Consider the following 57409-nt stretch of genomic DNA (forward strand, 5'->3'; position numbering starts at 1 on the left):
GCAGGGGTGGTGCTGGCCTGTCTGAGCGGGGTGGAGCTGGCGGCGGCTGCCCCGGCGCAGGCGGCCTTCACCACCGAGTTGAGCGGCCTGCCGGGACGGTTCACCGCCGGTGAGCAGGTGCGGACGATATCCGCCGTGGTCTCCCAGACGGATCGGCGCGGCGGCTGCGCGAAGGTGCGCTGGTCGATGGTGCTCAGCGTGCAGGGCATCCGACTCGACCAGGTGAAGATGGACCGGGTGGAGGAGACCGGCGACTTTCCGCTGGAGATCCGCACCGAGGGTGACGTGGCCCGGTTGACCGACCGGCAACTCGACCCGGGCACGCTCTGCCCGGGCCGCACGGTCACGGCCCGCTACCGGGTGGCCTTCGCCGAGGACGTCACCCAGGGGCGGGTCACCCTCGCCGCCGAGGCGTACGACGCCAACCTGCGCCTGCTGGCCCGGCAGACCGCCACCCGCTCGGTGGTGGGGCTGGGCGGCGCACCGACCGGCGCGCCGAAGCCGACGGCGACGCCGCCGGAGCCCACCCAATCGGCGAGCGCGCCGGCCGAGGGCGGGAGCACGGCGGCGCAGGAGCCGGTCGCGGACTATCCGGCCGACGCCGCGCCCCCGGCGGCCGGCCGCCCGGTAGCGCAGTCCGGCGGATTCGGCGTGGTGCAGGCCGCGTTCCTGCTCGGCGGGCTGCTGCTCTTCCTCGGGATGGGGTTGCTGCTGCGGTTGCGGCAGCTGACCCGGGCCGCGGCGGGAAACGCCGACGAGGCCGACGAACCACCGGTGGACCGGCGCTGGGAGCGTCCGGCTGTCGCCGACCCGTGGCGTCGGGCGCACCGCTGATCGGGGGGCCCGTGCGGGGAACATCCGGCGGTAGCTGACCCCTCGCGTCGGGCGCACCGCTGGTCGGGGCCGTGGGGCCGGCGGAGAGCCGCCGGCCCCACGGTGTCACTTCGAGAACGCCTGGAACTCGGCGATCCGGACCTGGCTGCGGGCCGGGCTGGCGGTCGCGCAGTCCGTCGTGGTGGCCGGGTCGTCGTCCTGCTCGCCCGCGTACTGCGGGCCGCCGGTGCACTGGCTCGCCAGCACCTCAAGTCGCAGGTGGGTGGCGAGGGTGGTGGGTACGGCGAACGTCCGGAGGTTGATGTCCCGGCTGTACGCCCGGTACGCCCCACCGGGGAACGCGTCCGCCGCGCTGGTGTAGATGCGCTGCCAGCGTGCCGGGTCGGCGCAGTCGGTGGTCTTCGCGTTGCAGGCGGACACCGCGAACGAGCGCAGCGCGCTGAGCGCGTTCTGCGAGCCGGTGTCGGCATCGCCGGTGATCGCCGGGCGCAGCATCGCGCTGACGTTCACCCGCTTGACCGTCTGCGGCGCGCCGCCCGGCAGGGCCACGGTGAGCTGCCGGCCGGCGACGCCGTCCAGGGAGGCCCAGTTCGTCGCCTCGGTGTCGTCGACGACCCGCTCCAGGTTGACCCCGTCGCCGGTGACGGTCGCGCCGGACGCGGTGGAGGCGAGGTTGCGGCTCATCCGCAGGTCCACGTACCCCTCCTGACCGGCCTTCGCGACCACGCTGAGCCGCTGGTGCCCGAAGCCGGGGGCCACGGCGAGCAGGTCGTACGTGCCGGCCACCAGCTCCACGGTGTCCGGGATCGGCGTCGCCGGGTCGGTGTCGGCCACCGGCACCGCCCGTGCCTCGTACGCCCCCACGTACACCCGGATCGGCGCCTCGGCGCTGTCCCCGCGCGGGCGCAGGGTGAACGTCGCGTTGCCGCCGCGTGGTGAGGCGAAACTCGGCGTCGGGTCGGTGTCGGCGGCGCCGTTGGTGACGGCGTCCCGGCCCATTCCGGAGCGGGCGAACTCGGCCCAGATCAGGTCCTGGTTGGCGCCGCCGAAGCGCAGCAGGTCGGCGGTGAGCATGTTGTCCCGCATGTCGAGCATGCTGACCTGGCTGGCGGCCTGGAGCAGGAACGAGTCGAAGACCAGCTGCGACCAGCGTCGGTTGCCCGGGCACTGGTCGGCCGCGACCTTGCCCTGCGCGCAGTCGAGCTGCCGCTGCGGGGTGCCGAGGCCGTACCGCTTCACCAGGGCCGAGCGGACCCGGAAGTTGGTGGCGCCCCAGATCTCGCCGTCGGCGTGCACGGCGGGACCGGCGGTGTTGTAGCCGATGTCGGAGTAGTTGAGCGGGCTGCGGCTCAGGTCGTAGTTGCGGATGCCGCTGACCAGGTTGCCGGTGACGTAGCCGCCGGTGACGAAGGGTGACTCCCCGGGTGCCCGCAGCCCGTTCTGGAAGAGGTACTCGGCGGCGAGTAGGTCGCCCCACGACTCGCCCATCGACCCGCCCTGGTGGCCGCTGATCCCGCTGTCCGGGCCGGCGATCATCCGGTTGGTGATCGCGTGGGTGTACTCGTGGCCGATCACCGTCATGTCGTAGTCGCCGTCGACGCACGGCGGGTACGGCCCGCCCGCCTGCGGCTGCCAGAGGTACATGTTGGTGGTCGGCGGCAGACCGTCGCGCGGGGTGCCCTGGTTGGCGTTGTTCCGGTTGCCGCTCAGCGCGCCCTGCTGGGCGCGGCCCTGCTCGGCGTCACCGCCCAGCCCGGACGGGGTGAGGTTGACCGCCTGGAGGTTCCACGCGGACTCGGTGAAGCCCAACTGGTACGACCAGTCGTGCATCCGGTTGTGCATGGCGAACAGATTGGCGATCGACGCGTCGGCGTCGTTGCGCTGGGCGGAGGTGAACACCGCCGGGTTGCACCGGGCCTGCTGCCACTGGTCGGTGAAGGGGTACTCGTAGCGGCGTTCCGGGCTGGTGGGGGCCGGGACGACGGGGGTGTTCGCACCCCAGGACAGCACCGTGTTCGCCGAGTTGCCGCGGGAGGTGAAGGTTGGCGTGCCGGTGGCCGCGTCGACGTCCCACGGTTGGCCGGTGGCCGGGTCGTGGAAGGCGGCCTGGCAGCCCGGCGCCGGGGCGCCGCACCAGCGCACCCGCGGGTCCTGCCCGGGGGCGAGGTCGCGGGGCGGGGTGGCCGGGAAGACCGCCCAGCTCGGGTTGTCGGAGTCGAAGTCGACGAGGTCCTCGCGGACCAGCACCTGCCCGGTGTTGCCGTCCACGTAGCTGGTGAACGCGGCCGGGTGCTCGGTGTCCGCGCCGATCATGGTCACCTCGTAGGCGGCCCGGGGCCCGTCCAGCGGGGTGGGCACGGCCACCGGCCGGATGGTGTGGCTGGCCACCGCGCCGGCGGTCAGCTTGGCGTCGGCGAGCGCGGCAGCGTACGCCTGCTCGGCGGTGCGGGTGGCCGGCGCTGGCGCGCCGGTGTCGCGGGCCAGCGAGGAGCTGACCGAGAGCACCGCGCCGTCGGCGACCGCCAGGGTCACCAGGCCGTCCGGCCCGGCGGGCAGGTCGCCGAAGCGTTGCCGAAGGGTGACCACGGTGCCGCTGCCGATCGGCCGGACCAGCACCCGTTCCATGGCGGCCACCGCGGCGGCGTCCATACCGAACAGGTCGCGGTTGGCGGCCAGGTAGGCCCGCGCGGCGGCCTCCGGGTCGGCGGGCAGCCCGCTGGCGAGCGGGGTGCGACCGGGGCCGAGTGCCTGCGGGGTGCCGAGGCGGTTCCACCGGACGTCGGGGTCGACGGCGCGAGCCATCCCGCGTTGCCGGGCGTCGGGTGCCGCCGTACCGGTGCGGTTGTCGAGGTCGGCGGGCTCGTGCCCCTCGGCGAACGGCCCGGATCGGCGCTCGGCGGACGCCGCGCCGCCGGCCGGAGCCGCGGTGCTCACGCCGGTGGGGAGCAGCGCGGCGACCGTCGCCGTTGTCGCCAGGATGGCGATGAGCCGGCGTCGACGCCGGCTCATCGGGGGTGACCACTCTGGTTGTGGCACGGAACCTCCTCGTGGGAGCGGGATGGCCGGCGATCGCCGGCCGTCGCTGCGCGGTGACGCATGCGCATCTGTGGATATCAGTCTGTCGAGGTCGCGGCAAGGCCCCGGGCCGCCGCCACACCGGAAGATCGAGATTATTCGACTTTACAAAAACAGCGCGCTTGTAAAGAGTGGGCCGGCTGTCAGAGCCGACGCAGGACGCGAGAGCCGAGGTTGCCCATAGCCGTCGATGCCGATCCGACCATCGAGGGCGCCACCTGGCGGGACCCGCGCCGACCGCTCTGGCCGCTGGCGCTGCTGGTGCCGACGCTGCCCTCGTCGGTTTCGCGCTCTGGCCTCCCCGCCCAGTTCGCGGCCCGGCGCTCTGCTGCGCGGTGTGGACCCGCGACGCGCTGGCGGTGGCCGGCGCGGCCGGTCTGCACGGCCGGTCTGGTCGCCACGGTCGGTGTGGTCGACGGCATGGCCATCAACACCGCACACGAGCTGGGCCACAAGCGGGAACGGGTGGAGCGCTGGCTGTCCAGGGTGGCCCTGGCGCCCACCGGGTACGGGCACCTCTACGTCGAGCACAACCGGGGCCACCACGAGCGGGTCGCCGCCCGGGACGACCCGGCCAGTTCCCGGTCGGGGGAGAGTTTCTGGGCGTTCTGGCCGCGTACCGTCTTCGGCAGCCTGCGCTCGGCGTGGCGGTTGGAGACCAGCCGGTTCCGCATCCGCGGCCGGTCACCCTGGGCCCACCGCAACGACGTGCTCAACGCCTGGGCGGTGACCCTGGTGCTGTACGCGGCGCTGACCGTCGCCCCCGGCCCCGGCGTGCTGCCGCGCGGGTCGATCGGTCCGTAAGCGGCGGGTCGATAGGTCCGTACGGCGCGGCTCGGTCAGTCGTCTGGCGCCCAGTCGGGGTCGCGGCCGAACGACGCCAGCAGGTGATCCTGTTCGTCGGCGTCGTCGGGCACCCGCACCCCGGTCCGGACCAGCTGGTTGCGCCGGTAGGCGTCGATCTGGCCGGCGAACCACTGGGTGGCGGCATGCACGGCGTCCGGGTCGAGTCGTGGTTGCGCGCCGATCGCCACGGCCACGTCCCAGCCGTGGATGAGGTGCTCGGCGAGGAGTTGCTGGAGGTACTCGGTGGCCGGGGTCTCGCCGCTGGAGAGGTGCACGGTGCGGTCGATCGTGCCGGGGTGGGTGGCGGCGATCTCGGCCTGCGCCGCGGCCTCCCGCGCCGTCGCGATCGGGTCGGCCCCGAGCTGGTCACCGTCGAGCCGGTCACCGACCTCGTCGATGGTCCGGCCGGCGAGCAGCGGAACACTCCACCGGTCCTCGGTCACCACGTGGTTGACCAGCGTCCGGACGTCCCAGTCCGAGCAGGGGGTCGGGTCGGACCACTGGCCGGGCTCGATCTGGTCCACCCGATCGACGAACTCGGCCAGGCTCCGGCGGTACGCCTCCAGGAGATCCATGCTGCCGATTGTTCCGGTCGGAGGGGCGGGACGAGCCCGTTTTGCCCGGCCTCGTGTGGAGGATCGGCCAGCGGTGTCCCGTTCAGTCCAGGTCGACCGGGTCCAGCCCGAGCTCTCGCGCGGTGACCAGCCGGACCCACTCGCCGAACTGGCGGCGGGAGATCACCCGGTCGTGCACGGCGAGCTGGACGGCGAGGCCGTCCATCACGGCGCTGATCCGCCAGGCGGCCCCGTCCGGGTCGGCGCACTGGAAGGTGCCGTCGGCCACCCCGGCGGAGATCACCGCGGCCAGGTCCTGCCGCCAGCGCAGGTCGAGCCGGCGGGAGACCTTCTCCAACTCGGGGGTACGCAGCGACTCGGACCAGCCGTCGATCCACATCGACCAGGAGGTCGCACGGCCGGCCGGGGTGTAGAGCTTGAGGATCCGGCGGAGCTTGGTCAGCGGCGGGGCCGAGGAGCGGGTCACCGCGTCCAGTCGGGCCAAATCCTGCTCGACCGCGTACGCGAAAGCCTGCGCGAGCAGCCGTTCCTTTGTGGCGAAGTGGTAGAAGACCAACGCCTGACTCACGCCCGCGGCATTCGCCACGTCGGCCGTCCGGGTGTTGGCCAGACCACGCTCCACGATCACGTCGCAGGCGGTGCGCAGCAGGGCATCCAGGCGGATCTCGGCCGCACGTCTCGTCACGACCGTTACCGTAGCCCATCCGACTGAACACGAACAGTTACCACCACGCGGCGATCCAGGCTGTGACAGTCGGAAGCCGGACACTTCCTCGGGGTGCCGTCGGTCGTTCCACAGGGAGTGTTCGTCGAGGTCCGCTGCCACCTCTGCGGGTGCGGAGAGGTGGGCGGGTGGGCATGCGACGCGATGATGACGATCGTTGCCTGGTGATGTCGGAGTGTGACGGTCAGTGGCGGATAGGGACATCAGGCCAGCCCCCTAGGAAGCCTGCCGGAAGTGCTCCGACCCGCCCCTGACGAGGCGGGACGCGCCGAGGCGACCCCGAGTTGGCAGTCAAACACCTACTCGGCTAAAGTTCTCATCCGTCACCCGGGAACGTCCGGGGGCGTGCGGACGTAGCGCAGCTGGTAGCGCATCACCTTGCCAAGGTGAGGGTCGCGGGTTCGAATCCCGTCGTCCGCTCGGAGCTGCCGCCACGCATGACGGGGGCAACCTCGGTGGGGTGGCCGAGAGGCGAGGCAACGGCCTGCAAAGCCGTGTACGCGGGTTCAAATCCCGTCCCCACCTCGGCAACAAGCACGGGCGATTGGCGCAGTGGGAGCGCGCTTCCTTGACACGGAAGAGGTCACTGGTTCAAACCCAGTATCGCCCACCAGAGGAAACGGCTCGTCACCGGAAGACCCGGTGACGAGCCGTTCTGCTGTGTCGCGGCGTCACGCACGCCCCGGGGGTGTCAGTCGACGCTGAGCCGGTAGCCGATTCCCCGCACGGTGTGCACCCGCAGGGTGCCGTCGACGGCGCTCAGCTTGCGACGTAACCGCTTCACGGCCGAGTGCAGGATCGACGTGTCGCCGAGGTACGCGCAGCCCCACACCGATTCGAAGAGCCTCTCGTACGTCCAGACACCGACCGGTGCGGTGGCGAGCTGGGTGAGCAGGTTGCGTTCGAGGCGGGTGAGGGCCAGCGGTTGTCCGCGCCACGTCACCAGATGGTCGAGCGGGTCGATGGTGAGGTCACCGAGGCTGATCCGGCCGGCCAGCCCGGGAGCCGAGGCGGCGGAAGCGGTGGCGGCGGGTTCGGTGGCGGTCGTGGAGGTGGCCGGCCGGACCGGACCGCTGACGATCGGCGGCCCGATCATCGCCTGCAACTCGGCGAGGTCGGTGCAGATCACCAAAGTGCCGAGGCCGTCCAGGCGCCGGACCATCCGCTCGCGCACCGACACGTCAGCGCTCACGCAGAACACGAGGGACACATCGTCGACCACCGTTCTCCTTCCCCAGGCGCCACAGGAAAGACAACGCTGTCTGGCGGCCGTAGTCAATGGTTTCCGTCGGTCGGTCGCCCCGCGATCGACGCGCTGTGAACGCCTTCTCCCGCTCGATCGTCGCCGGCACGCCGTCGGCCGGGATTCCGGACAGCCGGGCGTAGGCCGGGACGAAGGTGTCGAGGCCGGTGCTGTGACCGGCGGTACTTTGTCGATCGTTCCAGATAGCGGGTAGCGTTCGGTCATGGCCCGCACCCGTGAGTTCGACCTCGACGCCGCGGTCAACGCTGCCATGGACGTGTTCCGGAGCAAGGGTTACGAGGGCACCTCCATGCGTGACCTCTCCGAGGCGACCGGCCTGGGCAGCGGCTCGATCTACGCCGCGTTCGGCAGCAAGGACGGCCTCTACCTGGCGGTGCTCGACCTGTACCGGCAGCGCTACGCCGCGCCGATGGTGGACCTGCTGCGCTCGGGCAGAGACCCGCGTGCGGTCATCCGTGAGGTGTTCATCGGCACGGTGGACGACATCACCGGCGACGGTCGGCACCTCGCCTGCCTCATCGTCGGGGCGTCGATGGAACGGGCGCACCAGGACGTGCGGGTCGCCGAGCGGCTCCGCTCGACCACCCAGTCCCTGGAGTCGGCGCTCTACGACCTGCTCGCCGAGGCGCAGTTGCGGGGCCGGATCAGCACCGACCGCAGCGCCACCGACCTGGCCGGCTTCCTGGTGACCAGCCTTCAGGGCCTGCGGGTGATGGGCGCCATCAACCCGGACCGGGAGGCGCTGACCCGGTACGCCGAGGTCGCGCTCACCTGCCTGGACTGACGCCGGACGAGGCGGGCCGGCCAGTCACCGGCTGGTGGGCCACGGTCACCCGGTCGCGGAGAGCAGCGCCTCGGCGAGGTCGGTGCGGGCGCTGAGCAGCCTCCGGCCCCGCCGGTGGGTCACCACCAGACCGGCCGCGCGCAGTGCGGTGAGGTGTTGGGAGACTCCGGCGGGAGACATCTCGCTGCGCCGGGCCAGTTCGGTGGTGCTGGTCGGCGAGGTCAGTTCGCTGAGCAGCCGGGCCCGCCCGCGACCGATCACGGCGGCCAGCGCCTCCGGGACGCCACTCGGACGCTCCCACACGGTGCCGAGCCCACGGGCGGGATAGGCGAGCTGCGGTGCGTCCCCGGCGGACACGCTCAGCACCGACGGCCAGACGAAGACCGACGGGACCAGCACAAGCCCCGGGCCGTCCGTGACGTCCAGAGCCAGGCAGTGCCGCTGCGCCACCAGCAGGGTGTCGTCCTCCCACCGGACCTGCCGGTGCAGGTCGTTGAGGAGCACCGCCGCGCCGTCCTCGGCGAGGATGCGGGCGCGGGCGGTGACATCCGCGTCGAGCAGCAGCCGTAGCCGGGGCCAGTGCGGCGCCAGGGCGACCCGCCAGTACGCCTCGATCTCCTCGGTCAGCCGGCCCAGCCCGGCAGGCGGGTCGGCGTACAGGGCGGCGAGCGCTGGCGTGCGTTCGCCCGGGTACAGGTCCAGGTGCGCGCGGACGGTGTCGGCCGGGGTGGCGCGCAGCGCGGCCAGTTCGGCGCCCAGGTCCGGGACGAGGCCGGTGGGCGGCGGGGTGAGGAAGTCGGCCAGGTAGCCGGGCGAGGCCGGCACGAGCTGCCAGAGCATCCCGCCGTCCGGGCCGGCCAGCCCGGCGTCCACCAGTGGTGGACGGACCCGGCGGACCCAGGGCAGGTGGACGGCGTGGTCCCCGGGGTCGCGCAGCACCCGGACGCTCGCGACGACCTCCCACAGGCAGGAGACGGCGAACCGGATGCGGGCGACGGCGCCCGCCGAGAGGCTGATGGCGACCACGGCACCCCCGGTGGATTCAGCTGGGACTGAAACATTACCGCCGGGCTCGGGGTCGCCCGAGACTTGCCGGGTGAGCGAACACCACACCCGAGCCGAACTTTTCCGATCCCTGCACACCCCCGGGTCGCCGCTGATCCTGGTCAACGCCTGGGATGCCGCGAGCGCCCGCGTCGTCGCGGCGGCCGGCGTCCGTGCGGTGGCCACCACCAGCGCCGGAGTCGCCTGGAGCCTGGGCGCCGCCGACGGCGACGTCCTCGGCCGGGACGCGGCCGTCGACCTGGTCGGTCGGATCACCGCCGCCGTGTCCCTGCCGGTCACCGCCGACATCGAGTCGGGGTACGGGGCGACGCCGACGGAGGTCGGCGTGACCACCCGGGCGGTGCTCAAAGCCGGCGTCGTCGGTGTCAACGTCGAAGACGCCCGACGGGAGGGCGGCCCGCCGTTGCGGGACGTGTCCGACCAGTGCGCCCGGATCGGCGCGGTACGGGCCGCGGCCGACGCGGTCGGCCTACCACTCTTCGTCAACGCCCGGATCGACACGTTCCTCACCGGCGTGGCGGACGTCGACGAGACCCTGGCCCGAGCCTCCACCTATCTCGCCGCCGGCGCGGACGGCATCTTCGTGCCCGGGGTGGTCGACCCGGTGACCATTCGAGTGCTGGTGCGGGCGGTGCCGGCGCCGCTGAACGTGTTGGCCGGGCCGGGCGCGCCGTCGGTGCGGGAGTTGGCCCGGCTGGGGGTGGCCCGGGTGAGCCTCGGCTCGTCGGTCGCGGAGGCCGCCTACACGGTTGCCCGTCGCGCGGCCGATGAGGCGCTCGGCGCGGGCACGTACGGCGCGCTGGCGGACGCCCTCGACTACGGCACGCTCAATGCGCTGATGCGCTGATGCGCTGATGCGGTGCGGAGCGGTGCGCTCGGCGGTGGTGCCTTCCGCCGCGCGCGGGCCCGGGATGCGACGAGCCGGCCGCCTTCGAGCAAGGTGGCCGGCCCGGATTCCCGGTGTGATCCACCGGCTGCGCCAGCGCTGGGAACTGGTCGGGTCACAGCGGAGGCGCGATGTCCCGCCGCTCCTCGACCTGGCGGTACTCCACCGGCTGTTCGGTGGTGGTGACGACCTGGCGGCGTCGACCCCAGATCACTGTGGTCATGATCAGGCCGAGTACGCCGGCTCCCATCAGGATCCAGCCGACCACGTCGAGGTTGATGCCGCCGACGCTGGCGTCCAGTGCGAAGGTGAGGATCGCGCCGAGCGCGATCAGGAAGATGCTGGTGCCGATACCCACGACAGCCTCCTTAGGGGGATGTGGTGTGCTGTCGAGCCCTTCAGTACCCCGACGGGAACCAGCGCAACCACGACCGGTCAGGGTGCCGTGCCAAGCGATCTTGGCATCGGGTAGAGTTCACCTGTCGCCGGCGCTTGTCGGGGACGTGCGGACGTAGCGCAGCTGGTAGCGCATCACCTTGCCAAGGTGAGGGTCGCGGGTTCGAATCCCGTCGTCCGCTCGCGATCCGCCCCACGGGGCCACCACGGGCGATTGGCGCAGTGGGAGCGCGCTTCCTTGACACGGAAGAGGTCACTGGTTCAAACCCAGTATCGCCCACCAGGGTTTCGCTGAGGCACACCAGATCAGACAAGATCAATGTCTGGTCTGGTGTTTCCGTACACCGGGCATAGCCCCTCACCGGTCACTCGCCGGCGCGCAGTACCTCGCTCAGCCGGTCGCGTCGCCGCAGCGCCGACTCGACAGGTACGACCGTGGCTGCCGCCGCCAGCAGCGCCACGCTCACCAGGCCGAGCAGCCACCACGGCAGGACCGCCGCCGGGTCGGCGGCCTGGCCGGTGAGCAGCCGCAGGTCGAGCGGGCCGAGCGTCAGGCGTGCGAGCAGGGCCCCGAGGAGCGGGCCGGACACCGCGGCGACCACGACCGGCGGCAGCAACTCCCCGGTGGCGACCCAGCGGGCGTCGCGTGGCCGCAGGCCGAGGGTCCGCAGCCGGGTCAGGGTCTGCCACCGCTCCGACGCACCGGCGGCGGCGGCGAGCGCGAGGCCGAGCAGCCCCAGCGCCAGCAGTACGGCGGCGGTCGTCCACGCCAGCCGGAGCAGCCCCCCGGTCAGCGGAGCCACCCGCTGCGCCCGCAGGACATCCGCGCGCAGCACGACGTCGGCGGCGACGCCGGTGTTCGCCACGGCCCGCGCCGCGCCCGGCCCGGTCACCCAGACGGTATTCGCAGCGGCGGGCAGCCCGGCGCCGGCGACGGCCGCGGCGTCCACGATGACGACGTCGTTGGTGCCGCCGACGGAGGGAGCGGTACCGACCGCGGCGAGACGGATCGCCGGGGCGTCGTCCCGGGGCAGCTTCAGTCGCATGCCGGTCCGCAGATCGCCGTCGCTGGAACGCACCAGCGCCGGTACGTCCCCGGAGCCGGGAGCGGGTGCCGTGAGGCGGGCCAGCGCCGGCGCATCGGGCAGCGGGGTGGTGGCCAGCAGGCGCTGGAACGCGGCGGTGTCCACGATGACCAGGCGTGGGGTGAGCAGTGTCGACTCGGTGAAGACGGGTGCCGAGTCGGTCACCTGCGCGACGACGACCTGTTCCACTCCGGGTGCGGCGGCGATGCGCTCGGCGAGTACGGGGGTGGCGGCCGCGGCGTCGGCGCCGACGTCGAGGCGGGCGTCGGCGCCCACGGTGCTCCACGCGCCGTCGGCCATACCCCGGGTGACGGTGGTGCCGAGGATGAGCGCGAACGACGCGAGCGCGGTCGTGCTGACCAGAACCAGCATCGGCAGCGCGCGCCCGGCCGTCGTGGCGGCTTGGGCGGCACCGAACACGGCCAGCGGGCGGCGCGAGCGCAGGGCCTGTCGAAGCGCGAATCGCGCCCCGAGGGGAAGCAGCCGGACCAGGACGAGCGCGCCGACGAGCGCGCCCAGCGTGAGGGCACTGATCGGCAGGATCAGGTCTCCGGTCAGCTCACCGGTGTCGCCGTCGGAGGCGACGGGCAGGAGCCCGCGCTGGTGCAGTGTGACGAGGGCGGTGACCGCGGCGATCAGGACGGTGGCCTCCACGGCCGCGCGGCGCAGCTGGCCGGTGGCCCGGATCCAGCGCCGAGCCGCCGGGTTGGCGGGTTGACGCCGGTCGCGGCTGGCGCGGGCGGCGGCGAGGATGCCGAACGCCGGCCCGCCGAGGGCACCGGCCAGGACCACGGGAACGGCCCAGGTCCAGGGGATTCCCGGAGCGGCCGCGTGGGCGAGCGTGAGCCCGACGGCGGCGGCCGACAGGGACACCACGGTGGACTCGATGATCAGTTCGGTACCGAGGTCGGGTAGCGCCGCCCCCCGCTGCCGAGCGGCGCTCAGCGCCGGGGCGCGGCGGCGGACCAGCAGGTCGGCGGCGAGCAGCAGGACCAGTACGGTGACGGTCAGCATCCCGGCGAGCAGGGCGGCGGCCTGTGCGAAGGCGGCGTTGTTGCGTGCGCGGGCGTCGCGCAGGGCGGTGTCGAGTAGCGATTCCCACCGCAGGGACTGGTCGCGGACGCTCGATGAGCCGGAGGCCGCCTTGAGCTGGACCACCTGGCTGGCGAGCGCCGCGGTGGCGTCCCAGGTGAGCGCGTCGGGTTCGGGTGCGAAGTGGACGGCGCGCCGCAGTTGGTCCTCGTCGACGGCGAGCCGGGCGTCCGGTAGGGACTCACGTGACAGCAGGCCGGCGAACCGGGTGGTCCCCACGCCGTCGGCGCCGGGAATGGGGTTCAGGAGCGCCGGGGCGAGTCGCCAGGCGGGGTCGGCGCTGTCCACCGGTCGGTAGATCCCGCTGATCCGGACGTCCTTGGCGCGGCCCTCGCCGTCCCTGACCGGGATTCGATCGCCGGGGCCGAGGTCGAGTGCGGCGGCGTCGGTCTCGGAGAGGCCGACCTGCACCGGCCAGGGCGGTCCGTCGTAGGCGATCTCGACGTATTCGTCGCGGACGGCGGGGCCTGGAGCGCTCCCGGCGACCCAGGTCACGTCGGGGACGTCGAGGTCGTCGGCCAGGTAGGTGAACTGGAAGGTACGCGGCAGGCTGCCGTCGGTGATGCTGAGGATCGGGCCGTTGACGACGGCGATGGGCGGCAGCAGCACGGCGTCCAGGTCGGGTTTGAGCGCGTACGTCGCGCGGGCGCGGAAGTCGTCGACGTCCGCGGCGAGGCGGGGCATCCGGACCCGTCCACCGGTCGGCCCGTCGTCGCGTTCCCAGGCCGCGTACGCGAGGACGTTCGAGTCGTGGCCGGCGCGGCGGACCGTGTCCTGGACGGCGTCGTCGGCGGCGGCGCGGAGCAGCGCCGGCACGGCCCCGGCGAGCAGCGCGACGGCCGCGATGACGGCGGCGGTGAGCAGCAGCGGTCCGACGTCGGTACGGGCCCGGCCGAAGATGCTGGGCCAGTGCGGCGCCGGCCACCGGCGGGTCAGCCACCGCTTCACGGCGTCACCCGCAGGTGCGCCGCGTCGGCCCGGCGGACCTGGACGGTGACGACGACGGCGACCGCCAGTACGCATCCGGCCAGCAGTGCGGCGAGCAGCGCGGCCTCGGCCGGCCACGGCCAGTGTGGTTGGGCGGCCGGAACGGGCGCGGCGCCGGTGTCGGAGCGTACGAGCAGGGGAGCGACGACGCGGGTGGCGAGCGCGCCGACGGCCGCGCCGACCGCGAGCAGCGGCAGCAGAACGCCGGCGTGCTGGCCGAGCAGCACGGCCCGGATGCCGCGCCGGGACATCCCCAGGCCACGTAGCCGCGCCACCTCGACGGCGCGGATCTGTAGATCGCAGGTGACGTGCAGGACGACGCCGGCGAGCAGCAGCAGGGCCGCGGCCGGGACGATGAGCCGGAGCGCGGCCGGCAGCCCGACGCGCAGCGGGCCGCCGGTGAGACGGGCGGTCTCCGCCTCGCGGGTCGTGACGGTGCCCAGGTGCAGGTCGGTGGCCCGTTCGACGGCAGCGGGACCGGCGGGGTGGCCGACCCACCAGGCGTCGACCGGGAACGTCAGGTCGCCGGTGACGACCCGTGCCCGGGACAGCGTGTCCAGGTCGGCCAGGAGGGCGGCGGCGCCGGGGGCGGACGGGACGGTCGGTACGACCTCGGCGACGACGATCGGGACGGGCGTGGTGCCGACCGTGACGCTGAGTTGGCTGCCGGTGTGGACACCGACCTCGCCGGCAAAGCGGGCGGAGACGGCGACGGGCACCGGGCCGGGGTTCGGGAAGGCGGTGGCGACGAGGGTCCGGGCGGCGTCCTCGGCGCCGCCGAGTTCGACGGTCGCGGCCATCCGCAGCGTGGTACCCGCCGGCGTGGCGGACAGCGTGACGGTCGGGTCGCGCAACCTGCTCGGGACCGGCGGCGCGGACGTGACGGTCCAGTCGGATCCGCCAGTGGGGCTCCGCGCCGAACCGTCGGGTGGCACGGTGAGCGTGACGGCGACGGCGACGGGTCCGCCGACCGCGTCGGTGGCGACCGGCAGGGCGACCGCGACGAGGCGCAGCCCGTCGGCCGGCGCGCAGTCGGGCAGTCGGAACTCCCGGCCGTCGAGGGGTACGGCGGGACCGGCGCAGGACGTGCGTAGGCCGGTGGCGTCCTGCAACAGCAGTCGGGGCGTCACGGTGAGCGGGGTGTCGCCGGCGGCGGTTCCGCTCAGGACGAGTGGGGCGCCGTGCGCAACGGCGAGGCCGGTGACCGGGGTGCGTGGCGCCAGCGTGGCACCCACGTCCGCCCAGCCGCGGTCGCCGTCCAGCGGCCCGCGCAGCAGCGCGTCGGCGCGGGTGGTGTCGACGGCGACCAGTCGCGGCGCGCCGCCGGCGGTGCCGAGCCACTGACCGACGGCGGTACCCCGGTCGAAGGCCGGGCTCACCGCCCCCGCGGTGGCCGCGCTGACGACCGCGCCGTCGCCGGCCACCGGCGCCGTGCCGAGGGTGAGTGCCAGGTCGGTGCCGACGGAGAGCGCGGCCTGGTCGCGCTGCGACTGGTGCCACGTGCTGTCGAAGGCGAGGCCGAACGTCGCCGCCGCGCAGGCCAACCCGACGAGCAGCCCGGCGGCGACCGCCTGGGGTCGGCGGGCGGCCCCGGCGACCGCCAGCGGGAACGCCAGCCCGCGGGCGCGGTACGCCAGCCGGTCGGCGCCGCGCAGGGCGGGAAGTACCACCCGTAGCGCCAGGGCGGCGCCCGCGGTCAGCAGCAGCGCCGGCGCGAGCACCCGGACCGCGTCGGCGCGTGGGCTGGCGGCGGTGGGCTGCGCGTACAGCTGCCACCAGCCGGTGGCGGCGAATACCGTGAGCATCAGGTCGAGGCCGGATCGGGCCAGCAGTTCCCGGCGGGTGCGCCGGTCGCCGGCCGCAGGAACGGGTTGGATCGCCAGGACGGTGAGCACGACGGCGAGCACCAGCGCACCGCCGGTGACCGTGAGGATCTGGGCGGCGGTGACGGCCGGTCGGACGGTCAGGCCGGCGTCGTCCAGCGGCGGTAGGTGGGTCAGTCCGGCGTGCAGGGCCGACGAGGCCGGTAGCGCGAGCGCGGCGGCGACGGCGGCGACGAGCCCGGCCTCGAGTGTCGCGGTGGCGGCGAGTTGGCGACGGCTGGTGCCCAGGGCGGACCGCAGGGCGGTCTCGTCGGCGCGTATGCCCGCGGTCAGCCGGCCGGCGAGGACGAGTGCCGTCGCGGTCAGGACACCGCCGAGGACGGCGATGGCGAGCACGACGGCGGCGGTGACGTGCCGTTGGTCGTCGGCGGCCCGCAGGGTCAGCGGCAGTTCGGAGGCAACACGCGCGAGTTGGACACGGTCGCCGAGGGTGCCCGCCAGCCGGCGGTCGGCGTCGCGGACGCCCTCGGCCACGGCCTCCAGGTCGCGGCGGTTGGCGTGGGACAGGTCCGGATGGGCGGTGACCTCCAGCCGGTCCAGGGTGGCGCCCGTGGTGATCAGGTCGGCGAGGTCGACGAGGAACGGGCCGTAGGCGTTGACCGGTTGCAGGAAGCGGCCGTCCCGGTAGCCGGTGGCGGAGCCGGCCGCGGACAACGGGTCGCGGTCCCAGCCGCGCCCCGGCAGCGGGCGCACCACACCGACGACCGTCACGTCGATGGCCGGGACGGGCGCGTGGGCCAACTCGGCGCCGAGGCGCACCCGGCGACCGGGGGTGAGGCCGAGCAGTCGGGCGGTGGACTCCAGCAGCACCGCGTCGCCGGGGTGCCGGGGCCAGCGCCCGGCGAGCAGCTCGGCTCGGGCCGGCAGGTCGTCCAGTCCCGACAGGTACGCCTGGGCCGGGACGGTGGTGCCCGGGGCGAGCGCGGGCGGCAGTGCCCGCAGCACCGTCGACGCCCGGGCGGTCGCCGTCACCGGGAACGGTGCGAGCGCGGAGGCCACCACGCTGCGGGTGTCGGCGGCGACGGACGGCGCGTCCCGACCCTCGACCGTGCCGGTGTAGACGGTCACGTCGACGGCGGCGGGGGTGGCGCGGGCCATGGCGACCTCCAGCGCCCGCTCGGCGGTGCGGGTGACCAGCAGGGTGCAGGTGCCCAGCAGGGTCGCGCCCAGCGTGACGACCCCGAGGAGGGCTGCCAGCAGCGGCCACTGCGCGTGGGCGCGCCGGCCGACCAGCCTCAGCATCGTCGCGTCACCTGACGTCCGGCACGGGCTCGTACGACTGCCCGGCCACCTGGTCGTCGAGGTGCCCGTCGTGGATGCGGATCACCCGGTCGGCCAGGGCCATCATCACCGCGTCGTGCGTCGACACCAGTACGGTGACGCCTTCGGATTCCACTATTCCGCGCAGCAGGGCCATCACCGACAGGCCGGTCTCGGCGTCCAGTTGCCCGGTGGGCTCGTCGGCGAGCAGCAGCCGGGGCGAGGCGGCCAGCGCGCGGGCGATCGCCACCCGCTGCTGCTGGCCGCCGGACAGCTCGGCCGGCCGCTGCCGGGCGTGGTCGGCCAGGCCGACCAGCTCCAGCAGCAACTCGACCCGCCGTTCGCGTTGCGCCGGGGCGACGCGGGCCAGCCGCAGCGGGGCGGCGACGTTCTCCGCGGCCGACAACACCGGGATCAACCCGAAGCTCTGGAAGACGTACGACAGCTTCTCGCGCCGCAGTTGGGACAGGCCGTCCTCGTCGAGCGCGGTGACGTTCGTGCCGTCGACGTGCACGGTGCCGGCGTCCGGGCGGTCCAGGCCGCCGATGACGTTGAGCAGGGTGGTCTTGCCCGAGCCGGACCGGCCGACGAGCGCCACCATGGCACCGGCGGCCACGTCGAACGACACGCCGCGCAGGGCGTTAACGACGGTCGGCCCGGTGCGGAAGCGCCGGTGTACGCCGCGCACGCTGAGCAGCGGCTCGCTACTCATTCGCCGTTTCCCGCATCGGGGCGGATCGTGATGTGGTCGGGTTCCAGGGCCAGCCGGACCCGTCGGGTCAGCGCCAGCGCCTGGCGGAAATCGCGGGGCACCTGGACCCGTCCGGCCCGGTCCATCACGGCGTACTCCTCGGCGATCATGTGCGTGTCGCCCGCCGCGTCAATGGTGCTGCGGCGCAGCACCTCACTGCTGGTGCGCCCATCGCGGATCGCGACGGTCCGTTCGACCTGGCCGCTGACCTCCGGGTCGTGGGTCACCACGACGACGGTGACGCCGTAACGCCGGTTGACGTCTCGCAGCACACCGAAGACCTCCGCGGACGTGGCGGCGTCCAGCTCGCCGGTCGGCTCGTCGGCGAGCAGGACCCGCGGCTGGTTGGCCAGCGCCACCGCGATCGCGACCCGCATCTGCTGCCCGCCGGAGAGTTGCCCGGGCCGCCGATCGGCGCAGTCGGCGACGCCGAGGCTGTCCAGCAGTTCGGCGGCGCGCTCCCGGCGCTGCGCCTTCGGGGTGCGGGCCGCCGTCATCGGCAGGTCCACCATCTCCCGTGCGGTCAGGTAGGGGATCAGGTTGCTCGCCGTCTGCTGGCGGACGAACCCGACGGTGTGCCGCCGGTAGTCCACCCGGTCCGCGCGGGACATTGTCAGCAGGTTCCACCGGTCGACCCGGACCCGTCCGGCGGTGGGGGCGTCGATGCCGGCCAGGATGGAGAGCAGTGTCGACTTGCCCGACCCGGAGGCGCCGACGACGGCGACCAGCTCACCGCTCTCCACGGCCAGGTCCAGCCCCTGTAGTGCCTGCACCTCGATCGAACCGGTCTGGTAGATCCGCACCAGGTTCTCGCAGACGATGAGCGCGTCCCGGCCGAACTCGGGTGCCCGCGCGGATGGCTGCGGCAGGGACAGCGGTGTGCTGGACATCAGGAGCCTCGATCGCCGGTGCCGACGCAGATTGAAGCAGTCTCGCAATCGGCGGCTCTGTTGACCATGCCCCGGAACGGCTTTCCTGCATCCTGGACGAGCACCCGGCGCCCGCCCCGGTTGAGCCTCAGCGTTCGCGGACCACCGCGACGGGGCAGTTGGCGTGCTGGATGAGCTGTTGGCTGACCGAGCCGAGCAGCATGCCGGCCAGCCCACCCCGACCCCGGCTGCCGACCACGACCAGCCGCGCCTGCCGGCTCGCCTCGGTCAGCATCGCCGCCGGGCTGGCGGACACCAGGTCGACGGTCACGGCCAGCTCGGGGAACGTTCGCCGCCACGGTTCCAACGCCTGCTCCACGGCGGCCCGTTCGTCGGGCACCCCGGCCGCGCCGCCGGGGCCGGGTGTCCAGGCGTGCAGGACGCGCAGCGGTACCCGCCGCTGCGCCGCCCGTTCGGCCGCGAAGCCGAGCGCCACCAGCGAGGGTTGCGAGCCGTCCACACCGACCGCCACCGGGCCGCCGGACGGGTCGGACACCGCGCCGCCGGCTCCGTCCCGCACCACCACGACCGGGCAGTGCGCGTGCGCGGCGACCGACACCGCCGTCGACCCGGCCAGCAGGCCGCCGAACCCACCGTGACCCCGGCTGCCGAGCACCAGCATGTTGGCCTCGGTCGAGCGTTCCTGCAACACCAGCGCGGGCGGCCCGTCGTACACCTCGCCGGTGATCGTCAGCCCGGGGTTGGCCGCGGCGGCGTCCGCGGCGGCCTTGCGGACCAGGTCGTCCACCTGCCGGCGGGCGGTGTCGTCGGGCCACACACCGGGCGCCACGCCCGGACCGACCCAACTGGCCACGGTCAGCCATTCGAAGACGTACGCCAGTCGCACCGGTTGGCCGCTGTGCCGGGCCTCCTCGACGGCCCAGGTCAGGGCGATCGAGGCGTCGGTGGAGCCGTCGTAGCCGACCAGGATCTCGGCGTCGCGCACGTCGTCCTCCTTCAGGGGGTGGTCGGGTCGGTTTCGCGGATCCAGCGCCACTCGGCGACCTGGGGGTCGTCCTCGCCGTACTGGCGGGTGTAGTCGCGGGCAGCCTGCCGGGCGTCGACCATCCGTTGACGCAGGTGCGCGGCGCGGGAGGCCAACCCGGGCACCCGGTCGATGACGTCGATGACCAGGTGGAACCGGTCCAGGTCGTTGAGCATCACCATGTCGAACGGCGTGGTGGTGGTGCCCTCCTCCTTGTACCCGCGCACGTGCAGGTTCCGGTGGTTGCTGCGCCGGTAGGTGAGTCGGTGGATCAGCCACGGGTAACCGTGGTACGCGAAGATGATCGGCCGGTCCCGGGTGAAGATGGTGTCGAACTCGTTGTCGGTCAGGCCGTGCGGATGCTCGGTGTCCGGCTGGAGCCGCATCAGGTCGACCACGTTGACCAGCCGCACCTTCAGCTCAGGGAGGTTCTGGCGCAGCAACTCGACGGCGGCCAACGTCTCCAGGGTGGGCACGTCTCCGCAGCAGGCGAGCACCACGTCCGGCTCGGTGCCGCCGTCGTTGCTGGCCCACTCCCAGATGCCCAGGCCACGGCGGGTGTGCTGGATCGCCTCGGTCATCGTCAGCCAGTTCGGCGCGGCCTGCTTACCGGCCACCACCACGTTGATGTAGTGCCGGCTGCGCAGGCAGTGGTCCATCGTGGCGAGCAGCGTGTTGGCGTCCGGCGGCAGGTAGACGCGCACCACCTCGGCCTTCTTGTTGACCACGTGGTCGATGAAACCCGGGTCCTGGTGGGAGAAGCCGTTGTGGTCCTGGCGCCAGACGTGGCTGGACAGCAGGTAGTTCAGCGAGGCGATCGGCTGTCGCCACGGGATGGCCCGGGTCACCTTCAGCCACTTGGCGTGCTGGTTGAGCATCGAGTCGACGATGTGGATGAACGCCTCGTAGCTGGTGAACACGCCGTGCCGGCCGGTCAGCAGGTAGCCCTCCAACCAGCCCTGGCACAGGTGCTCGGAGAGCACCTCCATGACCCGCCCGTCCGGGGAGAGGTGGTCGTCGCCCGGCACGGTGGCGGCCACCCACGCCCGGTCGGTCGCCTCGAAGGCGGCGCCGAGCCGGTTCGACGCGACCTCGTCCGGGCCGAACAACCGGAACGTCTGCGGGTTCGCGCTGATGACGTCGCGGATCCACGGGCCGAGCACCCCGGTCGCGCCGGCGATCGGCTCGCCCGGTTCGGGGACCTCCACCCCGTAGTCGCGGAAGTCCGGCAGGGCCAGGTCGCGCAGCACCAGGCCGCCGTTGGTGACCGGGTTGGCGCTCATCCGCCGGTCACCGCGCGGTGGCAGGGTCAGCAGCTCGTCCACCGGAGCGCCGGTCGCGTCGAACAGCTCCTCCGGTCGGTAGCTGCGCAGCCAGCGCTCCAGCTCGGCCCGGTGCGCCGGGTTGTCGCGAACGCCCGACAGTGGCACCTGGTGGGCGCGGTAGGTGCCCTCCACCTGGGCACCGTCGACCTCGCGCGGGCCGGTCCACCCCTTCGGCGTGCGCAGGACGATCATCGGCCAACGAGGGCGTTCGACGACCCCGCCGGAGCGGGCCCGCCGTTGGATGTCGGCGATTTCGTCCAGCACGCGGTCCAGCGTCGCCGCGAGGGTGCGATGCACCTGGGCGGGCTCGTCGCCGGCCACCACGTACGGCTGGTAGCCCGACCCGCGCAGGAGGTCGAGCAGGTCGGTCTCGGGGATCCGGGACAACACGGTCGGGTTGGCGATCTTGTAGCCGTTGAGGTGCAGGATGGGCAACACCGCGCCGTCGCGCGCCGGGTTCAGGAACACGGTGGAGAGCCAGCTACCGGCCAGCGGCCCGGTCTCCGCTTCGCCGTCGCCGATCACGCAGGCCACCAGCAGGTCCGGGTGGTCGAACGCGGCGCCGTAGGCGTGGCTCAACGCGTACCCCAGCTCGCCGCCCTCGTGGATCGAGCCCGGCACGTCCGCCGCCACGTGGCTGGGGATGCCGCCCGGGAAGGAGAACTGGCGGAAGAGCCGGGACATCCCGACCTCGTCGCGGGCCACGTCGTGGTAGCGCTCCGACCAGGTGCCCTCCAGCCAGGTGTTGGCGACGATGGCCGGGCCGCCGTGCCCGGGGCCGGTGACCAGCATGGCGTTGAGGTCGCGCGTGACGATCACCCGGTTCAGGTGGGCGTAGATCAGGTTGAGGCCGGGGCTGGTGCCCCAGTGCCCCAGCAGCCGGGGTTTGATGTCGTCGGGGGTCAGCGAATCGCGCAGCAGCGGATTGTCCAGTAGATAGATCTGCCCGACGGTGAGGTAGTTCGCGGCGCGCCAGTAGGCGTCCAGCCGGCGCAGCTCGTCGTCGGTGAGGGCGCGTTGCACGTCGAGAGCGGTGTCCATCATGCTGCCTCTCGCGGGTAGGAGTGGGGTCTGCGGCGTCCGACCTCGCGGCCGCCGACGCCCCGGGTCAGGGTCGCTGGTCCGGCACCGGGCGGGCACCCGGCCCGGTCAGCGGCGCCTCGGCCAGACCGCGGACGATGACGACCGGGGCCGGGGAGTGGTAGAGCAGGGACTGCGCGACCGCGCCCAGCATGGCCCGACCCGGTTCGTCGCCGCGGGCGGCGACCAGCGCCAACTGTGCGGTGCGGGACGTGTCGATCAGCACCTCGGCGGGGTCGCCACGCACCACCCGACACTCGGTCGGCACCGCCCCGTGTCGGTCGGTGTGCCGGGCCAGTGCCTCGCTGAGCTGCTCGGTGACCGCGTCGGTGTCCTCGTCGTACTCCACCACCCGCAGCGCCAGCAGGCGGGTGGCCCGGCGGGCCGTGCACTGCACGGCCCACTGCAGGGCGAGGTGTGAGCTGGGCGAGCCGTCCACGCCCACCAGCACCGGGCCCTGTGGCGGCGGCTCACGCCGGACCACCAGCAGGGGGCAGCCGGCCCGGGCGGCCAACTGCACGGCGGTCGTCTCGGCCGGAACGCACTGGCCGCTGCCCACCATCCCGCTGTCGCCGACGGCCAGTAGGAAGGCGGACTCCGAGCGGCGGATGAGGGTGGGCAGCAGGGCGCTCTCCACGATCTCCCCGCGTACGGTCAGCCCCGGCTCGGTCTGGTGGGCGAGCTGGGCGGCGCTGGTGATCAGCTCTTCGGCCTGGTCGCGAGGGGCGGCGACGGTGTCCGCGGCGAAGGCCGCCCGCCAGTCGAAGGTGTGCAGCACGTGCAGTGGCCGGCCGTGTCCGGCGGCCTCCTGCGCGGCCTGCTCGACGACCGGAAGGTCGCGTGCCGACCCGAGGCCGACCAGCACCGCCGCGTCGGTGGGTGCGGCCATCCGATATCACCTCCCGGGCGTCGCGCCCGGCACGACCAAGCTGTCCCTGACCGAGGGTAGTCCGACGGACACGGCGGCGGGTCGGATCGGCTGCCGCCGGGCGACGTCAACCAAGGTTGACACGGCGGACGCTGTCAACGTATGTTGACGCCATGAGTCAGGCGACAGAACTCGCGGCGGCAGCCGGCAGCACCGACCCCCGGGTCGGGCTGCGTGCCGTCCGCGCGCTGCGCCGGCTGCTCGAACGGCTTGAGGTGGTCCAGGTGGACAACGCCCGACGACAGGGCTGGTCCTGGCAGGAGATCGCCGACACGCTCGAGGTCAGTCGGCAGGCGGTGCACAAGAAGCACGCCGGGCGACCGGCGGTCAACTCATCCTGGGAGGCGTGATGTTCGAACGGTTCACCGACCGGGCGCGCGACGTGGTGCGACGGGCGCTGGAGGAGGCACGGGCCGAGGGCCAACGGCCGGTCGGCACCGAGCACCTGCTGCTCGCCCTGCTCGCCGACGACGCCGGCCTGGCCAGCCGGGTGCTCACCGACGCCGGGGTGCGCGCCGACGACCTGCGCGAGCGCGTCCGCCGGCACACCACCGGTGGCGGCGCCGGCCTCGGCGACGCGGACGCCGCGGCCCTGCGGGAGATCGGCATCGACCTGGCCGCGATCGTGGCCCGCATCGAGCAGTCCTTCGGCCCGGACGCGCTGCGCGAGGCCGTGCCGGCGCCACGCCGCCGCTGGGGGCGTCGGCGATACCTCGGCGGCCCGTTCTCGCCCCGCTCGAAGAAGGCGCTGGAGCTGTCCCTGCGGGAGGCCCTGCGCCTGCGCCACCGGCACATCGGCACCGAGCACATCCTGCTCGGGGTGCTCCGGGAGGGGCAGGGGCTGGGCGCCCTGGTGCTCACCGAGTCCGGGGTCGACCTCGACGATCTGCGCCGACGGGTGGAGCTGGCCCTGCGGGCGGCGGCCTGACGGGGTGGGGCAGGGTTGAAACCTGTCTGTGGCACTTCCGACGCGGGCCGGTCGCCGGGTCGCTGAAGCCGTCCGGGTGCTGCACACTGGCGCCGTGGATGCTGGACAGGACAGGCGGCCCTCGGGCGGCGACGGCGGGCTGCGCTCCGCCGTGGTGGTCAACCCGGTGAAGGTCGACGATCTCGACGAGTTGCGCCGTACCGTCGACGACGCCCTGACCGCGGCCGGTTGGCCCGCGCCGCAGTGGTACGAGACGACCGTCGACGACCCCGGTCGCGGTCAGACCGAGCAGGCCGTCAAGGCCGGCGTCGACCTGGTCTTCGCCTGCGGCGGCGACGGCACCGTGATGTCCTGCGTCAGTGGGCTGGTCGGCACCGACGTGGCCCTCGCCGTGCTGCCGCAGGGCACCGGCAACCTGCTCGCCGCGAACCTGGGGCTCTCCACCGACCTGGCCGCCGGGCTACAGGTCGCCGTCGAACGCGGTCGACGGCTGCTCGACGTCGGCGCCGTCGAAGACCAGTACTTCACCGTGATGGCCGGCATGGGCTTCGACGCCCAGATGCTCGCCGCCACCTCGGAGACCACCAAGGCCCGCATCGGCTGGCCGGCGTACGTGATGGGTGCCGCCCGCCACCTACGGGACCGGCCGATGCGGGTGCAGATCCGCGTCGACGACCGGCCGCCGGTGCGCCGCCGGGCCCGTTCCGTCCTGATCGCCAACGTCGGCCGGTTGCAGGGTGGCGTCACCCTGCTGACCGAGGCCGAGCCGGACGACGGCTGGCTGGATGTCGCCGTGCTCACCCCGCGCAACCTGCGGCACTGGCTCGCGCTCGGCTGGGCGGTGATCCGCCGCAACGGCCAGGTGCCGCAGATGGAGGTGTTCCGGGGCAAGCGCGTGGTGGTCACCAGCAACCGGGCGCAGCCTCGGGAGTTGGACGGCGACCTGATCTCCCCGGGCCGGCAACTGCGGGCGGAGATCCGCCCCGAGGCGCTCTGGCTCTGCGTCCCCCAGCCCGAGGACGCCCCCGACCTGGCCGTCGACGCGCAGGGCGCCGGGGAGCGGGGCGAGCAGCTCATCGAGGAAGCGCGCCGTGAGTAGCACCCGGATCGTGCCGGAGACCCGGCTGATGGCCGACGAGGAGCTGTCCGCCGACGACGCCTGGCACACCCTGCGCCGGCAGGGCGGCTGGCACCTGCTGCGCGACGCGTTCATCCGGTTCCGCTACGGAGACGGCTTCAGCCACTCCCGGGCGTTCGCGCTGCAACTCTGCCTCGCCGTGGTGCCGTTCCTGATCGCCCTCACCGGTCTGATCAGTGAGCTGGGCGTCGAGGAGGGCGGCCAGGTGGTCGCCGACACCGTTCTGGCGCTCACCCCCGGCCAGAGCGCACAGATGGTCGCCGAGCTGCTCGGCGAGGGCGAACGCGTCGAGGACGCGGGCGAGCTGGCACTCACCCTCGGTCTGCTCACCGGCCTGTTCGCGCTGACCACCACCATGGCCCAGATCGAGCGGGGCGCCAACCGCATCTACGGCGTCGAACGGGACCGTCCGGCGCTGCGGAAATACCTACGCGCCGCCGTGTTGGCCGTCACCGCCGGCCTGCCCGCGCTGGCCGGCTTCCTGATCCTGGTCGGCGGCGGCGCGATGGGCGACTCCGTGCGCACCCACTACGAGTGGGGCGCGGTCGCCAACGTCATCTGGGACGTGGTCCGCTTCCCGCTGAGCCTCGGGCTGACCGTCGTGGCCGTCGCCGTGTTGTTCCGGCACGCGCCGCGGCGCAACCAGCCCGGCCTGTCCTGGCTGCTGTTCGGTGCCGGCATCGCCACGGCGCTGTGGTGGCTGGCCAGCCTGCTGCTCGCCGCGTACGTGCGGTTCAGTGACGGTTTCGGGCAGACCTACGGCGCCCTGACCGGCATGATGGCGCTGCTGCTCTGGGCCAACCTGACCGGGATGGCGCTCTTCGGTGGGCTGGCCTTCGCGGCCCAACTGGAGGCACTGCGCATCGGGGTGCAGGAGCCTGCCCAACCGGACCTGTGGGAGCCCGACCCGGACCGCGCCGAGCTGTACGACACCGGGGACATGTCGGCGCTCTAGCGGGGGCCGGCGTGTACGACCGACGCGGATCGGGTAAAGCGCCTCGCCAGACAGATAAGGGAGGTGCGGGGTGACCGCGGTCAAAGAGGTGGCGCACCGTCCGGTCGGGCACTTCGCCGAACGGAGCATTGCCGGTCTGGTGGCCGTCACCGGCGCCGGGGTGGCCTTCGGGTTGCTGCTGTTGCTCGTCCGGGTGCGGTGGAGCCCTCTGCAGGAGGCCGACCACGCGCTCGCCGAGTGGTTCAACGGGCTCGTCGCCCCGCACCACGCGCTGGTCACCGTGCTCCAGGCGGTGACCGACCTGGGTGGCCGGCCGATCCTCATCTGGCTGGTCACCATCGCCGTGGTCGGGCTGCTGATCCGGCGGCAGCCCCGGCTCGCCGTCTACCTGATCATCACGGGGGTCGGTGGCCTGATCCTCGACCCGTCGCTGAAGACGCTGGTCGGCCGGCTCCGCCCGGTGGTGGACGTGCCGATCGCCAGCGCGCCGGGCAACAGCTTCCCGAGCGGGCACGCGCTCGGCTCGTTCGTCGCGTACGGGGCGCTGCTGCTGGTGTTCCTGCCGGCGATGGCGCCCCGCTGGCGCAAACCGGCAATCGTCGGAGTCGGCGTGCTGGTGGCACTGGTCGGGCTGACCCGGATCGCGCTGGGCGTGCACTTCGTCTCCGACGTGCTGGCCGCCTGGCTGCTCGGGGCCGCCTGGCTGGGCGTCACCGCGTACGCCTTCCGGCTGTGGCGGCGGGAGCGGGGCCGGCCGGTGCCGCCGCTGACCGAGGGCCTGGAGCCGGAGGCGGGGCACGACATCGCCCCCGCCCCGGCCGAGGAGCACGTGTTGGCCCACCCCCGTTCGGCGGTGGCCGAACTGCTGGTCGGCTGGGTGCTCGTGTTCGGCGCGCTGTACGCGTTCGGCACGTACGTCAGCTACCACGCCAAGGGCACCTTCTTCGAGACCCTGGACACCGAGGTGCCGCGCTGGTTCGCCGAGCGGCACACCGAGGTGCTGACCGAGGTCAGCTGGTGGTGGAGCAAGTTCGGTGACACCCACGCCATCCTGCTGATCTCGCTGGTGTTCTGCCCACTGGTGCTGGCGGTGTGGCGGCGCTGGCGACCGGTGCTCTTCGTGGCGCTGGCGATGGTGGGGGAGCTGACCCTCTTCCTCGCGTCGGCCCGCGCGGTCGACCGGCCGCGTCCGCCGGTGGAGAACCTGGACGGGCAGATGCCCACCTCGTCGTTCCCGTCCGGGCACATCGCCGCCACGATCTGCGTCTGGCTGGCGATCACCCTCATCGTGTTCCCGCGTACCGACCGGTGGTGGCGTTGGATCTTCGTGGCGCTGGCCGTGCTCATGCCGGTCGGGGTGGCGACCTCCCGGATGTACCGGGGAATGCACCACCCGACCGACTTCATGGGCGCGATCCTGCTCTCCGCGCTCTGGATCGGGCTGCTCTACCTCGTGATCCGCCCGAATGAGGACCTGAAGGAAGGCAACCGACCGGCCATCGAGTCGGAGGACGTGGACACCCTCGACGACGAGCTGGCGCGGGCCGGCCGAGCCGACTAGGCGATGCCGTCGTGCTGCGGGTGATGACCTGGAACATCCGCACCGGCGGCCGGGATCGCGGCGGACGTGACCGGTTGGACCAGGTGGCCCAGGTCGTCGACGAGCAGGCCCCGGACGTGCTGGCCCTCCAGGAGTTGCGCGGCTTCGACCGCGACGGGCTGATGGCCACCGTGGCGGGCCGGGTGGGGATGACACCGCACCTGGCCCGCTCCTGTTTCGGGCAGCCGGCGGCGGTGCTGGTCCGACCGCCGTACCGGGTCGTCGACGCGGGGCCGGTGCGCCGGCCGTTCCACCACGCCGCGGCCCGCGTCGTGGTGGCCACGTCCGCCGGCCCGTTCACCGTGCTCGGCACCCACCTCTACCCGTACTCGGGGGGCCGGCGGCGGATGGAGGTGGACTGGCTGCTCGCCGCGGTGCGACGCGCCCCGGGGCCGCTGACGCTGGTCACCGGTGACCTCAACTCGCTGGACCCGAGCGTCGACCACACCGCACGCCTGGCCACCATGCCCACCCTGTATCGGCGACGGCACCTGCGTCGCTCCGGGGACGCGGTGGACACCCGCGCGATCGCCCGGCTGCTCGCCGCCGGCCTGGTCGACCTCTGGCCAGCGCGCAACGCCGACGCACCGGAGCCCACCGGCCACACCGTGCCCACCCTGCTCGGCGGGGCCGAGTTCGCCGGGATGCGGCTGGACTACCTGCTCGGCAGTAGCGCGGTGGCGCAGCGGGTCCGCGACTGCCGGGTGATCCGTGACGGCACGGCGGCCACGGCCTCCGACCACTATCCGCTGCTCGCCACGCTGGAGTTGTCCGCCGGCTGAGGCCGCCGGTCGGCGTGGCGCTGCCGGCGCCCCCACGGTGTGGCACCCGCCGGCTACCGTGCCACCGTGACCGACCGTTCCACCCTCCCCTCGCCGCTTCCGGAGGCCCGTCGGGCGCGCGATCCGGAGACCTCGGTCACGGTGGAGCCGGCCGCCGCCGCGCCTCCGCTCGTCGCGGCCGTCGCGCGCGGCGTGGCGCTGGTCGTGGTCCTTCCGGTACGCCTGCTCTGGGAGCTGATCGCGGCTGCCGGCGGGCTGCTGCACCGGCATTTGCTCCGCCCGGCGGGTCGGTTCCTGCGCCGCTGGGTGCTGACCCCGCTGGCCTGGGCCCTGCACCGACTGCTCTGGCTCCCACTGGTCTGGTGCGCCCGCCACCTGCTGTGGCTTCCGCTGACCTGGGTGGCTCGCACGCTGGTGTGGCTTCCGCTGGTGTGGCTGGCGCGGGGCCTCGCCTGGGTGGCTCGCGCGCTGGTCTGGCGTTCGCTGGTGTGGTTGGGGCGTGGTGTCGCGTGGGTGGCCCGCACCCTGGTCTGGCTGCCGCTGGTGTGGCTGGCGTACGCCCTCGCCTGGGCAGCCCGCACAGTGGTCTGGTCCCCGCTGGTCTGGTTGGCCCGCCGAGGGCTACGGCCGCCGCTCGTTGGCCTGGGACGCGTACTGGTCTGGCTCGCCGAGCACCTGCTCCTGCGTCCACTGCGATGGCTGGGCGCGGCGCTCGCGCCCACCGGGCGGCTGCTGCGGCGCGTCGTCGGTGTGCTGGGCCGGGCGCTGAGCGCCGCGATCGTCGGGTTGCTGCGCGGGATCTGGTGGCTCGTGGCGGGGTTCGGTCGGCTGGTCGTCGCCGCGGTGGTCGGCGCGTGGCGGACGGCCGGTCGGGTGTTGCGCCTGCTCTACCGACTGCTGCTGCGCCCGCTGGGGTGGGGTGTGCGCTGGCTGTGGCAGCACACCGTACGCCCGGTGCTGCGGGGAGTCCGGTGGGTCTGGTCGGTGACGGTCGTGCCGGTGGCGCGGGGCGTCCGGACGGCGTGGCGGGCCACCGTCACACCCGCGGCCCGCTGGACCCGCCGCTCGGTGCTCGACCCGGCCCGGCTGGCCTCCCGGGAGGTGCTCAGCGCTCTGGGCCTGCGCCGCTGACCGCACCGGCTGCGCGTGAGAGCGGCTGCGCCTCAGAGCACCAGGTTGAGTAGGACGGTCAGCACGACCGATGCCACGATCGAGAAGAGGATCATCAGGAGGCAGCCGAGGCCACCGCCGAGCGGGCGGATCTCCGTGTTGCCGAAGCGCATGATGTTCACCTGTCCGTGAGTGCGGGATGAGGGGCGAGCAGGTGCCGGATCGCGTCCGCGACCGCGACCGGATTGGTCGTCGCCACGTTGTGTGGAGCGCCAGGAACGACCACCAGGTTGGCGTCCGGCACCAGCCGGGCCACCTGGTCCCGCCACGGTGCCGGGGCGATCGGGTCGCGTCCACCGGTCAGGACGAGGGTCGGCGCGGTGACCCGGACCAGATTCGCCTCGATGGCGTTGCGCACCGAGTGCGACAGCGTCGCGAAGACCCGCCAGGGCCTGGCGTTCCAGACGTCCCGCGCCAGGACCGGCGCCTGTAGCGGTGCCTCGCGGGCACTGTCCACCAGCCACCGGCCGAGCTGGGCCCGACGGGACCGGGCGACCGGATCGCTTGTCGGCCCGGCCAGCACCAGCGCGCGTACCGCCTTCGGGTGGGTCCCGGCGAGCGCGGCTGCCACCTCGGCGCCGAACGAGTGCCCGAGCAGGCAGACCGGCGGCAAGCGGTACGCGGCCAGCCAGGCGGCCAGGTGCGCGGCGTGCCGATGGACGTCGTACGCGCCCCGGGGGCGTTCGGTCAGCCCGAAGCCGGGCAGGTCCGGCACGTACACCGGATGGGTGGTGGAGAGCGCGACGGCCAGCGGGGTGAGATACCGGTGCGAGACCGCGAGGCCGTGCACCAGCACCACGGGCGGCGCCCCGGTGTCCGGGCCGACCGCGCGGCGGGTGTGCGTACGCAGCCCGCCGACGAGCCGCCACTCGCTGCTGAGGCCGGCGGCCGGCCGGGGCGCGGCCATGCCGACCCGCAGCTCGGCCAGCCCGAATCGGCCGGTACGAGCCGGTCGGGCTGACCTGCGCGACCGCTGGGTCGCCGCACGACTCACAGCTGGCGCAGTCGGGGCAGCAGTTGCTCCTGCGCCCAGTCCAGGAACATCGGCTGGGTTTCCCCACCGACCTGGATGATCGCCACGTGGGTGAAGCCGGCGTCGACGAACTTGCGGAACGCCTCGACGTGCGCGTCCACGTCGGGGCCGCAGGAGATGCCCTCCGCGACGTCCTCCTCGCGAACGAACTGGGTGGCGGCGGCGAAGGACTCCGGGCCGGGCAGGTCGGCGTTGACCTTCCAACCCATCCCGAACCAGCGGAACTGGTCGTGCACGATCTTGCGGCACTCGGCCTCGTCGGGGCCGTAGCAGATCGCCACCTGGCCGTAGCGGGGCTGGCCGGCGCCTCCGGCGTCGTCGTACATCTCGATGATGTGCCGGTCGGGCTCGGTGGAGATGAGGCCGTTGCCGTACTCGGCGGCCAGTGTCGCGGACTGTCGACCGGACGCGGCGACGGCCATCGGCACCGGTTGTTCCGGGCGGTCCCAGACGTAGGCGTCGGGCACGTCGAAGTGATTGCCGGAGAAGGTCAGCGTCTCCCCGTTGAGCAACGGCCGGATGATCTGCAACGCCTCCTCGAACATCTCGTGCCGTTGCTGGACGTGCGGCCAACCGCCGACCACGTGCTCGTTGAGGTTCTCCCCGGCGCCCAGGCCGAGGGTGAACCGACCGTCCGAGAGCGCTCCGATCGTGCTGGCCTTCTGCGCGACCACGGCCGGGTGGTAGCGGCGGATCGGGCAGGTCACGAAGGACATCAGCTCCGCGCAGGAGGTGGCGTGGGCGACCGCGCCGAGCACCGACCAGGCGTACGGGGAGTGGCCCTGGGAGTCCAGCCAGGGGTAGTAGTGATCGGAGACCACCAGTTGGTCGAAACCTGCGGCCTCGGCCCGTATCGCGTGGTCCACCAGTTGCTTGGGCCCGGACTGCTCGCTCATCAGGGTGTAGCCGACGCTGACCATCCTGGTTTCCCCTCTCACCGATGGATCGTTCCCGGGATACCCCGGTGGACGGCGGTCAACCCTCTCGTCCGGTTCGGCATCCAAGGTGCTTGACGGATTGCGGGCCGCCTGCCTACCGTCCCTCTTAACCGGTTAAGAGCCGGATGTGGCGCACATCCTGTGGTGGGGATGACCGCCCCGTGACGGCCCGCGTTCGCGTGGGCCGTTGCGGCTGTCCGGGCCTCAGGCCCGACAACTGAACCGGTTGCGGGGACCAGTCCATCGTCCTACGCTGATGCGTGCGCCGGGAGCCGGGCGCGGCTGCCGGGGCTGCAGCCGCCTTCCCTGTCACGTTCCACCCCTGTCGGGCACCGGGGGTCCTCCCTGAGGAAGGCCATGAAGACTCGACTCTCCGCCGCCGGCGCGACCCTGCTCACGTTGCTCGTCACCGTGCTGGCGTTCGGCCAGCCGGCACACGCCGCGGCTGGTTTCTCCGTCGCCGGCGGCAAGTTGTACGACGCCAACGGCACCGAATTCATCATGCGCGGCGTCAACCACGCGCACACCTGGTACCCGCAGCAGACCAGCTCGTTCGCCGACGTCAAGGCGCTCGGCGCGAACACCGTGCGGGTGGTCCTCTCCAGCGGCGACCGGTGGACCCGCAACACCAACGCCGACGTCGCCAACGTCATCTCGCTGTGCAAGGCCAACCGGCTGATCTGCGTGCTGGAGGTGCACGACACCACCGGTTACGGCGAGCAGAGCGGCGCGATCACCCTCGCCCGCGCCGTCGACTACTGGCTCAGCCTCGCCGACGTCCTCGCCGGCCAGGAGAGGTACGTCATCGTCAACATCGGCAACGAGCCGTACGGCAACCAGAACTACGCCTCCTGGGCCACCGACAACGCCAACGCGATCAAGCGCCTGCGGGCCGGCGGGTTGACCCACACGATCATGGTGGACGCGCCGAACTGGGGGCAGGACTGGTCGTTCACCATGCGCGACAACGCCGCGTCGGTCTTCGCCGCCGACCCGGCGCGCAACACCGTCTTCTCGATCCACATGTACGGCGTGTTCGACACCGCAGCGGAGATCAGCGACTACCTGGGCCGGTTCCGCGCCGCCGGACTGCCGATCGTGGTCGGCGAGTTCGGCTTCAACCACTCCGACGGCAACCCGGACGAGGACACCATCCTCGCCTACAGCCAGGCCAACGGGATCGGCTGGCTGGGCTGGTCGTGGAGCGGAAACGGCGGCGGCGTCGAATATCTCGACCTGGCCACCAACTTCAACCCGGCGAGCCTGACCGACTGGGGTCAGCGCCTCTTCAACGGCGTCAACGGGATCCGGCAGACCGCCCGCGAGGCAAGCGTCTTCGGTGGCACCCCGCCGCCCACGACGCCACCGCCGACCACCCCACCGCCGACGACGCCCCCGCCGACCACCCCGCCGCCGAATGGTGGGTGCACGGCGACGTACACGGTGACCAACCAGTGGCAGGGCGGCTTCCAGGGTGAGGTACGGGTGACCGCCGGCGCGAGGGCGATCGCCGGCTGGACCGCCGGCTGGACCTTCGCCAACGGCCAGCGCGTCGCCCAGTCCTGGAACGTGACCCTCACCAGCAGCGGCACCACGGTGACCGCCCGCAACACGGACTACAACGGTCGACTGGCCGCCGGGGCCAGCGCCAGCTTCGGCTTCCTCGGCAGTTGGACCGGCACCAACAGCACGCCGGTGGTGAGCTGCACGGCGAGCTGACCGTCGGACCGGTGGTCGGGCCCGCGCCGGGCCCGGCCACCGCAACCCGGGCCGTTCAGTGCTCCCCGACCAGGTTCACGATGACCACCCCCGCGATGATCAGCGCGATGCCGGTGAGCTTGACGAACCCCACCGACTCACCCAGGAACACCGCCCCGATCGCCACGATGGCCGCGGTGCCCAGACCCGACCAGAGGGCGTACGCCACCCCCACCGGGATCTCCTTCACGGCCTGGGCCAGCAGAACGAACGCCAGCGCGTAACCGCCGAGGCAGCCCAGCGTCGGCCAGAGGCGACTGAACCCGACGGTGCTCTTGATCAGACTGGTCGCCAGCACCTCGGCGAGAATGGCGATCCCCAGCAGCACGTACGCCATGCGTCCCCTCGGTCCTTCGTGGTCGCCGAACCCGTCGCTGCCCAGGCTAGTGCCGGCGATGCCGACGTCCGTCCGGCCCGTCGACGTGCCGTCCGCGCGGGCCGCCCTCGGACTCGGTGGCCAGGCGGGCTGCCCGCATGGTCAGGTAGAGCTGTTCGGGGCGGCTGCTCGTGCGGGCGGCGGCGGCCCGGTAGTCGGCGACGGCCCGCGCCCGGTCACCGGCCATCTCGTGCAGGTGGGCGCGGGCGGCGGCCAGCCGGTGGTGTCCGGCCAGCTGTGGGTCGTGGGTCAGCGCGTCGAGGGCGGCCAGGCCGGCGGCCGGTCCGTGCACCATGGCCGTCGCCACCGCCCGGTTGAGGGCCACCACCGGGCTGCCGGCCATGCGTTCCAACACCTCGTAGAGCGCCAGGATCTGCGGCCAGTCGGTCTGCTCGGTGCTCGGCGCCTCGTCGTGCAGGGCGGCGATGGCGGCCTGCACCTGGTACGGGCCGACCGGCCCCCGGGGCAGGGCTCGGGTGACCAGGGCGACGCCCTCGGCGATCGCCGCCGCGTCCCAGCGGCCGCGGTCCTGGTCGGCCAGTGAGATCAGTTCACCGGAGGGCCCGGTCCGCGCCGGGCCGCGTGCCTCGGTGAGCAGCATCAACGCCAGCAGCCCAGCCGATTCGCTGTCGTTCGGCAGCAGCGTGTGCAGCGCCCGGGTCAACCGGATCGCCTCCGCCGCGAGGTCGATCCGGCGCAGGTCGGGGCCCGCCGTGCTGGTGTGCCCCTCGGTGAAGACCAGGTAGAGCACCTGCCGGACGGCGGTCAACCGTTCGGCCCGCTGGGCCGGCTCGGGCATCCGGAACGGTAACCCGGATGCCCGGATGCGCTGCTTCGCCCGGCTGATCCGCTGCGCCATGGTCGCCTCGGGCACCAGGAACGCGCGGGCGATCTCGGCGGTGCTCAATCCACCCACCGCGCGCAGGGTCAGCGCCACCGCCGACGTCGGTGCGAGCGCCGGGTGGCAACAGAGGAACAGGAGGACCAGGGTGTCGTCCCGCTCGGCGGTCAACTCCTCGTCCGCGGCCGGCGCGTACAGCCGGTCGTCGGGGTCCTGGCGGGCGACCAGGTCCTCCCGGCGGCGTCGGGCCTGCTCGCCGCGGACCTGCTCGATCATCCGGCGGTAACCGACCTGGATCAGCCAGCCCCGGGGGTTGGCCGGCAGCCCCTCGGCCGGCCACTGGGTGGCGGCGGCCAGCAGCGCCTCCTGCACCGCGTCCTCGGCGGTGGTGAAATCACCGAAACGGCGGGTGAGCACGCCGAGGACCTGCGGCGCCAACTCGCGCAGCAGGTCCTCGATGCGGGGATCGGTGTTCAGCCCTCACAACTCCTGCGGTGGGGCGGACATCACCGGGTGCACCTCGATCGGCATGTTCAGCGGCCGGCCGCCGGGGCCGGGTGCGGTGGAGATGTACGCGGCCAGTTCGACGGCCCGCTCCGGGCTCTCGCAGTCGACGAGCCAGAAGCCGGCGAGGAACTCCTTCGTCTCGGCGAACGGCCCCTCGGTGACCACCGGCGCCCCGCCCTCACCGGCACGGACGATCCGAGCCTGCTGCGGGCCGCCGAGGCCCTGCGCGTCGACCCACTCACCGGCGGCGGTGAGCTTCTCGTTGACCTCGCCCATGAAGGCGATGTGCGCCCGGACCTCGTCCTGCGTCCAGGTGTCGATGCTCGGGAAGTCGGTCCCGGTGGCGCTGAACTGCATCAGCAGCATGTACTTCATGGTTGGCTCCTCACACCTGCGCACCCTCGTCGGTGCTCTCACCCTGAGGTAGAAGCAGCCGCCGCCGTTCTCGACACCCCGGCCGAAGATTCTCCAGAATCTTGTCAGTCGACGGCGTCGACCTCCAGCACCAGGCTCTGCTCCGGGTGCAGCGCCGGCAGTTGCACACCCACCCGGGCCAGGGCCGCTCCGCTGAGGGTGACACCGCCACCGGCCAGCCAGGTCGGCGGGGACAGCTCGATGGTCGCCGGGGCCGGTACGCCCGGCACCCGTCGCACCCGGTACCGCCGGCCCGGGTCGAGGCCGGGCAGCCGCACCGCGCCGGGCACCTGCGTCACGGAGGTGGTCAGCCGGGCCACCGCGTACACCGCCCGGCTCTTGTCGCCCGCGACCACGCCGTGCGCCCAGACGGCCGGGTCCGGGTGGTCGACCCGGACCACCCGGCCGGCGTGCAGCAGCGGGCGCAACCGCTTGTGCAGCGTCACCCAGGCGGCCAGCTCGGTCTGCTCGGCGGCGCTGATCGACGCGATGTCCCACTCGATGCCGTGGTGGCCGAAGAGCGCGCTCGCCGCCCGGAAACGCAGGTCGTGGACGCGGTTGGTGGTGTGCGAGCGGTGCGGGCCGATGTGCGTGCCGATCAGCTCCGGTGGCAGCAGCAGCCCGGTCCAGCGCTGGATGCTGAGCCGTTCCAGGGCGTCGTTGCAGTCGCTGGCCCAGACCCGGTCGGTGCGGGCCAGGATGGCCAGGTCCACCCGGGCCCCACCCGACGAGCAGCTCTCGATCTCCACGCCCGGGTGACGAGCGCGCAACTCGTCGAGGAGCCGGTAGACCGCCAGGGTCTGCCCGTGCACCCCGGGACGGCCATGGTGCCCGGCCTCGGTGAGGTCCCGGTTCTGGTCCCACTTGAGGTACCGGATGCCCGGGTGGTCGGTGAGCAGCGTGTCGAGGCGTTCCCGCACGTAGTCGTACGCCTCGGGGCGGCCCAGGTCGAGCACCTGCTGGTGCCGCCAGGCCGGCGGCAGCCGCCCCGGCACGGCGAGCAGCCAGTCGGGGTGCGCGCGGAACAGGTCCGAGTCGGGGTTGACCATCTCCGGCTCGACCCAGAGACCGAACTGGAGGCCCCGGCCGGTCACGTGGTCGATGAGAGGTTGCAGGCCGTCGGGCCAGACGCCCTTGTCGACGTACCAGTCGCCGAGCCCAGCGGTGTCGTCGCGCCGGCCTCGGAACCAGCCGTCGTCGAGCACGAACCGCTCCACGCCGATCTGCGCGGCTCGGTCGGCGAGCGCCCGCAGCCGGTCCAGGTCGTGGTCGAAGTAGACCGCCTCCCAGACGTTGAGGGTCACCGGGCGGGGGGAGCGCGGGTGCCCGGGTCGGGCCCGCAGATGCGTGTGCAGCACGTCGCTGAGGCCGTCCAGCCCGGCGTCGGACCAGACCGCGTAGAGCAGGGGAGTCTCGTACGTCTCGCCGGGGCCGAGCCGGACCTCCCCGGGGGCCAGCAGCTCGCCGCCACCGAGGGTCGACTCGCCGGTGGGCCGCCGCTCGGCGAACGTGACGTGGTCGCCGCTCCACGCGGTGTGCACCGCCCAGACCTCACCGTGGCCGAAGCCGAACCCGGTGGTGCCGGCCACCAGCAGCAGCGTGGCGTCGTGCCCGGTGCGCCCGTGCCGACCCTCGCGGACCCAGGCGCCGTGCTGCCACGGGTGCCGCTGCGGGGATCGCTCCCGACACCACCGGCCGGTCAGGTCGAGCAGTTCGGTGGCGACCGCCGGCACCGGCAGCACCGGCGTCAGTTCCCGCAGCTCGTATCCGCTGTCGCCGTCGTTGCGCAGCCGGTGCCGGACGGTCAGCAGGCCGTGCGGGTCGAGCGTGATCTCGGTGGTCAGGGTCAACCCGGCGGCCGGGTCCGAGGCCCGCACCGTCAGCAGCGCCGCGCCGGGCCCGCCGTGCCCACCGTCGCAGGGGAGTACGCCCACCGACTCCCCGCCCGCGGCCAGCCGGCTCGGGTCGGGGCCGAGGTCGCGCACGTCCACCCCGTCGAGGCGGAAGGAGGTGGACCAGTCTCGTCCGTCGCGGTGCCCGGCCAGCCCGGGTCGGCCGCTCCAGCCGGCGCTCGCCTCCGGCAGCAGGGACAGCACCGTCGGCTGGTCGAAGCTGCTCGGCACCACGGGCGGTACGGTCGCGTCGGTGAGCTGGCGCAGGCCGTCGTCGTCGAGGTCGCCGACGTCGCCGCCCCAGTGCACGACCCGGGGCAGCCCCGGGCCGCGCGCGTCGAGCACCAGGCTGGTCCGCGCGCGGCGCAGGTGCAGGATGGTCATCCTTTGGAGGCTCCCAAGGTCAGGCCCCGAACGAAGTGCCGCTGGAGCATAAAGAAGATCACCAGGGTGGGGATCGCGACGAGTACGCTGCCCGCCGAGACCAGGTTGTTGTCGGTGAAGAACTCACCGCGCAGGTTGTTGAGTGAGCTGGTCACCGGGAACTTGTCGCCGGTACGCATGAGGACGGTGGCCCAGAAGAACTCGTTGTAGATCCAGGTCACCTCCAGCGTCGCCAGCGCGGCCAGGGCCGGGCGGCACAGCGGCATGGTGACCTGCCAGTACTGCCGCCAGATGCTCGCCCCGTCGACCATGGCCGCCTCGTACAGGTCACGCGGCAGCGCCTTCATGTAGTTGCTGAGGACGAAGACGCAGAACCCGCACTGGAAGGCCACGTTGATCAGGATCAGGCCCCAGTAGCTGTCGTAGAGCAGCTCCGAGTCGCTCATGAACTCCGGCAGCGGGACCTCGGTGAACAGCCGGAACAGTGGGATGAGCAGCGCCTGCTGGGGCAGCAGGTTGGCCGCGGTGAAGATTCCGAGCAGGACGAGGTTGAGCTTCCAACTGAACCGGGCGATGACGAATGCCACGCAGGAGGCGAGGAAGAGGGTGAGCAGCACCGCCGGCAGCGTGATGTACACCGAGTTGAGGAAGTGCTTGCCGAAGTCCGCGGTCCGCCAGGCGGTGACGTAGTTGTCGAAGGTCCAGCCGCCGAACGAGACGTAGCCGTTCGCGGCGGTGTAGTCGTACGAACGCAGCGAGGTCAGCACCGCCCAGGCGATCGGGAAGAGCCAGGCCAGCGACACGGCGATGAGGAAGCCGTGCAGCAGCATCCGCAGCGGGGTCAGCTTGCGGCGGCGGACCGCGGCGTCGACGCTCATTGCCGGTTCTCCCTCATCACGGTCGCCAGGTAGATGGTGATGAAGACCAGCGAGACGACCAACATGATCGTCGCCAGGGCCGAGCCGAACCCGATCCGGCTCGCCTCACCCACCACGTTCTGGGTGACCAGCGCGGAGATCAGCTCCAACCCGTTGCGGCCCTTGTTGACCACCCAGACCAGGTCGAACGCGCGCAGCGACTCGATCACGGTCACCACCAGCACGATGATGTTGATGGGTCGCATGACCGGGAACACCACCCGGAAGAACGTACGGCTCTCCGAGGCGCCGTCGACCGCCGCGGCCTCACGCAGCGACGGATCGACGCCCTTCAGGCCGGCCAGGTAGAGCAGCATGATGTAGCCGACGTGCCGCCACCCGGAGGCGATCATGACCGCCCAGATGTTGACGTTCGAGTCGCCGTACCAGTCGATGTTGCTGCCGAGCACGGCGTTGATCAGGCCCTGGTCCCGGGAGTAGAGCAGCTGCCAGACGAAGCCGATGAGCGCCAGCGAGAGCACCACCGGCAGGTAGAGCGCGGTCTGGTAGAACCGGCTGCCGCGCAGCTCCTTGTCGAGCAGCACGGCCAGGAACATGCCGAACGGGGTGGCGACCACGAAGAGCGCCGCCAGCCAGAGCAGGTTGTGCTGGATCGCCGGCACGAACGGCGGGTAGATGTTCACCACGTCGCGGTAGTTGCGTGCGCCGACGAACTCGATCTCGTTGAGGGGGCCGATGCCGTCCCAGTTGGTGCCGGAGAGCAGCACGGTGGCCGCCGCGGGCAACCAGACGAAGCCGGTGACGAGCAGCAGCGGGACGAGCACCATCAGCGTGATGACCACGCGGTCGGTGCGGGACAGGAGCCGTAGCCGCCGGCGACGACCACCCGTGGAGGTGGTCGTCGCCGGCGGTGGCACGGCGCGATCCGCTTGGATCAGGGGCAGGTCGGACACGATGTCCTCCCCCTTCCGCCGTCAGTCAGTGAAGATCGACTTTTTCTGGTTCTCGATGGACGAGGTGAGCCCGTCGATGTCCTTGGGGTTCTTGATGAACTGCTGGATCGCCGGGATCATCACCGTGGAGGCGAAGTCCGGCCGGGTGTCCCGGTCGAGGAACTGGGCGATCTCGGTGGCCGACCCGACCAGCTCGGCGGCCTTCTTCTGCAGCGCGGTGTAGCCGCCGACGTCCGCGCCACTGTTGGCGACGAGGACGGCCGGGTCGTTCTTGAGATTGATGTCCGCGGCGGCCTTGCCACCGAAGTACTCCAGCAGCTTGCGCGCGTTGTCCTCGTTCTTGGGCTTGCGCGCCATCATGTAGCCGTCGATCGGGGCGTCCAGCGCCTTCGCGCCGATGGCCGGGTCGATCTCGGGGAAGGTGAAGAAGTCGAGATCGTCCTGCTCGTCGTTGCTGAACTGCTGACCGACGAAGAGGCCGAGCAGGTACATGCCGCTCTTCTTCTGCTGCAACGACTGCGCGGCCTCCTGCCAGGTGCGGCCGAGGCTGTCCGGCTGGTGCAGGGGGAGCAGGCCGGCCCAGGTGTCGAAGACCTTCTTGACCTTGTCGGAGGTCCAGGCTTCCTTGCCGGCCATCAGGTCGACGTGGAACTGGTAGCCGTTGATGCGCAGGTTGAGGATGTCGAAGGTGCCCATCGCCGGCCAGCCGTCCTTGTCGGCGAAGGCGATGGGGGTGAGGCCGTCCCGCTTCATCTGCGCGCCGAGCGCGGTGAACTGGTCCAGGGTGGTGGGCACCTGGTAACCGTGCTGCTGCCAGACCGACTTGCGGTAGAAGACCGCCCACGGGTAGTACGTCGCCGGTACGAAGTACTGTTTGCCGTCGTCGCCGGTGGATGCCTTCTTGAAGGCGTCGGAGTAGCCGGAGAGCTTGCTCCACACGTCGCTGATGTCGCTGGCCAGGCCCTTCTGCGCGAAGAAGCGCATCCGGTAGCCGGCGAACCAGGTGAACACGTCGTCCGGCTTGCCCTGTAGGTAATTGTTGATGTTCTCCTGGAACGTGTTGTGGTCGACCGTGTTCACCGCGACCTGCACGCCGGACGAGGTCTTGAAGCCGTCGGTGACCTTGGCGAGGACGTCCTTGGGCTTCGGGTCCGACTGGTTCGAGCCGAGCGACACGTCCTTCGTGGACCCGCCGGAGCCGGAGTCGTCGCCGCAGCCGGCGAGCAGGCCGGTGCCGAGCAGCGCGCCCGTGCCGGCCGCGCCGGCCAGCAACGACCGTCGGTTGATGCCGGCGACGGATGGCGGTACGAGCCGAGCCAGGTACTCGGCTTGGGTTTGGGGACGGGACATCTGTGCCTCCTGCGGATGAAGAGGTGCTACGCCCATGGGCCAACAGGGTGGTGAAGGCAGGTCCGGCGTCGTGATCACACATTGAGATCCACCGAGAATCCACATTGGCGAACACGAACGGCCATTGGGGCCTCAAGCTACCCCTCAGTCGAGCGCTGTCAAGAGGGCTGTTCGCCGCTGATAACCCAGTCGTGACACGGTCGTTACCTGGTAAACGTTGAAAAGAAGCTCGATGTTGGAACCTGTTGACTTCCGTGGACCGGCAGGTGCACCCTCAGCTGTCATGCGGCGATGGCAGGGTGACGGCATCTATTTCGGCGGCGACTACAACCCCGAGCAGTGGCCCGAGGAGACCTGGTCGGAGGACGTCGACCTGATGCGTCGGGCCGGAGTCAACCTGGTGTCCGTCGGCATCTTCTCCTGGGCCCTGCTGGAGCCCAGCCCGGGGCGATTCGAGTTCGGCTGGCTGGACCGGGTGCTGGACCTGCTGCACGACGGCGGCATCCAGGTCGACCTGGCCACCGCCACCGCCAGCCCGCCGCCGTGGCTGGCCCGCGCCCACCCGGAGACGCTGCCCCGCCGGGCCGACGGCGCGATCCTCTGGCCGGGCGGGCGGCAGGCGTACTGCCCCAGCTCCCCGGTGTTCCGCGAGCGGTCCCTGGAGCTGGTCCGCGCGGTCGCCGGCCGGTACGCCGAACACCCCGCCGTGGTCATGTGGCACGTCTCCAACGAACTGGGCTGCCACAACGTGCACTGCTTCTGCGACGTCAGCGCCGAGGCGTTCCGCGGCTGGCTGCGCGAGCGCTACGGCGACCTGGACCGGCTCAACGACGCCTGGGGCACCGCGTTCTGGAGTCAGCGCTACGGCGACTGGGCCGAGATCAACCCGCCGCGCACCGCGCCGACCTTCGCCAACCCCACGCAGCAGTTGGACTTCCTGCGGTTCTCCTCCGACGAGCAGCGCGCCCAACTACGCGCCGAGCGTGAGGTGCTGCGCACCCTGGTCCGGCAGCCCGTCACCACCAACTTCATGATCGGCTTGGGCGTCAAGCACATGGACTACCACTCCTGGGCCGCCGATGTGGACCTGGTCTCCAACGACCACTACCTCACCGCCGCCGACCCGAAGGCCCACCTCGGGCTGGCGCTCGCCGCCGATCACACCCGGGGCGTCGCCGGCGGCGACCCGTGGTTGCTGATGGAGCACTCCACCAGCGCGGTCAACTGGCAGCCGCGCAACGTGGCCAAGCAACCGGGGCAGCTGCGCCGCAACAGCCTCGCGCACGTCGCCCGGGGCGCCGACGGGGTGCTCTTCTTCCAGTGGCGCGCGTCCCGGGCCGGCGCGGAGAAGTTCCACTCCGCGCTGGTGCCGCACGCCGGGCCGGACAGCAAGGTGTTCCGCGAGGTCTGCCAGCTCGGCGCGGACCTGAAGGCCCTCGCCGAGGTACGCGGCAGTCGGGTGGACGCCGACGTGGCGATCCTGTTCGACTGGGAGGCGTGGTGGGGCGTCGAGCTGGATTCCCACCCGAGCGTCGACGTCACCTACGCCGACCGGCTGAACGCGCTGTACGGCGCGCTGTGGCGGGCCGGCGTGACCGCCGACGTCGTCCACCCGTCGGCCGACCTCAGCGGCTACCGGCTGGTTCTGGTGCCGACCCTCTACCTGGTCCGGGACGCCGACGTCGACGCGCTGCGCCGATTCGTCGAGGCCGGTGGCACGGCTGCGGTCACCTACTTCAGCGGCATCGTGGACGCCAACGACCACATCCGGCTGGGCGGCTACCCGGGCGCGTTCCGGGAGCTGCTCGGTGTCCGGACCGAGGAGTTCTTCCCGCTGCGCGAGGGGGAGCAGGTCCGCCTCGACGACGGCAGCGCCGCCGACGTGTGGACCGAGTGGCTGCACCCCGACGGCGCGCAGGTGCTCGCGTCGTACACCGACGGGCCCCTGCCGGGCGTGCCGGCGCTGACCCGGCACCCGGTGGGCGACGGCGCCGCCTGGTATGTCGGCACCCGGTTGGACGAGCCGGCCACGGACAGGCTGGTCGCCCGGCTGCTCGCGGAGGCCGGCGTCCGCCCGGCGGCGGACGCGCCGCCCGGGGTGGAGGTGGTCCGCCGCCGCGACGGCCACCGGACCTGGCTGTTCGCAATCAACCACACCGACACCGAGGTACGCCTGCCGGCGCACGGCGTCGAGCTGCTGACCGGCGCACCATGTACCGGTGAGCTGACGGTGCCCGCCGGTGAGGTGGCGGTCATCCGTGAGGATCGGGCCTGATCCGCATGACAGTCACGGCGCGAAGGAGGATCCCCAGATGCTCGCCCAGCAGCGGCAGACCGCCATCCTCGATCTGATCCGCCAACGTGGCGGGGTGCGGGTGAGTCACCTGGTCAGCCGGTTCGGCGTGTCCGACATGACGATCCGGCGGGACCTGGAGGTGTTGGCCGAACGTGGCCTGGTCGACAAGGTGCACGGCGGCGCGACGCTCGCCGGGCCGGGCTCCGCCGAGGAACCCGGTTTCGCGGCGAAGTCGATCCGCCAGCAGGCGGAGAAGCGGGCCATCGCCGAGCGGGCCGCGAGGATGGTGGAGCCGGGGATGGCCATCGCGCTCTCCGCCGGCACCACCACCGCCGCGCTGGCCACGCTCCTCTCCGACGTACGCGGGCTGACCGTGGTGACCAACTCGATCCCGGTGGCCGACGCGCTCTACCAGAACCCGCGCGCCGACCAGACCGTCGTGCTGACCGGCGGCATCCGCACCCCGTCGGACGCGTTGACCGGGCCGGTGGCCGAGGCGGCGATCAGCGCGCTCAACGTCGACCTGCTGTTCCTCGGGGTGCACGGCCTCAGCCCACGCACCGGGTTCACTACACCCAACCTGCTGGAGGCCGGGGTCAACCGGTGCCTCATCGGCGCGGCCCGCCGGCTCGTGGTGCTCGCCGACCACACCAAGTGGGAGACCATCGGCATCGCCACCATCGCCCCACTGGAGGCCGCCGACGTACTCATCACCGACGTCGGCCTACCGGCCGAGGCCCGCACCACAATCAGCGAACAGGTAGGCGAACTAATGATCGTCCACACGGCTTAACCCCCACCCCACCGCCACCCCGCCGATCTTGCACTTTCGGACGTCGAGATGCGTTCAATGCCCGTTAAGTCACAACAGAAATCGCAAGATCGCGGGAGGCGGTGGGGCCGCATTACTGGCTCTTGTTGGGCAGGCAGGGTCCGGGGTGATGCGTGATCGACTCGGGTTCACGGAATTCGGGCTGTCCCGGTCGTGGTGATGCCCCGGTTTTCAGGAAACCGAGTCGATCAAGCGCAGCCAGCGAGACGCGCGAGTCGCGCCGCGCTTCACAGCCACCTCACAGGGCTACTGGATAGGGTGCCGGTCGAGTCAACGTCCGACTCCAGCCTGGAGCGGTCGGCGTCGCACAGGAGTTCCGATGGTCTTCAAGAAGATGTTGAGCGCGTTCGGTGTGGGCGGTCCCAGCGTGGACACCGTGCTGACCAACCCCAACACCCGGCCCGGCCTGACCCTCGACGGGCAGGTCAACCTCGTCGGTGGCGACGCTGAGGCAGCCATCGAGCAGGTGGTGATCGGCCTGGTCACGCGGGTCGAGGTCGAGGGACACGACACCGAGTACGCGGGCACGATGGAGTTCCACCGCATGGCGGTCAGCGGGGCGCTCGTCCTCGCCCCGAAGCAGCAGCTGTCGATCCCGTTCCAGCTGCCGGTGCCGTGGGAGACCCCGATCACCGACGTGTACGGCCAGCGCCTGCACGGCATGACGATGGGCCTGCGCACCGAGCTGGCGATCGCCCGCGCGGTCGACAAGAGCGACCTGGACCAGGTGGCGGTGCACCCGTTGCCGGTGCACGAGCGGATCCTGGAGGCGTTCCAGCGGCTCGGTTTCCGGTTCAAGCACGCCGACCTGGAGCGCGGTCACATCCGGGGCGTGCAGCAGACGCTGCCGTTCTACCAGGAGATCGAGTTCTTCGCCTCCCCGCAGTACGCGAGCACGATCCGGGAGGTCGAGCTGACCTTCGTGACCAGCCAGCGCGGCGTGGAGGTCATCCTGGAGTGCGACAAGCGCGGCGGGTTCCTCAGCGCCGGGCACGACGCCTTCGGTCGCTACCAGGTGTCGCACGCCGACGTCGACCGGGTCGACTGGGCGCAGGTCGTCGATGGTTGGCTGCGCGAGACCACCTCCCGCTACGGCAGCCTGCGCTCCCAGTACGGCGCGAGCCACGGGCACGGCCGTGGGCACGGCATGGGCGGCATGGTGGCCGGGGCCGCGCTCGGTGTCGCCGGCGGCATGATCGCCGGCGAGATGATCGAGGATGCGTTCGAGGGCGACTTCGGCGACTTCGGCGGCGACGAGTAACCGGTCCCCCACAAACGACGGTGGCCTCCGGGAGATTCTCCCGGAGGCCACCGTGCTGCGTGTGACGCGTCACCGCATGTTGCGTTCCTTACCGGACCGACGCGCGGAACCGGCCTTCGACAGACCACGGCTGACCAGGTAACCACCGGTCAGGATGGTCAGGTACAGCCAGGCCCGGTTCGGGTCGTTGATGTTCAGGCCGTCGGTGGCGCTGCCCCGCCAGAACGCGGCGATCACCACGAGCGCGACCGCAGCCGCGTAGACCCAGAATTCCGTCGTCAGGAACGCCTGCTTGGTCTCCGTGCCCGGCGACGGCATCGGGTCTCGATGACCGTCCCGCATGGACGGCATCTGCTGCGTGTCCCGCATCATGGCGGGGTTCTGCGGGTCGTTCATGGGCCGGTTCATCGGCCGGGTGGAAGCAGCCTGCGTGCTCATCTGGTCCTCCTCAGGATGCGATGAGTCGTACCTGCATTCCCTCGCCCCGCTACCGCGTGTCGGCCACGGCACGGTTCGCTTTCGTGGCGGGGACAACCCCCGACTACCCGAGGTCCCGGAGCAGGTAACACCGATCGCCGGCCGGAAAATCCGGCCGGCGATCGGGTGGTCGACGGTCAGCGCAGGCCGTTACGCCTGGCCACGCTCACCAGAAGGTCCGGGTCGTCGGTGATGATGCCGTCGACGCCCAGGTCGATGACCCGCTGCATCACGGTCGCGTCATCGACGGTGTACGGGATCACCTTCAGGTCGTCCCGCGTCTGCAGGGTGCGAACGTCCGGTCCGTGGAAGTATGCCGGGTTCTCCCGCAGGTACCAGTCCGTCGAGGCGACCGTGCCCTGCTCGGGGTCGTGCACCTGCCAGTTGGCCGACACCGTGCCCGCGCCGGCGGCCCGGGTCAGCTTGCCCAGGTCCTGGTACTTCCACCAGTCCAGTCCGCCGGTCCACGGGCTCTGCACCGACGGGTTGCCGTACACCGCCTGTAGCGAGCACTCGTCGGCGAGGGTGGCGCATTCGCTCGGGCCGTACTGCCAGACCAGAGCGACCGTGCCGATGCGCCGGTCGAGCTGGCGGGCGTACGTGATGGTGCGCCAGTCGAACGACTGGATGGTGGCCCGGCTGGTGAAGCCGGCCCGCTGGATCGCGTCGACCAGCTTGCGGGTGAAGCTGCGGTACGGCTCGGTGTCGTTCACCACCGGGCTGATCTTCGTCTCGATGTTCATTCCGATGTCGGTGCGGCCACTCGCCTTCACCAGGGCGAAGACCTCGTCCAGGGTCGGGATGCGGGCACCGGGCGCGGGCACCTGGGCGGGCAGTTCGGGCAGCGTCTTCGTGCCGCAGTCGACGGTTTTGAGCTGCGCCAGGGTCAGCTCGTGCACCGGCTTACCGACGTACGGGAACTTCGGGTCCCCCCGACGCACCGGGGCGGTGTCGACGCAGTGCGACCCGTTGACGGTGCGGTCGTGCAGCACCACCAGCTTGCCGTCGGCGGTCACGCCGGTGTCCAGCTCCAGCGTGGAGATGGCCCGGTTGGACAGCGCGTTCGCGAACGCCGGCAGCGTGTTCTCCGGCCGGGTGGCCCGACCGCCCCGGTGCGCCTGGATGTCGAACGGCGCGGCGTACGCCTTCGGCAGCCGGTAGCCGCGCTGGGCCAGCAGGCCGCGCAGCCGGTCCGGGTAGTCGGTGATCATGCCGTCCACGCCGTCGTCGATCAGCTTGGCCATGGTCGGCACGTCGTCGACCGTCCACGGGATCACCTTGATCCCGTAACGGTGCGCCTGGGCCACCATCTCCTTCGTGACGTACGGCTGGTAGCCCGGGTCGGTGACCGTGCCGTTCTGCGGCATGCCGTGCACCGGCGAGAAGGCACTGACGCCGAAGCTGCGGATCGCCTTGATCGGGTCGCCGCCGAAGTCGTCGATGTCCAGCCCACCCAGCCACGGTGAGGCACCCGGCTGACCGGTCTGCAGGAAGTCGTAGTTGGTCAGGGCGACGAGCGGCAGCTTCGGCTCGACCTGACGCATGCGCATCAGCGCGCCCCAGTCGAAACTCTGGATGGTGACCTGCTTGAGCATCCCGGCGGCGCGGATCTCGGCCGCGGTGACCCGGACGAACTGCTCGCGGGGAGCGGTCTCGGTCGGCGCGCCCGCCTCGACCTTGGTCTCGACGTTGAGCGTCACGTCCTTCGCCCGGTAGCGGTTGACCAGCGCGAAGACCTCACGCAGCAGCGGCATCCGGGCACCCGGGACGGCGAGCTGGCCCGGCTTGTCCGCGAGCGTCTTCGAGCCGCAGTCGAGCGTGCGCACCTGGGCCAGGGTGAGCGTGTTGACGTACTTCCCGACGTACGGGAACTCCGGGTCGCCGGGCGTCACCGGGGCGGTGTCGACGCACTTGGTGCCGGTGACCTTCCGGTCGTGGGTGACGACGGCCTGGCCGTCCTCGGTGATCTGCACGTCCAGTTCGAGGGTGGTCACCCCAAGTTGGAGGGCGTTGCCGAAGGAGGCGAGGGTGTTCTCCACCCGCAGCCCGAGGCCGCCCCGGTGGGCCTGCACGTCGAATGTCCGGTCCGGTCGCGGCTTCGCCTGGGCGGGCACCGCGAACCCGGTCGTCACCGTCGCGGCCACCAGGGCCGCGATGGCGGTACGGCGTACTGTGCGCACGCTGTCATCCCCTCCTGCCGGCGGGCATCTCCCACCGGTCGCCGGACAGCATGGACATCTCGGGCGGCGGGCAGGCGGCCAGCGGGCGGCGTGCCGGTGAACCGCCGAGGACGACCTCCCGGTCACGCCGGGTTTGGTCGGCCGGTGGCCGGGCACGCAGTCGGTTCCACAGCTTCTGCGAGGTGATGGACGTGCGTGAGGACGACATGCGGCAGAACGCCGCCCGCGAGGCCGAGGACCGGATCGCCGGCGGCGTGTACGGCAAGGGCGCCCTCGACGAGGTGACGGTGCCCCGCACCGATGTGGAGAGCCAGATCCAGCGCGACGACCCGCTCGATCCGGCGAACGAACGGATCGACCCGCGGGTGCTGCACGACGGTGGCCCGGTGGGCGGGCAGGGCGCGGTGACCACGACGGGTGGCACCGCCGGGCCGGCGAGCGTACGCCGGGTGGCCCGGCAGCCGGAGCGGCACCCGGGCAAGGTCGCCCCGACCACGACCGGTGATGCCACCACCGGCGGCCTGAGCACTCCGAGGGGTGGCGGCACCAGCGACCAGTCCACCTCCGCGACCGGCCCAGCCAAGTCCGTCCGGGACAGATCAGCCGACGAGTGACCTCACCCGCCGCCCCCGCCGAGCGACGAACTCGGTGGGGGCGGCGGGCTTCGTGGTCAGCTCGCGGGGCGCAGGACGCCCAGGCGTTGGGTGGCCCGGGTGAGGGCTACGTAGAGGTCGCTTCGGCCGCGCGGCGACTCGGCCACCATCCGGTCCGGGTCGACCACCAGCACCGAGTCGAACTCCAACCCCTTGGCCTGCGCGACGGTCAGCACCACCACCCGGCTCTCCAGCTCCGGGTGCTCACCGACGGCGGCCTCCGGCAGGGCCGCGGTCACCGCCGCGCCCAACTCGCCCACCCGACCGGCGGGGACGAGCACCCCGAGGCGGCCCTCGGTCAGCCCGGCCGCCTCCCGGGCGGCCTCGGCCACCAACTCCGCCGCCAACCGCCCGTCGGGCACCGTCCGGTCCCACGGGGGTACGCCGCTCTCGCGTACCGAGCGCGGCGGCCGTAGCGCCGGGTCGATCTCGGCCAGGACGTCGGCGGCGACCGCCATGATCTCGGCGGGCGTGCGGTAGCTCACCGTCAGCTCGGCGAGCCGCCACCGTTGCGCCACGTACGGGGCGAGGGCGTCCGCCCAGGACGGTGTGCCGCTGAGCGCGCCGGTCTGCGCGACGTCCCCGACGATCGTCATCGAGCGGCTCGGGCAGCGACGCATCAGCAGGCGCCAGGCCATCGGCGACAGTTCCTGCGCCTCGTCCACGATGACGTGGCCGAACGCCCAGGTGCGGTCGGCGGCGGCCCGCTGGGCCGTGGTCAGCCGGTCGGTCTCCTCCTGCCGTTCCAGCAGCCGATCCGCGTCGATCAGGTCGGTGACGCCGAGGATCTCACCGCCCTCGGCCTCGTCCTCGACGTCGATCGAGCGGGAACCCCGGGCGATCTCCAGCACGCCCTCGGCGTACTCCCGTTCCATCATGCGGATGCGGTCCCGGCGGGCGGCGGCTGCCCGTTCGTCCTCGCCGAGCAGCTCGGCGGCCTCGTCCAGCAGCGGGACGTCTGCCGGCGTCCAGCCACCCCGCTCGCGCCGCAGCAGCGCCCGTTCGTCCTCGGTGAGCATCGGCGCGGCGGCGGCGATCCGGTCCGGGTCGGCGAACAAATCGGCGAGCAGGCGCTGCGGGGTGAGCACCGGCCACAACCGGTCGAGGGCGGCCTGGATCTCCGCTTCCTCGCGCAGCTCCCGCCGGATCTCGGCCCGGTCCGCCTCGTCGAGGAGGTTGTCCCCGCCGAGCGGGTCGGCGCCGATCCGTTCGGCCACCTGCTCGGCGAGCGCGTGCACGATCTCCACGTCGAACAGCGCGCGGGCCAGGTTGTGCGGCCGGTCGGTGCGGCGGACCCGGTCGCGGGCGGCACGCACGATCTCCGGGTCGAGGGTCAGCGTCTCCCGCTCGACCTCGATCTCCAGTGGCTCGTCCGGCACCCACTGCCGGTCCCGTACAGCCAGCGCCAACACCTCGGCCAGCTCCGCCCGACCCTTGAGCGCCGCCGTCTCGGCCGGCTCGGCCCGTTGGGCGCTCACCCCGGGAAACAGATCACCCTGGGTACGCAGCAGCACGCCGGTCTCGGCAAGCGTCGGCAGCACCTGGGAGATGTAGCGCAGGAAGGTCGCGTTCGGGCCGACCAGCAGCACACCTCGGCTGGAGAGTTCCCGGCGGTGCGTGTAGAGCAGGTACGCCGCCCGGTGCAGCGCGACCGCGGTCTTGCCGGTGCCGGGGCCGCCCTGCACCACCATGACGCCCGGCAGCTCCGCGCGGATGATCTCGTCCTGCTCGGCCTGGATGGTCTCGACGATGTCGCGCATCCGGCCGGTACGACCCGCGTTGAGCGCGGCGAGCAGCGACGCCTCACCGGTCAGCTCCTCGTGGGCGCCGGGGGAGGCGGTGTCGATGTCGAGCACCTCGTCGTTGAGCCCGGTCACCTTGCGCTGTCGGGTGCGCAGGTGCCGACGGCGGCGTACGCCCTGCGGGTTGGCGGCGGTGGCCAGGTAGAACGGGCGGGCGGCGGGGGCCCGCCAGTCCATCAGCAACGGGTCGTAGTCGCCACTGGTGTCGAAGATGCCGATCCGGCCGATGTAGCGCCGGGAGTCGTCGTCACCGTCGAGGCGGCCGAAGCAGAGCCCGTTCTCGACGGCGGAGAACTGTTCGACCTGATCGGCGTACATCGCTACCGAGCTGTCGCGCTGGGAGCGGTCCTGGAGGGTGCCGCCGGTGTTGCGCAGCTCGGCGGTGAGCCGGTCGGCGGCCTGTTCGCGCAGCCCGTCCAGCCGGTTGTAGAGCATCGAGACGTACTCCTGCTCGCGACCGATCTCGTCGTCGAGCGGCAATTCGCCGGAACCGCCGGAGTGCCTTGACAAGCCGTCTCCCTAAAGATTAGAATCCTTTGCAGGAACGGCTTTTAGCCGTTCTTTTTTGTGCCCTTCGAACTGTTGAAGATAGCGCGTTCCGCCGGTTCTCACCAATGCCGGGCGGGTCGGCGCGCCGGTGATCGCGAGGTGGCGGCGGATGATCCTGCGGACCGGCCAACGGGTGGTCTTCATCGGGGACAGCATCACCGATTGTGGTCGCCGCGACGTCGCCGCGCCCTACGGCGACGGATACGTGAGCCTCGTGCGTGCCCTGGTCGGCGCGCGGCACCCGGAGTTGGAGCTGGAGTGGGTCAACCGGGGTGTGGGCGGGGACACCGTGCGCGACCTGGCCGCCCGCTGGGACGACGACGCCATCGCCGAGCGCCCCGACTGGCTCGCGGTGCTGATCGGGATCAACGACATCTGGCGGCACTACGGCGACCGGCCGGATGAGGCCGTCGGCATCGACGAGTACGAGCGCACTCTGCGCGACCTGCTGGGCCGGGCGGTGGCCACCACCGGCTGCCGACTGATCCTCGGCGACCCGTTCCTCATCGAGGCGGATCGCGGCGACCCGCAACGCGCCGACACCGACCGGTACGCGGCGGTCGTGGCGGGGCTGGCCGCCGAGTTCGACGCGGTGCACGTGCCCAACCAGGCCGCGTTCGACCGGGTGCTGGCGGTGAGTCCGGCGGGGCGCTGGGCCGACGACCGCGTCCACCCGCACCTGCCCGGCCACGCGGTCCTCGCCGAGGCGTACCTGAGCGCCCTCGGCGCCCGCTGACCCGAAGCTCGCGTACGCGAAGCGCCGGGCCGACCAGCAGGTCGACCCGGCGCCAACACCGTGGAGATCAGCCGCGGGCGGCCCGATAGAGCCGCTCCGGTGTCACCGCTCCGGCGAGCACCCGGCCGTCGTCGGTGAGCAGCACACTGAACAGCTTGGCGGTGAGCAGCCGACCGCTGCCCCAGTAGCCGCTTACCGCGGGCAGGCCGCCGAGCAGCTTCGACAGGTCCATCTCCGGTGCCGCACCGGCCGGGGGAGCGGCCGGCTTCGGGGCGGCGGGCTTACCGCCGACCGTCTCGTCGAGGCGGGCGACCAACACCGTGGTCCAGCCCTCGCCCACCGCGCGGACCTGGGGGTCGGCGGCGGGTCCGGCGTCGTGACCGGGCTTGCCCGCCGGCCGCTCGGCCTTCTCCTCGGTGACCGTCACGCCGGGCGGTGGGTTGAACGTGAACTGGTCGGCGTCGGGGCGGCGGTAGTCGACCTCGGTGAAGGCCACCTCGAACGCCGGCTGGTCGCTGCCCTTCGCGAGCACCTCGAAGCGCAGCGGCACGTGCTGCTTGGCGTCGATGGCGATCCGCAGCTGGTGCACCAGTGAGTCCCGGTCGCGGGGCTGGAGCACCAACTCGTACGCGTCCTGGCCGGCGACCGTGGCCGACCGGCCGACGCTGACCTCGGTGCTCGGGTCGATCGCGCCCAACGCCAGGTCGGCGGCCTGCTGCGGGGTCGCCGGCAGGCTCGCTGCCGGGTCGGGGGCGGGCTTCCAGGCCCCGGCGTCTTCGCCCAGCGTGCGGTGGGTGGCGGTGTTGCTGCGGCTCTGCCAGGTCCACAGGTCCCGGCCGTTGCGGACCACGTCCTGCTCGCCGAGGGTGTCCACCAGCGCGACCCGTTGCCGATCCGGCCCGGAGTACCAGACCCGCAGGGTGTGCGTGCCGGTCAGCATCGTGGTCAGCTCGTTGCCGGGCATCAGCCCGACAAGTGGGGGCAGGCCGAGGTCGGCGCGCTGTACGACGGTCCCGGACAACCCCTCCAGCCGGGAGGTCTGCAGGTCGACCAGGAGCTGGGCGGCGGTACGGGGCGGCAGGCTCGGCTCGGCCTCGGCGGCGAACGTGCCGATCGCCGCGCCGCCGCCGATGACGGCGACGGCCGCGGTGGCCGGGACCAGCCACCGCAGGACGGGACGGCTTCTCAGGACGGACATGGTGGCACCTCCTGCGGCCATCCTGCCCCCTCGGTGCTGTGAACGTGCTGAGGACACCGAACCGCGCTGATTGACCCGGGTGGCACCCTTGAGCTGTGCGCGTGCTGGTGGTGGAGGACGAGGCCCGGTTGGCGGCGGCCCTGCAACGCGGCCTCCAGGCCGAGGGGTTCGCGGTGGACGTGGCGGCGACCGGCCCGGCGGGCCTGGACGCGGCCCGGCACGGCGGGTACGACGCCATGATCCTCGACGTGATGCTGCCCGGCCTCTCCGGCTACGAGTTGGTCCGGCGGCTGCGCGCCGAGCAGCACTGGTTGCCGGTGCTGATGCTGTCCGCCAAGGACGGCGAGTACGACCAGGCCGACGGCCTCGACTGCGGCGCCGACGACTACCTGACCAAACCCTTCTCGTACGTGGTGTTGCTGGCCCGACTGCGGGCGCTGCTGCGTCGCGGCGCGCCGGAACGCCCGACCGTGCTGGCCGTCGGTGACCTGCGGTTGGACCCGGCCCGCCGACGGGTGACCCGGGCGGACGCCGAGGTGACGCTGACCACCCGGGAGTTCGCGCTGCTGGACTACCTGATGCGTCGGCCGGGTCAGGTGATCTCCAAGATCGAGTTGTTGGACCACGTCTGGGACGCCAGCCTGGACACCGCGCCGAACGTCGTCGAGGTGTACGTCGGCTACCTGCGCCGCAAGCTCGGCCGGGACCGGCTGGAGACGGTCCGGGGTGCCGGCTACCGGCTGGCCACGTGAGCGGCGAGGGCCCGGCGCCCAGCGGTCGGGCCTGGCCCGGCCTGCCCGTCCTCGGGCTACGCGGGCGGCTCCTCGCGATCGGTGTGTTCGGTCTCACCGTCGGGCTGGCCCTGGGCGGGGTGGTGCTGCTCGGCGCGCTCGGCTTCGTGCTTCAGCGCACGGTCGACACCGAGGCGTTCCGCACCGCCGACGCGGTCGCCCTGCTCGCCGCCGAGGACGCGTTGCCCGACCCGCTCCCGGTGGCCGGCGGACAGGTCCGTGTGCAGGTGGTCGACGCGCAGGGACGGATCAGGGCCGCCTCGATCGACGCCGACCGCCTGGTGCCGATGGTCCGCCCGGAACGGCTGGATCACGTCGGCCGGCAGCGGCTGGAGGTGCCGGCCGAGCGGGTCGGGCTCGCCGGGCCGGTCCGGGTGGTCGCGGTCCCCGCCGGCACCGCGGCCGACCCGCTCACCGTGCTGGTCGCCCGTTCGATGGCCGACGTGCGGCACAGCACCCACGTGGTCCGCACCATCCTGCTGGTGGCGTTCCCGCTGCTGGTGGCCGTGCTGGCCGCTGTGGCGTGGCGGGTGGTGGGCGCGACGCTGCGTCCGGTCGAGGCGTTGCGTCGAGGTGCCGAGGAGATCACCGGGAGGGCCGGCACCGGCCGCCTGCCGGTGCCGGCGTCGGCCGACGAGATCCACCGCCTGGCGCTCACCCTCAACGGCATGCTGGACCGGCTGGAGTCCGCCCGGGTCCGGCAGCGGGCGTTCGTCTCCGACGCCGCGCACGAGCTGCGCAGCCCGTTGACCAACATCCGTACCGAGCTGGAGGTGGCCCAGCGCCTCGCCGACCGGACGGACTGGACGGCGGTGACCGCCAACCTGCTCGCCGACACCGACCGGTTGAGCCGGTTGGTCGACGATCTCCTGCTGCTGGCCCGGCTGGACGAGGCGCCGCCGGCCCGGGGGACCGGCCCGGTGGAGCTGGGCGGGTTGCTGACCGAGGTGGCCGCCCGCTACCCGTCACCGCCGGTGCGGGTGGCGCGGCCGGCGGGCCCGCTCTGGACGATCGGCAGCGTCGAGGCGTTGCGTCGCGTGCTGGCCAACCTGGTCGACAACGCGGTACGGCACGCGCACGGCAGTGTCGTGCTCGCGGCCGAGGCGACGTCGGCGGCGGGGCCGGCGCTCGGGGCGTACCACCTGGTGACGGTGACCGACGACGGCCCGGGGATCCCGGTGGCGGACCGGGAGCGGGTCTTCGACCGGTTCACCCGGCTGGACGACGGGCGGGCCCGCGACGACGGTGGCGCCGGCCTGGGGCTGGCCATCGTTCGGGAGTTGGTCCGACGGGCGGGCGGCAGCATCACCCTGACCGACGCGCCGCAGGGGCGGGGGCTACGGGTGTGCCTGCTGCTGCCGGCGTTGCCCGCCGAGGACGGCGGTGGGTCAGAGGCTGACGGCCCGTGACGGCGACCTCCCCCCACCCGCCCCCGGCGATCAGCGGCGGCGGGTGCAGACCTGCTTGGACTGGGCAACGGTGTCGGTGGACCAGGCGACGGCGACGGTGAAACAGAAGTCGTTGGTGCGGTTGAGCGCGTAGATGACGTAACTGGTGGTGCCGGCGGGCAGGGTCGCGAAGATGTTGTGCGTCTGGCCGGTGCGCCCGCCCGCGATGACCACGGGGCCCTCGCTGCCGGCCGGATAGGTCCAGTTCAACGCGATGCTGTCCCGGGTGTCGCGCAGGGTCACCGCGGTGGGCGGGGTGCCCGGTGGTGCCGCCGAGCCACCCGACGGGGCCGCCCCGGCGCCCGGGGCGGGCGCGGTGCCGGTCGGCGCGCCGGCGGTGGGGGAGGCGCTGGCCGGCGGTGTGGTCGGCTCGTCGTCGCCGTCGACCCGGGCCACCCCGGCGATCACCGCCGCCGCGCCGAGCAGCACCACGACCACGCCGGCCACCAGCACCGGCACCAGTCGGTTGCGCGGCTGCGCCGGCGCCCGGTGCACCGGCACCGGCAGCAGCCGCGACGGCGTGTACGGCTCGACCGGCGCGTACGGGTCCGGCCGCCGGTACGGGTCCGACGGAGGGTACGAGTCCGCGGGGACGTCGGCTCGGTGCAGCCGGTACACCCCGGGCTGCTCCTGGGTGCCGCCGGCCAGTCCGACCACCGACGGCGGCACCGGAGGGTCGGCGGGGTGGGGCGGCAGTTCGTCGGCCGGGTCGCTCGGCCATCCGCCACCGGTCGATCGGACCGGTTCGTCGGAGGGCATCCGGGGAGTCGGAACCGCACCGGTGTGCGGGGGCGGGGGAGCCGGCGGGTGGTAGCCGGCCTCGGCCGGCCTGTCGCCGTGCGGTGGGACGCGGGCGGCCGGCACGACCGGAGTGTCCCGGGCGGTGGGCGGGTTGTCGGCGCAGGCGTGGTCGGGATTGGCCGCCGCCCGGGCCAGGGACGCCACCTGCGCGGCCAGCGGGTCGTCGGCGGGCAGGTGCTGTCGGCACAGCTCACGGGCGAGCGCCAGGTTGTCGTGCGCCTCGGCGAACTGCCCGCAGTCGCGTTGCATCGCCCCGAGCCGCGCCAGCATCTTGATGCCGCTGGGGTGCCCGTCGCCGTACACCTCGCGGTGCAGCTCCCAGGCGTCCTGGAGGCGGTCGCGGGCCACCGTGCACTGGCCGCGCGCGTACTCGACGGTGGCCAGGTCGGCGTGGGCGGCGAGCACCCGCAGCGACTCCGGACCGTCCTGTGCGGTCAGCTCGATGATGACTTCCTGGTAGAGCCGTGCGGCCCGGGAGTGACTGCCGACCCGGTGCAGCACCGCGGCGAGGGTCGCTGCGGCGGCCACCGTGCGCGGGTCGGCGCGGCCGTGCAGGCGGGTGGTGGCCGCGTACGCGAAGGCGGCCCAGCCCCGGGCCGAGTGGGGCTCACCGAGGGCGATCAACACCCGCGCCTGGAGGCTGGCCGCCTCGGCCAGCTCGGGGGTGGCGTTGGCCGGGCGGGGGTCGGCGTCGGTGAGCGCGTCGGACAGCAGTTGCTGCGCACCGGCAAGATCGCCGGAGGACACGAGGTGGTGCGCCTGATCAGTCAGTTCACCGAAGCCGGAAGACACGCCCCATCGTGCTCATTTGACGACGGTAAGTACAAGACCCGCGCCGGTGTCGATTGGTCAGGATCCGGTCAGGTGCTCGGCCAATGTCTCGCTGATCCGGCGTAGCTGGTCGACCTGGGCGGGGCTGAGGGCGTCGAACAGGTGTCGGCGTACCCCCTCGACGTGGCCGGGTGCGGCGGCCGCGAGGGTGGCGAAACCCTCGTCGGTGAGCAGCGCGATCTGCCCGCGCCGGTCGGTGGGGCAGTCCTCGCGGCGCACCCAGCCGGCGGCCTCCAGCCGGGCCACGGCGTGCGAGAGTCGGCTGCGCGACGACCCCGCGGCCTGGGCCAACTCGCTCATCCGTAGTTGACGGCCGGGTGCCTCGGAGAGTTGGACCAGGATCTCGTAGTACGCGTGCGGCATGCCGGCGTCGCGTTGCAGCTCGCGGTCGAGCGTGTCCATCAGCACCCGGGAAACGGTGAGGTACGCGCGCCAGGTGCGTTGTTCGTCGGGGTCGAGCCAGCGGGTCATGACCGCCATCATACCCGAGTTAGTTGAACGCTCAACCAAAGCGCGTTAGTCTCGGGGCATGGGTATCCACCGGCTCAACCACGCGGTCCTCTACGTCAGTGACCTCGCCCGCAGTGTCGCGTTCTACCGCGACGTGCTGGGCTTCCGCCCGGTGGCGATGACCCCGGACGGCTTCCGGGGCGCCACCTTCCTCCAGGCCCCCGACTCCACCAACGACCACGACCTCGGCCTGTTCGAGATCGGCGCGGGGGCGGGGCGGTCCACCGCCGGCCGGTCCACCGTCGGCCTCTACCACCTCGCCTGGGAGGTGGACACCCTCGACGAACTGGCCGCCACCGCCGAGCGGCTGATCGCCGCCGACGCGCTGGTCGGCACCTCCGACCACGGCACCACCAAGAGTCTCTACGGCAGGGACCCGGACGGTCTGGAGTT

The 57409-nt window shown here is 72.6% G+C and carries 48 protein-coding genes and 5 tRNA genes (2 of these 53 running past the window's edge); 25 read left to right on the forward strand and 28 right to left on the reverse strand.

The genetic code is table 11. From position 1 onward, the window contains the following. Window positions 1-834 carry the 3' portion of a hypothetical protein gene (locus tag AB0J33_RS12100; protein ID WP_363612604.1) on the forward strand. Its footprint begins 57 nt before the window's first position, so only the last 834 of its 891 coding nucleotides appear in the window; the start codon falls outside the window, past its left edge; the stop codon is at window positions 832-834. Window positions 835-939: 105 nt separating this feature from the next. Here AB0J33_RS12100 and AB0J33_RS12105 read toward each other — a convergent pair whose 3' ends face one another. Further along, window positions 940-3870 (reverse strand): M36 family metallopeptidase, encoded by a 2931-nt coding sequence (locus AB0J33_RS12105; RefSeq protein ID WP_363612606.1) that lies wholly within the window; start codon window positions 3868-3870, stop codon window positions 940-942. Between the two features lie 213 nt (window positions 3871-4083). Here AB0J33_RS12105 and AB0J33_RS12110 point away from each other — a divergent pair, with 213 nt between their 5' ends. After that, window positions 4084-4713: a hypothetical protein gene (locus tag AB0J33_RS12110; RefSeq protein WP_363612608.1), complete on the forward strand. Its 630-nt coding sequence runs from the start codon at window positions 4084-4086 to the stop codon at window positions 4711-4713. A 35-nt stretch (window positions 4714-4748) separates the two neighbouring features. Here the strand turns inward: AB0J33_RS12110 and AB0J33_RS12115 are convergent, their stop codons facing one another. Continuing rightward, a complete protein-coding gene (locus AB0J33_RS12115) occupies window positions 4749-5330 on the reverse strand; it encodes a TIGR03086 family metal-binding protein (protein WP_363612610.1) in 582 nt (193 codons plus the stop codon). Between the two features lie 82 nt (window positions 5331-5412). Beyond that, complete coding sequence (locus AB0J33_RS12120; protein ID WP_363612612.1) at window positions 5413-6015, reverse strand: TetR/AcrR family transcriptional regulator; 603 nt, start codon at window positions 6013-6015, stop codon at window positions 5413-5415. A gap of 386 nt (window positions 6016-6401) precedes the next feature. Here AB0J33_RS12120 and AB0J33_RS12125 point away from each other — a divergent pair. The 3 genes from AB0J33_RS12125 to AB0J33_RS12135 all read left to right on the forward strand — a co-directional run bounded on the left by AB0J33_RS12125 (window position 6402) and on the right by AB0J33_RS12135 (window position 6667). Then, window positions 6402-6474: transfer RNA gene (locus AB0J33_RS12125), tRNA-Gly, on the forward strand. 34 nt (window positions 6475-6508) lie between these two features. Further along, window positions 6509-6579: transfer RNA gene (locus AB0J33_RS12130), tRNA-Cys, on the forward strand. 13 nt (window positions 6580-6592) lie between these two features. Next, a tRNA-Val gene (locus tag AB0J33_RS12135) sits at window positions 6593-6667 on the forward strand. A gap of 78 nt (window positions 6668-6745) precedes the next feature. On the opposite strand, the gene AB0J33_RS12140 is transcribed toward AB0J33_RS12135, so the two are convergent. Beyond that, a complete protein-coding gene (locus AB0J33_RS12140) occupies window positions 6746-7234 on the reverse strand; it encodes a winged helix-turn-helix domain-containing protein (protein ID WP_363613192.1) in 489 nt (162 codons plus the stop codon). A 286-nt stretch (window positions 7235-7520) separates the two neighbouring features. Here AB0J33_RS12140 and AB0J33_RS12145 point away from each other — a divergent pair, with 286 nt between their 5' ends. Continuing rightward, window positions 7521-8102 carry a TetR/AcrR family transcriptional regulator gene (locus AB0J33_RS12145; RefSeq protein WP_363612614.1) on the forward strand — a complete coding sequence of 194 codons (582 nt, stop codon included), beginning with the start codon at window positions 7521-7523 and terminating at the stop codon, window positions 8100-8102. 45 nt (window positions 8103-8147) lie between these two features. On the opposite strand, the gene AB0J33_RS12150 is transcribed toward AB0J33_RS12145, so the two are convergent. Continuing rightward, on the reverse strand, window positions 8148-9128 hold the full coding sequence (locus AB0J33_RS12150; protein ID WP_363612616.1) for a DUF5937 family protein: 981 nt from the start codon (window positions 9126-9128) through the stop codon (window positions 8148-8150). A gap of 70 nt (window positions 9129-9198) precedes the next feature. Between AB0J33_RS12150 and AB0J33_RS12155 the strand changes: the two genes are divergently transcribed. Continuing rightward, complete coding sequence (locus AB0J33_RS12155) at window positions 9199-10014, forward strand: isocitrate lyase/phosphoenolpyruvate mutase family protein (RefSeq protein ID WP_363612618.1); 816 nt, start codon at window positions 9199-9201, stop codon at window positions 10012-10014. 154 nt (window positions 10015-10168) lie between these two features. Here AB0J33_RS12155 and AB0J33_RS12160 read toward each other — a convergent pair whose 3' ends face one another. After that, window positions 10169-10411 (reverse strand): DUF6458 family protein, encoded by a 243-nt coding sequence (locus AB0J33_RS12160; RefSeq protein WP_363612620.1) that lies wholly within the window; start codon window positions 10409-10411, stop codon window positions 10169-10171. Window positions 10412-10558: 147 nt separating this feature from the next. On the opposite strand from AB0J33_RS12160, the gene AB0J33_RS12165 reads away from it, so the two are divergent. Then, window positions 10559-10631 (forward strand) — tRNA-Gly (locus AB0J33_RS12165). 26 nt (window positions 10632-10657) lie between these two features. Next, window positions 10658-10732: transfer RNA gene (locus AB0J33_RS12170), tRNA-Val, on the forward strand. Between the two features lie 82 nt (window positions 10733-10814). Here AB0J33_RS12170 and AB0J33_RS12175 read toward each other — a convergent pair. The 7 genes from AB0J33_RS12175 to AB0J33_RS12205 all read right to left on the reverse strand — a co-directional run bounded on the left by AB0J33_RS12175 (window position 10815) and on the right by AB0J33_RS12205 (window position 22715). Then, complete coding sequence (locus AB0J33_RS12175) at window positions 10815-13574, reverse strand: FtsX-like permease family protein (RefSeq protein WP_363612622.1); 2760 nt, start codon at window positions 13572-13574, stop codon at window positions 10815-10817. After that, a complete protein-coding gene (locus tag AB0J33_RS12180; RefSeq protein WP_363612624.1) occupies window positions 13571-16738 on the reverse strand; it encodes a permease in 3168 nt (1055 codons plus the stop codon). The genes AB0J33_RS12175 and AB0J33_RS12180 overlap by 4 nt, the downstream gene beginning before the upstream one ends. A gap of 7 nt (window positions 16739-16745) precedes the next feature. Further along, window positions 16746-17468 carry an ABC transporter ATP-binding protein gene (locus tag AB0J33_RS12185; RefSeq protein ID WP_363612626.1) on the reverse strand — a complete coding sequence of 241 codons (723 nt, stop codon included), beginning with the start codon at window positions 17466-17468 and terminating at the stop codon, window positions 16746-16748. Then, window positions 17465-18397, reverse strand: a complete 933-nt coding sequence (locus tag AB0J33_RS12190) for an ABC transporter ATP-binding protein (protein ID WP_363612628.1) — start codon at window positions 18395-18397, stop codon at window positions 17465-17467. The genes AB0J33_RS12185 and AB0J33_RS12190 overlap by 4 nt, the downstream gene beginning before the upstream one ends. A gap of 127 nt (window positions 18398-18524) precedes the next feature. Beyond that, complete coding sequence (locus AB0J33_RS12195; RefSeq protein ID WP_363612630.1) at window positions 18525-19382, reverse strand: universal stress protein; 858 nt, start codon at window positions 19380-19382, stop codon at window positions 18525-18527. An 11-nt stretch (window positions 19383-19393) separates the two neighbouring features. Further along, window positions 19394-21787, reverse strand: coding sequence for a phosphoketolase family protein (locus tag AB0J33_RS12200; RefSeq protein WP_363613194.1), 2394 nt, complete (start codon window positions 21785-21787; stop codon window positions 19394-19396). A 67-nt stretch (window positions 21788-21854) separates the two neighbouring features. Then, window positions 21855-22715: a universal stress protein gene (locus tag AB0J33_RS12205; RefSeq protein ID WP_363612632.1), complete on the reverse strand. Its 861-nt coding sequence runs from the start codon at window positions 22713-22715 to the stop codon at window positions 21855-21857. A gap of 152 nt (window positions 22716-22867) precedes the next feature. Between AB0J33_RS12205 and AB0J33_RS12210 the strand changes: the two genes are divergently transcribed. The 7 genes from AB0J33_RS12210 (at window position 22868) to AB0J33_RS12240 (ending at window position 29288) form a co-directional block, all read left to right on the forward strand. Then, entirely contained in the window at window positions 22868-23104 is a 237-nt protein-coding gene (locus AB0J33_RS12210) for an HTH domain-containing protein (protein WP_030336062.1), read from the forward strand. After that, window positions 23104-23682 (forward strand): Clp protease N-terminal domain-containing protein, encoded by a 579-nt coding sequence (locus AB0J33_RS12215; RefSeq protein ID WP_363612634.1) that lies wholly within the window; start codon window positions 23104-23106, stop codon window positions 23680-23682. Before AB0J33_RS12210 ends, AB0J33_RS12215 begins: the two co-directional genes overlap by 1 nt. Before the next feature lie 94 nt (window positions 23683-23776). Then, the gene (locus AB0J33_RS12220) at window positions 23777-24781 is read left to right on the forward strand and encodes a diacylglycerol kinase family protein (RefSeq protein ID WP_363612637.1); all 1005 of its coding nucleotides are present in this window, start codon (window positions 23777-23779) and stop codon (window positions 24779-24781) included. Next, entirely contained in the window at window positions 24774-25775 is a 1002-nt protein-coding gene (locus AB0J33_RS12225; RefSeq protein ID WP_363612639.1) for a YihY/virulence factor BrkB family protein, read from the forward strand. The genes AB0J33_RS12220 and AB0J33_RS12225 overlap by 8 nt, the downstream gene beginning before the upstream one ends. 70 nt (window positions 25776-25845) lie before the next feature. Further along, entirely contained in the window at window positions 25846-27336 is a 1491-nt protein-coding gene (locus AB0J33_RS12230) for a phosphatase PAP2 family protein (RefSeq protein WP_363612641.1), read from the forward strand. A gap of 11 nt (window positions 27337-27347) precedes the next feature. Beyond that, the gene (locus tag AB0J33_RS12235) at window positions 27348-28157 is read left to right on the forward strand and encodes an endonuclease/exonuclease/phosphatase family protein (RefSeq protein WP_363612643.1); all 810 of its coding nucleotides are present in this window, start codon (window positions 27348-27350) and stop codon (window positions 28155-28157) included. A 66-nt stretch (window positions 28158-28223) separates the two neighbouring features. Next, window positions 28224-29288, forward strand: coding sequence for a hypothetical protein (locus AB0J33_RS12240; RefSeq protein WP_363612646.1), 1065 nt, complete (start codon window positions 28224-28226; stop codon window positions 29286-29288). 157 nt (window positions 29289-29445) lie between these two features. Here AB0J33_RS12240 and AB0J33_RS12245 read toward each other — a convergent pair whose 3' ends face one another. Together AB0J33_RS12245 and AB0J33_RS12250 are read right to left on the reverse strand one after the other, a co-directional pair. Beyond that, a complete protein-coding gene (locus AB0J33_RS12245; protein WP_363612648.1) occupies window positions 29446-30321 on the reverse strand; it encodes an alpha/beta fold hydrolase in 876 nt (291 codons plus the stop codon). Next, window positions 30318-31280 carry a TIGR03557 family F420-dependent LLM class oxidoreductase gene (locus tag AB0J33_RS12250; RefSeq protein ID WP_363613196.1) on the reverse strand — a complete coding sequence of 321 codons (963 nt, stop codon included), beginning with the start codon at window positions 31278-31280 and terminating at the stop codon, window positions 30318-30320. The genes AB0J33_RS12245 and AB0J33_RS12250 overlap by 4 nt, the downstream gene beginning before the upstream one ends. Window positions 31281-31655: 375 nt before the next feature. Here AB0J33_RS12250 and AB0J33_RS12255 point away from each other — a divergent pair, with 375 nt between their 5' ends. Beyond that, window positions 31656-33017, forward strand: a complete 1362-nt coding sequence (locus AB0J33_RS12255; protein WP_363612650.1) for a cellulase family glycosylhydrolase — start codon at window positions 31656-31658, stop codon at window positions 33015-33017. 55 nt (window positions 33018-33072) lie between these two features. On the opposite strand, the gene AB0J33_RS12260 is transcribed toward AB0J33_RS12255, so the two are convergent. The 7 genes from AB0J33_RS12260 to AB0J33_RS12290 all read right to left on the reverse strand — a co-directional run bounded on the left by AB0J33_RS12260 (window position 33073) and on the right by AB0J33_RS12290 (window position 40651). Continuing rightward, complete coding sequence (locus AB0J33_RS12260) at window positions 33073-33393, reverse strand: multidrug efflux SMR transporter (RefSeq protein ID WP_363612651.1); 321 nt, start codon at window positions 33391-33393, stop codon at window positions 33073-33075. Between the two features lie 46 nt (window positions 33394-33439). Further along, a complete protein-coding gene (locus AB0J33_RS12265) occupies window positions 33440-34750 on the reverse strand; it encodes a sigma-70 family RNA polymerase sigma factor (RefSeq protein WP_363613198.1) in 1311 nt (436 codons plus the stop codon). Window positions 34751-34753: 3 nt separating this feature from the next. Next, window positions 34754-35155: a YciI family protein gene (locus AB0J33_RS12270; protein ID WP_363612653.1), complete on the reverse strand. Its 402-nt coding sequence runs from the start codon at window positions 35153-35155 to the stop codon at window positions 34754-34756. Between the two features lie 104 nt (window positions 35156-35259). Further along, window positions 35260-37470 carry an alpha-galactosidase gene (locus tag AB0J33_RS12275; protein WP_363612655.1) on the reverse strand — a complete coding sequence of 737 codons (2211 nt, stop codon included), beginning with the start codon at window positions 37468-37470 and terminating at the stop codon, window positions 35260-35262. Continuing rightward, entirely contained in the window at window positions 37467-38348 is an 882-nt protein-coding gene (locus AB0J33_RS12280; protein ID WP_363612657.1) for a carbohydrate ABC transporter permease, read from the reverse strand. The genes AB0J33_RS12275 and AB0J33_RS12280 overlap by 4 nt, the downstream gene beginning before the upstream one ends. Further along, window positions 38345-39301, reverse strand: a complete 957-nt coding sequence (locus AB0J33_RS12285; RefSeq protein ID WP_363612659.1) for a sugar ABC transporter permease — start codon at window positions 39299-39301, stop codon at window positions 38345-38347. Before AB0J33_RS12285 ends, AB0J33_RS12280 begins: the two co-directional genes overlap by 4 nt. Before the next feature lie 21 nt (window positions 39302-39322). Then, window positions 39323-40651: an ABC transporter substrate-binding protein gene (locus AB0J33_RS12290; protein WP_363612661.1), complete on the reverse strand. Its 1329-nt coding sequence runs from the start codon at window positions 40649-40651 to the stop codon at window positions 39323-39325. Window positions 40652-40934: 283 nt separating this feature from the next. Here AB0J33_RS12290 and AB0J33_RS12295 point away from each other — a divergent pair, with 283 nt between their 5' ends. The 3 genes from AB0J33_RS12295 to AB0J33_RS12305 all read left to right on the forward strand — a co-directional run bounded on the left by AB0J33_RS12295 (window position 40935) and on the right by AB0J33_RS12305 (window position 45040). After that, window positions 40935-42926 carry a beta-galactosidase gene (locus AB0J33_RS12295; protein ID WP_363612663.1) on the forward strand — a complete coding sequence of 664 codons (1992 nt, stop codon included), beginning with the start codon at window positions 40935-40937 and terminating at the stop codon, window positions 42924-42926. Between the two features lie 37 nt (window positions 42927-42963). Beyond that, window positions 42964-43740, forward strand: coding sequence for a DeoR/GlpR family DNA-binding transcription regulator (locus AB0J33_RS12300; protein WP_363612665.1), 777 nt, complete (start codon window positions 42964-42966; stop codon window positions 43738-43740). 358 nt (window positions 43741-44098) lie between these two features. Then, on the forward strand, window positions 44099-45040 hold the full coding sequence (locus AB0J33_RS12305) for a sporulation protein (RefSeq protein ID WP_363612667.1): 942 nt from the start codon (window positions 44099-44101) through the stop codon (window positions 45038-45040). A 69-nt stretch (window positions 45041-45109) separates the two neighbouring features. Here the strand turns inward: AB0J33_RS12305 and AB0J33_RS12310 are convergent, their stop codons facing one another. Together AB0J33_RS12310 and AB0J33_RS12315 are read right to left on the reverse strand one after the other, a co-directional pair. Beyond that, window positions 45110-45478: a hypothetical protein gene (locus AB0J33_RS12310; protein WP_363612669.1), complete on the reverse strand. Its 369-nt coding sequence runs from the start codon at window positions 45476-45478 to the stop codon at window positions 45110-45112. A gap of 176 nt (window positions 45479-45654) precedes the next feature. Next, a complete protein-coding gene (locus AB0J33_RS12315) occupies window positions 45655-47697 on the reverse strand; it encodes a glycerophosphodiester phosphodiesterase family protein (protein ID WP_363612671.1) in 2043 nt (680 codons plus the stop codon). Window positions 47698-47888: 191 nt separating this feature from the next. Between AB0J33_RS12315 and AB0J33_RS12320 the strand changes: the two genes are divergently transcribed. Next, window positions 47889-48311, forward strand: a complete 423-nt coding sequence (locus tag AB0J33_RS12320; protein ID WP_363612673.1) for a hypothetical protein — start codon at window positions 47889-47891, stop codon at window positions 48309-48311. 56 nt (window positions 48312-48367) lie between these two features. Here AB0J33_RS12320 and AB0J33_RS12325 read toward each other — a convergent pair whose 3' ends face one another. Further along, window positions 48368-50662 (reverse strand): ATP-binding domain-containing protein, encoded by a 2295-nt coding sequence (locus AB0J33_RS12325; RefSeq protein ID WP_363612675.1) that lies wholly within the window; start codon window positions 50660-50662, stop codon window positions 48368-48370. Window positions 50663-50810: 148 nt separating this feature from the next. Here AB0J33_RS12325 and AB0J33_RS12330 point away from each other — a divergent pair, with 148 nt between their 5' ends. Continuing rightward, window positions 50811-51437: an SGNH/GDSL hydrolase family protein gene (locus tag AB0J33_RS12330; protein WP_363612677.1), complete on the forward strand. Its 627-nt coding sequence runs from the start codon at window positions 50811-50813 to the stop codon at window positions 51435-51437. Between the two features lie 67 nt (window positions 51438-51504). Here AB0J33_RS12330 and AB0J33_RS12335 read toward each other — a convergent pair whose 3' ends face one another. Continuing rightward, a complete protein-coding gene (locus tag AB0J33_RS12335; RefSeq protein WP_363612679.1) occupies window positions 51505-52635 on the reverse strand; it encodes a hypothetical protein in 1131 nt (376 codons plus the stop codon). Between the two features lie 95 nt (window positions 52636-52730). Here AB0J33_RS12335 and AB0J33_RS12340 point away from each other — a divergent pair, with 95 nt between their 5' ends. Together AB0J33_RS12340 and AB0J33_RS12345 are read left to right on the forward strand one after the other, a co-directional pair. Beyond that, window positions 52731-53387 (forward strand): response regulator transcription factor, encoded by a 657-nt coding sequence (locus AB0J33_RS12340; protein WP_363612681.1) that lies wholly within the window; start codon window positions 52731-52733, stop codon window positions 53385-53387. A 41-nt stretch (window positions 53388-53428) separates the two neighbouring features. After that, a complete protein-coding gene (locus AB0J33_RS12345; RefSeq protein WP_363613200.1) occupies window positions 53429-54835 on the forward strand; it encodes an ATP-binding protein in 1407 nt (468 codons plus the stop codon). A 30-nt stretch (window positions 54836-54865) separates the two neighbouring features. Here AB0J33_RS12345 and AB0J33_RS12350 read toward each other — a convergent pair whose 3' ends face one another. Continuing rightward, a complete protein-coding gene (locus AB0J33_RS12350; RefSeq protein WP_363612683.1) occupies window positions 54866-56467 on the reverse strand; it encodes a tetratricopeptide repeat protein in 1602 nt (533 codons plus the stop codon). A gap of 57 nt (window positions 56468-56524) precedes the next feature. Next, window positions 56525-56986 (reverse strand): MarR family transcriptional regulator, encoded by a 462-nt coding sequence (locus tag AB0J33_RS12355; RefSeq protein ID WP_363612685.1) that lies wholly within the window; start codon window positions 56984-56986, stop codon window positions 56525-56527. Window positions 56987-57035: 49 nt separating this feature from the next. Between AB0J33_RS12355 and AB0J33_RS12360 the strand changes: the two genes are divergently transcribed. Further along, a protein-coding gene (locus AB0J33_RS12360; protein ID WP_363612687.1) for a VOC family protein crosses the window boundary here: on the forward strand, window positions 57036-57409 show its 5' portion. It continues 148 nt past the right edge of the window; the window shows 374 of its 522 coding nt (coding positions 1-374); it begins with the start codon at window positions 57036-57038; its stop codon lies off the right edge, out of view.

Source organism: Micromonospora sp. NPDC049645 (assembly GCF_040675155.1).
GTDB lineage: Bacteria > Actinomycetota > Actinomycetes > Mycobacteriales > Micromonosporaceae > Micromonospora.

Excerpts from the sequence above, each read along its gene's own strand:
- AB0J33_RS12115 (WP_363612610.1), bottom strand. The coding sequence starts at position 5,330 with ATGGATCTCCTGGAGGCGTACCGCCGGAGCCTGGCCGAGTTCGTCGAT.
- AB0J33_RS12145 (WP_363612614.1), top strand. The coding sequence starts at position 7,521 with ATGGCCCGCACCCGTGAGTTCGACCTCGACGCCGCGGTCAACGCTGCC.
- AB0J33_RS12180 (WP_363612624.1), bottom strand. The coding sequence starts at position 16,738 with ATGCTGAGGCTGGTCGGCCGGCGCGCCCACGCGCAGTGGCCGCTGCTG.
- AB0J33_RS12185 (WP_363612626.1), bottom strand. The coding sequence starts at position 17,468 with ATGAGTAGCGAGCCGCTGCTCAGCGTGCGCGGCGTACACCGGCGCTTC.
- AB0J33_RS12190 (WP_363612628.1), bottom strand. The coding sequence starts at position 18,397 with ATGTCCAGCACACCGCTGTCCCTGCCGCAGCCATCCGCGCGGGCACCC.
- AB0J33_RS12200 (WP_363613194.1), bottom strand. The coding sequence starts at position 21,787 with ATGGACACCGCTCTCGACGTGCAACGCGCCCTCACCGACGACGAGCTG.
- AB0J33_RS12205 (WP_363612632.1), bottom strand. The coding sequence starts at position 22,715 with ATGGCCGCACCCACCGACGCGGCGGTGCTGGTCGGCCTCGGGTCGGCA.
- AB0J33_RS12210 (WP_030336062.1), top strand. The coding sequence starts at position 22,868 with ATGAGTCAGGCGACAGAACTCGCGGCGGCAGCCGGCAGCACCGACCCC.
- AB0J33_RS12215 (WP_363612634.1), top strand. The coding sequence starts at position 23,104 with ATGTTCGAACGGTTCACCGACCGGGCGCGCGACGTGGTGCGACGGGCG.
- AB0J33_RS12250 (WP_363613196.1), bottom strand. The coding sequence starts at position 31,280 with ATGGTCAGCGTCGGCTACACCCTGATGAGCGAGCAGTCCGGGCCCAAG.
- AB0J33_RS12255 (WP_363612650.1), top strand. The coding sequence starts at position 31,656 with ATGAAGACTCGACTCTCCGCCGCCGGCGCGACCCTGCTCACGTTGCTC.
- AB0J33_RS12260 (WP_363612651.1), bottom strand. The coding sequence starts at position 33,393 with ATGGCGTACGTGCTGCTGGGGATCGCCATTCTCGCCGAGGTGCTGGCG.
- AB0J33_RS12270 (WP_363612653.1), bottom strand. The coding sequence starts at position 35,155 with ATGAAGTACATGCTGCTGATGCAGTTCAGCGCCACCGGGACCGACTTC.
- AB0J33_RS12275 (WP_363612655.1), bottom strand. The coding sequence starts at position 37,470 with ATGACCATCCTGCACCTGCGCCGCGCGCGGACCAGCCTGGTGCTCGAC.
- AB0J33_RS12280 (WP_363612657.1), bottom strand. The coding sequence starts at position 38,348 with ATGAGCGTCGACGCCGCGGTCCGCCGCCGCAAGCTGACCCCGCTGCGG.
- AB0J33_RS12290 (WP_363612661.1), bottom strand. The coding sequence starts at position 40,651 with ATGTCCCGTCCCCAAACCCAAGCCGAGTACCTGGCTCGGCTCGTACCG.
- AB0J33_RS12295 (WP_363612663.1), top strand. The coding sequence starts at position 40,935 with ATGCGGCGATGGCAGGGTGACGGCATCTATTTCGGCGGCGACTACAAC.
- AB0J33_RS12300 (WP_363612665.1), top strand. The coding sequence starts at position 42,964 with ATGCTCGCCCAGCAGCGGCAGACCGCCATCCTCGATCTGATCCGCCAA.
- AB0J33_RS12305 (WP_363612667.1), top strand. The coding sequence starts at position 44,099 with ATGGTCTTCAAGAAGATGTTGAGCGCGTTCGGTGTGGGCGGTCCCAGC.
- AB0J33_RS12310 (WP_363612669.1), bottom strand. The coding sequence starts at position 45,478 with ATGAGCACGCAGGCTGCTTCCACCCGGCCGATGAACCGGCCCATGAAC.
- AB0J33_RS12330 (WP_363612677.1), top strand. The coding sequence starts at position 50,811 with ATGATCCTGCGGACCGGCCAACGGGTGGTCTTCATCGGGGACAGCATC.
- AB0J33_RS12335 (WP_363612679.1), bottom strand. The coding sequence starts at position 52,635 with ATGTCCGTCCTGAGAAGCCGTCCCGTCCTGCGGTGGCTGGTCCCGGCC.
- AB0J33_RS12355 (WP_363612685.1), bottom strand. The coding sequence starts at position 56,986 with ATGGCGGTCATGACCCGCTGGCTCGACCCCGACGAACAACGCACCTGG.